Genomic DNA, 57,671 nt, shown 5'->3' with positions numbered 1-57,671 from the left:
ATTCTCGTTTGTGATTCTACCTGTTTTCTTTAATCAACTATTTTTGAGAGTATTACTAGCTAAACCATTAGTGACACTTAGAGTTTCGTTTACATTTCTAACCCAAGTCTTTCAACAAAAAAAACGATTACGTGCGATTGAACTATATTGCAAAATTAATGGTGTTAAAAACGTTATAATTTGGGGCGCTAATGATTATGCAAAATCATTAATATTGTCTTTCAATAAGCGAATGAAGATCACTAAAATAATTGACTCAAACACAACGTTTACCAATAGCCAACTTTTAGGCATAAACATTGTGCCAATTCGGGCGATAACTAGAAATGAGTTAGATAATGTTGATGCGATAATACTGGCAACTGACAAACATCAACAGTCGATGAAAGATGAATTGTCTACGATATCTCCAACGCTTTTAGATAAGGTTATCGAGTTTTGAGCACGTAATTCTATCCTTATATGTCTTGCAGAGTTTGCTTGCTACGTTTTTTGAATCAAAAGGCCCAATAATATGTGGTATCCAGAGTTTTTATTAGGTATCCGACGTTACTATCATAGAGATGGAAGGAAGGGAGTCGTTTATTATCTAAAGCATCGCTTTTATAACAAACTTATTAAACCTTTTAGACATTCGGACTTGTTCGTATATCTCAATCCGGAAAGAGTTATAGCCCGGCGCTTTGAAAAGACACTAACAGTGATTGAAGATGGTAAGTTCTATAAAATGGGAAACTATTTTTTGTCTAATCAATATGAATTATCAGAGGACTCTATTATTTATTCTCTGGGTGTTTTAAATGATACGGCGTTCGACCAAGCCGTTAGTGATACTTTTGGTTGTAATATATTTATGTTTGACCCATCAATTATTGCATCAAGACACCTTGCAGCTATTAGTAACCCTAAGTTTATTTTTCGTGAAGTGGCTGTTTGGATCGAGAAAACAAAGATGCAATTTTCGTCTCCTTTATATGGCGGATCGCCATCTATGATTTTGGAGCACGAAGGTAAAACATTTGAAGCTCAATGTGAGCCTTTACTTACATTAATGGCCGATAATCATCATGATATTATTGACGTGCTTAAGATGGACATAGAGGGGGCCGCCCCCTTTATTTTGAATAACATTTTAGACAATGGTATTTACCCGAATCAAATTATCGCTGAATTTGAGAGGCCAAATAATAAAAGAGTGGAGAGTTTTTTCGAATTTTACCAAGTGCTAAGAAGCCTTATCAATCGTTTGGAGGGGCTTGGGTATAAAATACGGGTCATGCCAAGAGATAAATTCAGTTATTTTTCACTTGAATTGATTTTTATTAAATGCTGAATTTTTTTTCTAACTTTCAATCGGTTAAGCGTCTTTTTCGCTATGAAGTAAAACGAATTAAAATGCGCATTCCGGCCTATACCGATGCTCTTTTACGTGAAGTTTTAGTTAATGGTTATGCAGTAGTTCCTAATTATTGGTCTAGAGAAAGGTGTGAAATTTCCTGTGGTAATATTGACAGATTGATTGCAGACCCAAGTGTTAAAGTTTGGACTGATAAATATCACGCTGACCAAAGAGTAATGGGCGTTGAAAATTTGCAACCAGATCTTGATTTGATGAGTAATTCACTGTTGTCATTGAGGTTAAAAAATCTTTTTGGTACGAGCAGTTTGTCTGGGTTTAATATGGCATCAAAAATTAGCTTTGTGCCCAACAATCTAGGTTCGGGACAAGGCTGGCATCGTGATGTGGCGGTCTCTTACCAATTCAAAGCTATATTGTATTTGTCTGATGTAGATACACATTCTGGTCCATTTCAATATTATAATAAAAGTGGTAATTGTCTTGCTATGTTGAACCTAGAGCGTAAAGAAAAGCTGCCAATCGATCAAAACCGTTTTACTGAAAAAGAAGCTAAATTATTTGATCAAAGATGTATCACAGAGATCTGTGCCCCAGCGGGTACGCTAATTCTAGCTAATACCAGAGGGATCCATCGAGGAAAGCCCATTTCATCAGGCAACAGGTATGCGTTAACTAGTTATCAATGGCCTCACGCCATCCCTAATCATATACAACCATATGTCAATTAATCCTTTTCTTGCAGTTACAACGAACAAACCTAGTCTGGCATTGGTTTCATCGCCATATCAATTGTTAGGTGCGATAGAATTTCAGCTTGATATAAATCAGCTTTTTGATCTGCATGTGGTATTTACAGCAATGCCAGGTAGCACCAATGAAAAGCAAATATACGAGTTACTAGAAACCTTTAAGATTAGTCACGTTAAAAAATTATACTTGAACAACTCAGGTTCGTTACGACAACGTATCGAAAGTTATGCCAAGGTAGTTTCAACACTGAGAATGGACTACGAGTCCATTCTTTTAGGCGATATTCGACACCATTGGATGCAAGATATTGCTTGCAGCTTAGACGCTAAAAATTACGTTATGGTAGACGATGGAGCTGCAGTATTGTCTATCTATCAACATATTCTTAGCCAGCAAGGATTTTACCTTCCAGTAGAGCTATTCCCAGAAAGTTCAGTCTCACGACAGGAACAAGCACAGATAATAAAAATTGACTGTGGCTTGACAATAAGGCGAAGAAAACTAGGCATTTATTCACTTTTTAAAATACCCAGTCCATTTTATTTTAAGCGGCATAGTTTTAATAATGTCCTAAAAGTTTTGGGACATGTTAGGCAACATCAGTGCGAAAATGAGATACATTTTATCGGCACACATTTTGTAGAATTAAAACTTTTATCTGAGTCTGATTATTTTTCATACCTAAAAAAAGTTCGCTCTATGTTCTCTGCTGATGTCAACATTGTATATTTTGCTCATCGAGGCGAAAATATCTCGCAAAAGAGGCCGCAACTCGCCAAAATAGGGTTTGAGTTGCGAGAAATTTCATATCCATATGAAATGTTCTTAATGCAAACCGAAAAGCTTCCTCATCGGTTAATAGGTTTTTACACAACCTGTTTGTTTAATGTGAAAGCTATTTTTGCCGATACCATAACTATTAACTGCATCAAACTAAAAAACGAACAGTTGCAAAGTTTTAAAGAAGCAATATGGATGCAGGAGTGTTTTACACTTTATGATCAGGTCATTTCTATTTATGAGCAATTAGATAGAGAAGAGATTACAACTTTATTTTAATTCGACAAAATTGCGAAAGAGGTTTTATGAGTATTTTTATAATCGCGGAAATTGGCATTAATCACAATGGAGATATTGCCATAGCGAAACAATTGATTGATGCAGCAAAACAAGCTGGCTGTGATGCGGTAAAATTTCAAAAAAGAACATTAGATCTTGTTTATACAGCGGAAGAATTAGATACACCAAGAGAGAGCCCCTGGGGACGAACAAATAGAGAGCAGAAACAGGGGCTTGAATTCAATGATAAAGAATTTTGGGAAATCGACTCATATTGTAAAGCAGCAGGGGTAGCGTGGTTTTTTTCTGCTTGGGACTTAGCTGCACAAAAACAAATGGAAAAGTTTGACTGCCAGTACAATAAGGTAGCCTCTGCACGCATCAGCCATATAGCGTTATTAGAGCAAATTGCATCCGAAGGTAAACATACCTTTATTTCTACAGGCATGGCCAGTGGCGAAGAAATCACGGCTGCGGTTAACATATTTAAAAAGACAAATTGTTCATTTGAATTAATGCATTGCGTCAGCACCTATCCAGCGAAACCTGAAGACTTGAATTTGAACTGTATTGCAACTTTACGCGAGCAGTATCAGTGTGATGTTGGTTACAGTGGTCACGAAATTGGTCTATCAACCTCAGTAGCCGCTGCAGCACTCGGCGCTACGTCAATTGAGCGGCACATCACCCTAGACAGAGCAATGTATGGTTCGGATCAATCCGCATCAGTAGAACCCCAAGGGTTTCAAAAATTAGTGAGAGATATTCGTGTGGTTGAATCGGCAATGGGGGATGGGATAAAACGTATTTTAGATGCTGAAGTTCCTATCGCAGCGAAGTTAAAGCGAACCGCTGATTTGGTTGCTTAATGGATAAACGTTTTAAAAAAAGCTTAACTGAATTTATTGATGATTACCCGCTGCTTTCTGAAAATTCTGGGGTGCTCTTTGATGCGTTCCAAGTTCTTTTAGCTACAACGTTAAAAGGTGGCACCATTTTTACATGTGGAAACGGTGGGAGTGCAGCAGACGCAGAACATATAGTTGGTGAGTTAATGAAGAGCTTTGCTTTTCAACGACCTCTACCGCCAAGTGATCATCAAAAAATTATCAATACGTTAGGTGAAATGGGTGATGAGTTAGTTAATCATCTTGAAGGGGCGATAAAGGCAATAGCTCTAACGGAGGGCATAGCTTTTGCGACAGCTTTTGCCAATGATGTGAGTTATCAATATGCTTTTGCGCAAAAACTTTATGGTTTATGCCGCCAAGGTGATGTTTTAATTGCGCTTTCAACTTCTGGTAATTCAAAAAATATTGTAGCTGCTGCACAAGTGGCGAAAAGCATGGGTGTAAAAGTCATTCTGCTAACTGGGCAATCTGGTGGAGAGTTGCATCAGTGGGCCGACATTAGCATTAGAGTACCCGCTGTTAAAACCCATAAGATTCAAGAGCTACATTTACCAATATACCATTTTTTATGTTTTGTGTTAGAACAGCATATCTATGGGATTGAAAACATAAAACCCGTTTCTGATCAAATAACTACACCGATTAATCCTTCAGCGAATAAACTCCAAAATAAACTCCAATATGTGTCACATATAATATTTGATTTTGATGGAGTATTAACTGATAACAAAGTCTGGGTTAACCAAGAGGGTATCGAAAGTGTCAGGTGTAGTCGTGCTGATGGGATTGGTAACCAACAATTAAAGCTGGCAAAATTTAAGACGATGCTCCTCTCTACCGAAGCGAATCCGGTGGTCTGTGAGCGAGCTAAAAAATTAGATATACCTTGTGTGCATAACTGCTCAAATAAGGCAGAGTTCATCAGAAAATTTTTAAAAGATAATCATTTGCAAGCCCAAAATATCATGTTTGTGGGTAACGATATTAACGATTTAGAAGCAATGAAGCTGTCTGGTATACGAGTTTGCCCAAATGATTCACATATTCGCATCAAAGCGATAAGTGATTTTGTGCTTCCGGTAGCAGGTGGAGAAGGTGTTATGCGTGAAGTCGCTCAGATATTTGGTGTTGGTGAATGAATATTGTTTGTATTATTCCTGCTCGCGGTGGTTCTAAGGGCCTACCAAGTAAAAATATAAAAAACTTTGCGGACAAACCATTATTAGCATGGAGTGTACTCCAAGCTAAAGCGTCGTCTAAAGTGAATGCAGGTGTGTATGTATCCTCTGACAGTGCAGACATTTTACGCGTCGCTGAACATTATGGTGCAAATACAATTTTGCGACCAGATAATCTATCGACAGATACAGCCTCTTCTGAAGCGGCTTTGATTCATGCTATGAACACCATAATTAAAGAAAAAAAAGTAGATTATGTGGTGTTTTTACAATGTACATCACCCATCAGGCTCGCCAACGATGTCGATGATGCTATCGATACTATTATTCAAGATTCAAGTGATAGCTTGCTTTCTGTTCAGGCGCTAACAGATTATTTTGTATGGGAAAAAAAAGGTGCTGTCGCAAACTCCCACAATTTTGATTATACCAATAGGCAGAGGCGACAAGATTTGCCAACACGGTATTTAGAGAACGGCTCTATTTACATTTTTAAACCTGAAGTGCTGATAAAAAATAGAAATAGGCTAGGCGGAAAAATCAGCTTATATCCAATGGAAAAAATCGCATCACAACAAATTGACGATATAGCTGATTTTGAATTTTGCGAAGCCATTATGCGAGGAATGAATTGAAACCAATAGTAATGGTAACTGGAGCAACAGGATATTTTGGACGGTACTTTGTAGAGCACTTAAAGGCTAAATACCAAATAATTGCAATAGGCAGAGATCAGGCTAAGTTAGATAGTTTGTTTTCTAGTGAGGTGATTAAAAAGGTAATAGATTTGCACGATGTTATCCAAGTTAAATCAGTAATGCACGAACTGCTTCAGCAGTACGATATTTTTGGTTTGGTCAATAATGCCTACCCGTTAAATTCGCAGAGTGGTTTTAACACCCCTCAAGGACAATTGGCAAAACATGATATTAGCATGTTTGACAATGCCTTTGGCTGTGGGCTATTTAGTCCTTTTGTACTGATTCAAGAGTTAGGTAACTATCTTATAGACAAACGCAAAGCTGGAGCGATAGTCAACATATCATCGATGTATGCCAGCGTCGCGCCTGATCCCAGTTTGTATGAGGGTAAGTCAATATCGAATCCTATCTCATACGGCATGGTAAAAGCAGGTATGGAATATATGACTAAGTACGTGGCTAGTTTTTGGGGGCCGTATGGAATTCGCTGCAATGCTATCGCGCCTGGCTCTTTTCCAAATGTTGAATTTTCTAGTGAAAATGCGACAACAGACAATGAGTTTATGCAAAGACTGGTAGCCAAAACCTGTAACAATAGAGTGGGACGACCGCAAGATTTACTCGGAATTTTATCACTCTTATTAGCTGAGGATAGCCAATATATAAATGGTCAGGTCATCCCTGTAGATGGGGGCTGGACAGTTAGATGAATATTGAATTTGGTATGATGCAAGGACGTTTAACACCACGTTACCAGGGACGTTATCAGTGTCATCCCAACGGTCACTGGCAGAGTGAGTTTTTTGTCGCTAAGTCTCTTGGTTTAAGCTTGATTGAGTTTATAGTTGACAGTTGGTATCTAGAGGACAATCCATTGTTAAGTCATGATGGGTTAGCAGAACTTCAAAAGATTAGTGATGAAAGTGGTGTACGAGTCAAGACGCTTTGCGCTGATGTATTTATGGATATGCAGTTTATTGGTAACAGCGCAGCACATGCATTAAAGCTACTTAATCAATTAATCACTATCTCTTTAAAACTGGGTATCAGAGATATTGTTATTCCCTGTGTTGATAGGTCTAGCTTGCAGAATTTCACTAGTAAAACGGATGAGTTTGTCAGGCTATTAAAACCAGTATGTCAGTATGCGTCGAGTTTAGGGATAAGGCTTAATCTTGAAACTGACCTTCCACCCAAACCGTTTAATTCATTACTCAATATGTTGGGCAGAGATAACATATGGGTTAATTATGATATCGGAAACTCAGCAAGTTTAGGATTCTGTCCTGACGAGGAGTTCACCCTGTATGGGGATAGAATAAGTAATGTGCACATTAAAGATAGAACATTGAACGGCGGCTCAGTAATTTTAGGCACCGGAGACGCTAATTTTCAGTCTGTTATTGCTCAGCTTAAATCTATCAATTTTTCTGGACCACTTATTTTTCAAGCTGCAAGAGCGGAGTCTTTTATTGATGATTTGACAGGTGTTAGAAAACAAATTAATTGGTTTACGCAGCAATGGTATTAGTGGAAGTCCAAAAAGTAGCAGTGATATCCGGTTCAACGAGCGGTATAGGATATTGCATTGCTGAACAATTATTAGGCGCTGGTTATTATGTTTATATCAATGGCAGGAGCCAGAAAAAGTGTGACCAAGCATACGCAAAGCTTACTGCTATATCGCCGAACGTAAGTTGTCTTGTAGGTGATATAAATTGCACTGAAAACTATATCAGTTGGTTAAGGCAGCTCCAAACTCGACACCAAACTATTCAACTTTTGGTGTCAAACGTTGGTTCGGGGAAATATCCTAACAGCCAAAACATTAATATTGATGTTTATAATCAGGCCATGGGTGTTAACTTTTTTTCAGCTGTTACTTTTTGTCAGGAATTTATCTCCCACTTAAGTCAGCCATCTGCAGTTGTATTCATAAGTTCAATTGCGGGGGCAGCTCCCTTAGGTGCGCCTACCCCTTACGCCTGTGCAAAAGCAGCGCTGAATATGTATATGAAGGAACAAGCATTGCGATTTGCCAAACAAAGTATTCGGTTTAATTGTATTTCACCAGGCAACGTGATGTTTGACGGCAGTACATGGGATGAAAAACTGCAAAAAGACCAAGGGCAAACATTGGATTATATCGCCAAAAATGTACCAATGAATTGTTTTATTGAGCCTAAATCAATAGCGAACATAGTGTTAACTATTGCAAATACACCTGAGTTAACGGGACAAAACCTGGTTATTGATGGTGGTCAAATAGTGGGGCGCAGTTGATGAATGAATTTAATTTGAAAAACAAACGCGTGATTATTACAGGTGCAGCCGGATTACTGGGTCAACAGCACGCTATTGCATTAGCTGCTCATGGAGCTACCTTGGATCTGGTTGATATTGATTTGCAAAACTTGAATTGTGTCCAAAAAAGTCTGCCAGCCAATACTCGAAGCGCAATATACCAAGTAGATATAACCGATGAACATCAAGTTGCTGATTTTTGTGAAGGCTTAAGACGGGAATCATTAGAAGAACAGCAGTTGGTGCTGATTAATAATGCAGCTATAGATGCAAAAGTTGATTCAACAGGAAGTAAAAACCTATCTCGCTTAGAAAACTTTGATTTCAACCAATGGCAAAAAGAAATTTCGGTTGGGTTAACTGGTGCTATGTTGTGTTGTAAACATATTGGAAGTTTAATGGCACAAAGAGGAACTGGGAATATTATTAATATCGCTTCAGATCTTGGAGTAATCGCTCCAAATCAGGGACTTTATGAAGATCATAGTTTGCCATCCGATCAACAACCCGTAAAACCTGTTACTTATTCTGTTATTAAACACGGTTTGATTGGGTTAACAAAATATGTAGCGACCTACTGGCCAACCATAGTCCGTTGTAATGCATTAGCCCCTGGTGGTGTGAAGGTACAACAGCCAGCCCAATTTATACAAAAAATTAATCAATTAATTCCAATGGGGAGAATGGCAAATATTGATGAGTATCATGGTGCTATTCAATTTTTAGCTAGTGATGCTTCTCGGTATATGAATGGTCAGGTTATGGTTTTAGATGGTGGCAGATGTGTCTGGTAAAAATAATAAGGAGGAACCGTGCAGATTTTTCGTTTACCTTTAGATGCTCACATTGTTGGTAGAACGCTTTCTAACGATGAAGTAGCCTCTAAACTAGCAAGGGTTAATAAAAGGATTTTATTTGTCGTTGAGGCTGATTTCACATTTGTTGGCAGCATCACCCAAGGAGATTTACTTGCCGGTAAAATAGATCAAGAAAGCGTCACAGCCGGTGATGTTTGCAATAAACAATCTATCGTTTTAAAAGCCTCTCTTTCAGACCAAATAATTAGTCGTTTCATGACGCCTATTATCAAGTGTATCCCTTTGTTGAATGAAAAAAAGCAATTAGTTGAGATTGCTTGTTTATTAGAAACCACTGAAAAAGTGAATTTAAATGTAGGAGCTGGGGGGGCACCAATTGATGCATTTATAAACTTAGATGTTACTTCAGATTGGTATAATCAACATCACCAAGACTTAGACTTTGTTGAGTATGATATTCGAAAGGATAACTTACCTTATAATGATTCGACGGTTGATAATATTTATTGTTCGCATGTTATAGAACACATTGAAAATGATGCGGTAGAACGCTTTTTAGAAAACTCCTATCGTAAGCTAAAGCCTGACGGTGTATTACGAATCGCTTGCCCAGATGCTGAGTTTCTGTATAAAACCTGTCTTTTTGATAACGATTTTTGGTTTTGGAGGAGAGATTGGTTTAGGCAAAATTTTCCACAAAAATATTTAAATAATTTGACGCAGAGAGACTTTTTAATCAGGGAAATTTCGACCCCAAGAGTCAGAGAGGATTTTGTTGACCAAGCTAAGTGGACGCCTGATAGAATGGATGAAGTTCTTCATGAATTAACTCAAGGCTTAGTGTTCGATTTAGATAATATAGGAAATCATATTAATTTTTGGACATTTAATAAACTTGAAAAAATGGGAGCAAAAATTGGCTTTAAACATATTGTTGATAGTAAGTATCAAGGTAGTATTTCCCAAGATATGGTCGGCTCTCAATTTGATAGAACTCGTCCAGGTATGTCTATGTATGTCGATTTCGTTAGATAAACTAATGTCGACTTTTTTAATAAATATAAGGATCTGTAATGCCGACATTATTTGAGATTGCTCAGGGTTGTAATACCGATAAAACCATGCCTTCTGCGACGCATGGTCACAGTTATTTGCACATATACGAAAAATTTTTATCGTTTCTAGATCAATATTCTTCATTACGTATCCTTGAAATTGGTGTGCGTTACGGTGGTTCGATTAATATGCTACAAAAACGGTTTCCAAACGCTTTTGTTGTAGGTCTCGACATTGAACCTTGTGAATTTGCTGTGCACGACCAATCTCGATATGAGTTCTTTCAAGGAAGGCAGGATGATACTGAAATATTGGCAACTATAACTAAAAAGTTTGAGAGTTTTGATCTGATAATTGATGATGGCAGTCACCTAATAAGTGATTATGTTAATACTTTTTTATTCTTACAAAAGTACTTACGTAAAACTGGGTTTTATATTATCGAAGACTTACAGAATAATTATTATGAACACAATTTAACTCGCTCAACTAAAGCAAATAATAACGGCGAGCAATTTAACCAATTTCAAGCGCAAATGATGAAATCACTACATCTGAGTAAAAGTTATAACCTTTCAAATTTAAGCCCTAACATGTTCTCCATTCACCATTATCCAGGTTTTATGGTACTGACTAAATCTTTTGTATTTTAGTCAGTATGGAGTTTATTTGGGGGGCTATTGAGACCCTTATTTATGGTTGTAGTTGTTAATTTCGATTCAACATTTGTTTTTTTGTGATTGTATCGAATATGGGCGAGGTGTTAACCGAGTTTTTTTTAGTATGTTTTTGCGGCATTACTAAATTTAAATAAAGATAGGATAAAGGTTTTCTTAAATAGAAATTACTCATGCACGTCCTTTTTAATAAACTGCATTTCATAACCAATGTATTGTGTTTTATCAGATAACTCAATTTCACCAAGATATTTATGTTTCCAGCCAACTAATCTGCTACTGTCAAAAATTTCGAATCCTTGGCGATTAGAAAATTCTTCTATTTGGTAATATAAAGGTTGTCCCAATTGCATTTCGTTATGCCATTATTCAATCAATAGTCCGATGTGTTTTTTCAATCTACTTTACCGTGAGGTTAGAAACTGACGTCTGTAATCACATTCTTGCGACTTTAAAGGAAGTGACAAGTCGGCAGGTGTTCCTGCCGTTCACTAGAATGTATTTGTCATGAAATGTGAGGATAAAACGATTTCTCTGTTCTTGTGTGTTGCATATTTTGCAGTGGGAAACTTTGAAATTTATCTTTGAGGTATTAAAGGCTTTGTTCAATGAACGACTTCTCTTCACGTAATAAATTTTAGTTGGTATTGTTAATTAATCAGCTCATTGCCTATTTTCTCAATATGTTTAATTATTCCTATCGTAGTGACAATCGTTTGTAAATTAAAATTTCAGCTCTGCTGCAATTGAGATTAGAGAAAGTTGTTGCCATAAGTTAACCTGTTCAAGTCAGCTGCTTTTCACGCGTGAAACTTCTGATGAGCCTTTGTAATCTTGTTAACTCTTCATTGTCTACTCGCCTGAGCACAAGGTCTTCATTTTTTAAACTTTGTACTACTACTTTCCCCCTAGATCCACCGGTACCCATTATATTTATCGCTTTTTGACGAGAATCGCATAGCAAAATATAATTCGAAAAATCAATTATACTAACGTTTTTTCCAATCTGAATTGGTGATTGCGAATTTATGTCTTTACTGTTTAAAATTATGTGCTTTGGCAATATTAGGTGGCAACTGTGCTCATTCATCAACGCTCTTAAGGCTGTGTTAGCCATAAAATATTCGTTATTCAGCGTTTGATTCCTACCAAAGAAGAGCGGCATCATTGTGATATCGTTATTAATTGATTTTGAAAGTTCTTCTAATGATGATAATTCTTTTATTAGAATTGTTCCGCGACTAGCAATCTTAGGTGATTTTATACGTGCGCTATTTTTGTCTTTGAAATAGCGCACTTGATAATCAGGTTTTGTATCAGAGATATCAGACTGCAGTGTTAAGAACGGAAACCGTTTTGATATCAAATACTCTATGTTTTTTCGAAATGTAGAGGAGTCAGTTTCAATAGATAATGCACGATTTTTAAGTGATTTACCCCAAAGCATTTCATCGCGAGCAACAAAATTAAAGTGGGACGTATCGAAGTTTTCAATGCCACTACTTAAAATTACTAGCTTAATAACATCAATGGTTTGTGACCATTTTTCTTTTGCTTGATAACAGATATCCTGAATATCAAGAATGTCGACTCTATTCGTTAATAGTTTAGTCAAAACCGCATTTGCGTAATTAACCGTGCCATATAAGTAGTAAAACAATAGCGATTTACCTGTTTTATAGGACGTGAATAACATTTCTTTTTGTTTATTAATAATAAACTCTAAATCTTCAGCGCAGGTGATTTCTTTTTCTAGCAAAGTGTCAAAAGCACTGATTTCTTGTAGCAGTAATTCTTGTGAAAATTGCCTTTCGAATTTTTCTGAATAGTTTTCTAATCCATTTGAAGAAAATACTGTAGTCTTTAATACATCTAAAGTTCGTTGTTTTTGTTCAAATGTTGCAACAATCAAAAGGTCGTCAGGCCTTATTGGCAATGTACCTTGTATTTTAGCTCCATCGCTGCAGTTATAGAAAGATTGTGCTTTAGGTTTTGCGGCTGTTACTTGCTCAATAACTTGCCTTGATACTTTGAATTCGTGTTTGGTGTTGACCGTTGGACGGAAGTTTCCGGGGACAATCAAAGAGGTGTTATTTTTCTCTGAGTAGTCATAGGTTTCTTGCCCATCTTCTTGGTAATAACCAGAGGATTTTGAGTGATGATGTTTTACACTAACAAAGCCTAAGTCGACCCCAATTAAATAAATGCTGGTAAACCCCATGCAGCTAAATAAATCACATACAAAGTTACTTACCGTGGGGAAGGCGTTTTGCAGTACCTCATAGTTTTCACGGCCTAAAACAGTTAAAGCCGATACAGTAGAAGACTCGCCTTCTTTAAATGCCACCATCACGTCTTTATATAGTTCGCATGTATCTGGATGTATACCGTTGCATGAGAGTAAAGTAATGTCTTTTAAGTACTCCAAATCACCTACTAATACGGCCCAGTCAAAGGTACTGCGGTTTTGCTCTATTTCTGCATGAAAATCTGGTGTGATGTTCTGCCTATGTAAAGCTTGTAATGCAGTACCACAACTAACAACAATGCTCTGACCTTGCCATTCTTTTATTGCTTCAATTGAACTATCTAAAGATGGACCATTACCTACAATAAATATTGGTACTTCTTTATCATCATAACTAAGTTTGTCTGCTGGATTTGCCGTTAAAATAGGAGTTTTACGTTTCATGCCTTCTTTTGTATGGGCTATACCGTAATAAGCATGGTCGAAGTACTCGCCCATTGAGATAACCACTTGCAACTGTTCTCTGAGCTGGCTAATAGCCGAGTTTAATGAGGCGTTGTGGTAACTTTGATAGAAATAGGTACTGCTTAAAATATAGGGGCCAATGGAGTAGAACTGGTTTAATAAATCTCTAAATAGGTTCGTGCCATCATCGCCAATATTAAGATAAATACGAGATTCAGATTTTTCTACAGTTTCAAATATTTCCTGCCAGTCAATAGCAAAGAGTGAGCCATAAAAAAAGTCAGGGTTAGGCTCACAAATAAAGAGCTTTTCTACTATGTGCTCATCTAGTAATTTTTCTAGTTGATACCCAGCTCCTAACCCAAACATAATAATAGAGGCGATTTTATCTGGTAATGCGCCCACTTCTTCTTCAGCTTTTTGCAGTAGTTCTTCCGTTTCTTTTACAAATTGATAGTGGATGTAGTGGGCTAACTTTGTTCCTTTATAGCCTAGTACTAAACCGTCTTTATTAGGTTGTTCATTGAAGTTTTCAAAGTTAAGTACACACTCATACTTAGGTGACTCACCATACCAAGAGTGTAAATCTTTAATATGTAATAAATTTACTTCGCCGTTGCTGTTTTCAATTGGAAGCCATTTTTGCGGCCTGTAATTTTTAAACTCATCATAAATATCTGGAAAATATTTCTTCAGAGCATTGAGGTTTTTTAAGAGCCTTTCGTTGCCAGGTTGCAGTAAAGTATGGGTTTTTAGTTCTATGTTAGGTGTCCAACTTGTCACATAGTCTAGGTAATTTTCTTTAGTTTGGATTGAAAAGCCAGTGTCTTCGATATCACCCCAATTACGAGTACTAATATCCAATTCTAGAGAGTCAAATACTTGATGATTATAATGCTTATATAAATGAAAACTCGATATCCCACAGTGCTGCACCAATTCATTTACATCTTTAACTAAGTCTCTACCGTCTTTACCAAGCTGCAGAAATATTGAAGTGCCTTTTTTTTGTATCAAGGAGAATATATTACTCCAGCAAGTATCCATCATTGAGCATTTAAAAAACTGAAACTCTGGTTCGTATATTACGATATTTTTAATATTGTGCTGTTCAAGTAAAGGTTCTAAATGTAGGCCTAGTCCGCAGCCTAAAATTACTAAACATTCTATATCTTTTGGTAATGGCTCCAGAGATTCATGCAACTTTACGCTCGGCAGCGATTCAATGCTGCTTATATCTTCTTCATCAGCATTACTTGTTGCAATTTGTTCGTTGTTATTTAGCCATATTTGCGGTGAATGCTGTTGTTTTTTAACTAACTGCTCTAAAACTTCTTGTTTTGGATGAAATCCGTATAAAGTCCGGCCTTGTCCGTAATCGACTATATTGTGTTCACCATATTTATTAATAAACAGGGAGTAGTTAGCTAAATCGGTAGATTTTATATAATTAATTAGTGAAGGGACATTTCTTTGGAACGCGTTAAGATTCGCATGTTGGGTTTCAAGAATGTGATTGGCTAGCTGATCTTCTAACCGTGCCTGTTTTTGTTCATCTTTTTCAATATGTAAACGAATATTTTTAAGCATTTATGTTGTGAACTCTTATTAAAAAACCAAGCAATAATTTCATTATTCCATTGATACTCTAGTTACCGCAACGAATTATTATACAAAGGTATTGATTTATATCGCTATTTTAGATTACTTTTTAAGCACTAATCTGCTAAAGTTTGGGGACTACAAGTGAGGGTGTCACCATGATTAATTTTAATTCCGAATCCAATTCGTCGTTATTACAGCAAGTACAGAGTAAGCAAGAGTCTATTCTTGAAAAACTATCCTCAGGAAAACGAATAAATAGTGCTGCAGATGGTGCTGCAGCTCAACAAATTATTGACCGCTTAACTTCTGAAGTCGAGGGGGGCAGACAAGCTATTTCTAATGCCTATGATGGTGTGTCGTTAACTCAAGTTGCTGAAGGTGGTCTAGCAGGAATTAACGACGACGTTAACCGTATTAGAGAGTTGTCTGTGCAATCTGGTAATGGTTTATTGACCGATGCTGATAGGCAAGCTATTCAAGCTGAAGTGTCACAGCTTCAAGAAAACATTTCTCAAACTATTGAACAAACAGAGTTTGCGGGTAAACCTTTACTGTCTAACGATGCGTCAATTGAATTTCAAGTGGGTGCTAATGCAGATCAAAAGATTGGCGTTGGTACCCGTGATGTTGTTTCTGGCTTAAATGATATCCTTAATGTGGATTTAAGTTCAGCAGATGGTGTAGAAGATGCGTTAGCTGCAGCTGATGCCGCCACAGAATTTGTAGGAAGTGTTCGCGCCGATTTAGGGGCAACGCAAAGTCAATTTGAAAGTGCCGCTCGTAACCTTACTCAAACTAACGTGAATGTTGCAGCCGCTAGAAGTCGTATTCAAGATACTGATTTTGCTCAAGCAACATCTGAAAATGCGGCTGCCGGTATATTGAGTCAAACCAGTATTGCAGTACAAGACATCGCAAATCAACAGCAAGGGCAAGTACTGTCGTTATTGAATGGTTAGTATGTTTACCTAGCACCCTATAAAGAAGAGTAGCTAAGCTACTCTTTTTTTTGAGGTTTGTTTCATTGAGCTTAGGATTGCTCAATAAAAAAGCATTTTATTAAAATTGCTTGAAATTCAGTTGCTATCCCCTCTCGAATGTTTAGAATCATTTGATAAAGTTAAATAAATACAAGCAGAATTGAGGGTGCATGAGCAATATTTTGATTATTTGTTCTGATGAAGAACAAGCCAATAATCTTACAACTATTCTTACCTTTCTGGGGGAATGCTGCTCTAGTGTTTTATTTTCTTCAGCTATTGAAACTTTAAAAATAAATCCAGATATCGAGTCTGTGTTGGTCGATGGGGCAAGCACTGAATTAGTAAGTGATATAGGTGAAAAGTTTCCTAGTATTCCATTCATCCTGTTAGGTCATTACGATAATTTTAAACCCAAATCAAATATTGTTGGGGTTATCAGTGAGCCAATTACCTATCCGGCTTTGACTCAGATGTTACATCGATGCCAAGAGTATCGACGTCGTCAACCCGCTAGAAAACCAAATTCTCACCAAAAACCCAGGCTCTTTCGAAGTTTGGTTGGGAAAAGCGATCATATACGGAACGTTAGACATCTCATTGAACAAGTTGCGCCAAAAGAAGCCAATGTACTTATCTTAGGGGAATCAGGTACCGGAAAAGAGGTGATCGCCCGTAACGTACACTTCATGTCTAATCGTAAAGAAGGGATTTTTATTCCGGTAAATTGTGGTGCTATTCCTGGTGAGTTGCTTGAAAGTGAGTTATTCGGACATGAAAAAGGGGCGTTTACTGGTGCTATTGGTACACGTAAAGGTCGTTTTGAAATGGCGGAAGGTGGGACGCTCTTTTTAGATGAAATTGGTGATATGCCTTTACAAATGCAAGTGAAATTATTAAGGGTGTTACAAGAGAGGACTTATGAACGGGTAGGTGGAAATAAACCCATTAAGTGCGATGTACGGGTAATTGCAGCCACCCATCGAAATTTAGAAGTCATGATCGAAGATGGCTCTTTTAGAGAAGACTTGTACTATCGATTGAACGTGTTTCCCATTGATAGCCCTGCTTTAAGAGAGCGTAAAGAAGATATCCCGCTATTACTACAAGAGCTAGTGTGTCGCTTACAAGAAGACAATGCTCAGATTAAATTTACAGAAAACGCCTTGAAGTCATTGATGGAACATAAATGGCCTGGAAATGTTCGAGAGCTGTCAAATTTAGTTGAGCGCTTGATGATTTTATATCCTGAGCAACTCATTGATTTAGCTGATCTACCATTTAAATACAAACATTTAGATATTGATCCCTACGAGCCTGAGTACCCAGAAGAGTTGCTTGAGAGAGAAGCAATTAATGCGCTATTTAGAAGTAGTGATGAAGAAGATGAAAGTGAGACTCTCAACGATGCATCATCTAAAGAGTTGCCAGTTGATGGTTTAAATTTGAAAGAGTATATTTCTGATTTAGAAGTTAGTTTAATTTCTCAAGCACTAGATCAACAGGATTGGGTCGTTGCTCGAGCGGCTGAAGCCTTAGGGATGCGTCGTACCACCTTGGTAGAAAAAATGCGCAAATACAATATCAATAAAGCATAACCTCTCAATATGGCTTATTAAATCAATAGGCCGCCATTTCTTTGACAACTATTCTTGATGTGTTTTGATTTAACCTTTTGTTTTAAAAGGTAATTTCTTTTGGCATGACATGTGCTTTGTAATACTCGTAATCATTCTGTCTAAGTTTTGACGTGGGGAATTTATGGGGTCTAACAATAGCTTGCCAAACAATATACTTAATAACGATGTTCTAAGAGCGGATTTATCATTTAATGAGTCCCTTGTAGCTGCTGAAGACTCTGTCGAGCTCGATGCGTTACGTTTGCAGGCTAACCGTTTAGAACATTTGTTACAGGTTATGCCAGCTGGTGTAGTGGTAATTGATGGTAAAGGCGTAGTGAAACAATCTAATCAGCTTGCTAAGTCACTATTAGGTGAGCCACTTGAAGGTCAGTCTTGGCGTGCCATTATTTTACGCTCTTTTAAGCCCCAAGCAGATGATGGCCATGAAGTATCTTTGTTTGATGGGCGTAAAGTTAAGTTATCTATCACACCTTTAGGAAAAGAGCCGGGTCAGCTTATTGTATTAACTGACTTAACAGAAACCCGTCAGTTACAGCAGAGAATTGGGCATCTTCAAAAGTTATCTTCACTGGGGAAAATGGTGGCCTCGCTAGCCCATCAAATACGTACGCCTTTATCTGCAGCCATGTTATATGCTGCCAACTTGTCAAATAATACCTTGAATAAAAGTTCGAGAGACAAGTTCAGTGAAAAATTGCAGTCCAGACTTCGAGACTTAGAAAGCCAAGTAAATGATATGTTGTTGTTTGCCAAAAGTGGTGATGGTCAGGTTGTGAGTAATATATCTATTAATGATTTAATGTCGGAGCTACAACAAGGCTCAGATGCCATGTTACAACGACAAAATGCAAAATTAACCCTACAGCAGTCAGACTCTGATTTGACAATTTTGGGTAATAAAACGGCTTTGTTAGGTGCCCTGCAAAACTTAATTCATAACGCCCTCACAATTCAACCTGAAAACGCAGTGATAAACTTATCTGTAGTCCAGGATAGGGGCCAGCCTAACTGGGTCAGCGTTAGCGTTAAGGATAATGGCCCAGGGATTAAAGATGAAAATATCAATCGTATATTTGAACCCTTCTTTACCACCAAGAGTAACGGTACGGGGTTAGGTTTAGCAGTAGTTAAAAGTGTAGCCCAGTCTCATCAAGGCAAAATTAGTGTTTGCAACTTAGCTGACGGTGGAGCCTGTTTCACGCTTAGGCTACCCATACATAATTCCAATAGTTTAACAGAAACCACGGTTCAATCCGCGAAATACAATCAGTCGCAACCACACTATGCCGATGCGGCGGGGAGTTTATAAATGAGTCAAGCAAAAGTATTAATTGTTGAGGATGATGCTGGCTTACGTGAAGCGCTAGTCGACACCTTATTACTCGGTGGATATCAAGTCATTGAAGCAGAAAGTGGTGAACGAGCTTTAATCATACTATCTGAACAGTCTGTAGACTTAGTTGTCAGTGATATTCAAATGTCTGGTATGAGTGGTTTGTCTTTGTTGAAGAATATAAAAAACAAACACCCGAATCTTCCCATTTTATTAATGACGGCATTTGCCACTATAAATGATGCGGTACAAGCAATGCGAGATGGGGCAACAGATTATCTGTCAAAGCCTTTTGCACCTGAAGTCTTACTTAACTTAGTAGGCCGTTATGCTCCTGCCCATAAGGTTGAATCAAGAACACCAGTAGTTGATGATCCAAGTAGTCTGCAATTATTAGCATTGGCTAAAAAAGTTGCGGTATCAGAAGCCACAGTTATGGTGCTTGGTCCTAGTGGCTCTGGTAAAGAAGTCCTAGCGCGATACATTCACGACCAATCTAATCGCAGTGCAAAGACATTCGTAGCAATAAATTGTGCTGCTATACCTGAAAATATGCTTGAAGCTACTTTATTCGGTTACGAGAAAGGAGCGTTTACTGGGGCGTTACAAGCTTGCCCAGGTAAATTTGAGCAAGCCCAAGGTGGCACTATCTTATTGGATGAAATCAGTGAGATGGATCTTAGCTTACAGGCTAAGCTATTGCGGGTATTACAAGAAAAAGAGGTTGAGAGATTGGGGAGTCGTAAAACGATTTCTCTGGATGTTAGGGTGATTGCTACTAGTAATCGTAATCTAAAACAAACAGTTGATGCTGGTGAATTCAGAGAGGATCTTTATTACCGCCTTAATGTGTTCCCATTAACTTGGCTACCCCTTGATAAACGAGCGGGAGATATTGTGCCATTGGCAGAGCATTTAATTGAGCGTCATTGTCAAAAGTTGGGTAATGCTATACCTAAATTAACAGCCGCTGGTCGCAGCAAATTGTTGCAACACAATTGGCCTGGCAATGTTCGTGAGCTGGAAAACGTGATCCAACGTGCATTAATTTTATCCGATGGCACTCAGATTGATGCGATTGATTTAATGATTGAACAAGACTTGGCTGTTGGTGCTAGAGCACTTGATATTGAACCTGTTGAAGACGATAACAGTAAGCTTGGTTCAGAGTTGCGACAACAGGAGCACCAGATTATTTTGGATACCTTGCAAAGCTGCAAAGGTCGCCGTAAAGATGTAGCGGAACGTCTTGGGATAAGTCCAAGAACTTTACGTTATAAGCTTGCAAAAATGCGAGAAGTGGGCATTGACCTACCGGCATAAAAGCTCAGTTTTTGCTCTATGATTAGATTGTTTTTTAGCCACCTGAACCGGTGGCTTTTTTATGCCTATTAGATAGTTCTGAATGTCAAGAATATGACACTGTTTTTATTTATGATTTTTGACTGTAACTCATTGTATTTTATGGGAAATTTATTTTAATTTGTTTTGTTTCTATTTGGCATCCGGCTTGCTATTGATACATGTACAGTGTTTCAAAATTAAAAAACGTCAATAGGTAGTGGGAGCAAGGTCATGGACATTAAAGCACAGTCAATCTATCAAGAACTGCAAGGCATGGCCGAGCAGACGAAAATGGGGCTGGGTGAATCTGGCGGGATTGCTACTAACCCTTCGTCGCAAAATTTTGCTGAACTGCTGAGTCAAGCTGTCGGTACAGTAAACGATATGCAGTTAGAGTCCAAAGATAAGGCGATGGCGTTTGAAATGGGCGATAAAAATCTTAGTTTAGCCGATGTAATGGTCGCTAAAGAAAAGGCTGGGATTGCGTTTGAGGCTACTATTCAAGTAAGAAATAAAGTACTTGATGCCTACAAGCAAATTATGAATATGCCAGTTTAGGAGTTAGGTTTTGGCTGAAGCTGCGGGTACAGAATTAGCAATGAGTGATATGAGTACAGACTTGTACCCAAGTGACTCAGGTGCGGAGCAAAAATCAGGGTTTATGGATTCAGTTGGCAATGCCGATATGATGCGCCAAATAACTTTGATTGTGGCATTAGTGATATGTGTAGCTATTGCTGTGTTTATTTTTCTTTGGGCGCAAGAACCAGACTATCGTCCATTAGCCAAAATGGAGACCCAAGAGTTAATTGAAACGTTAGATTATTTAGATCAAGCTCAAATCGATTATCGCCTAGAGGGCAACGTTATATACGTTAGTAGTGAGCAGTATCAAAGTATAAAAATTGGCATGACTAGACAAGGAATTTCACAAGGAGAGTCAGCTGGCAGCGATATTATTATGCAAGACATGGGGTTTGGTGTGAGCCAACGTGTTGAAAAAGAGCGTTTAAAACATGCCAGAGAGAAACAAATTGGTAGCACCATTGAAGAAATAAATTCTATCGCACGAGCAAAAGTTTTACTCGCTTTACCTAAAGAAAATGTGTTTGCTCGCCGTGAGAAAAAAGCCAGTGCAACAGTCGTGGTGACTAGCAAACGTGGGGCTATGATCACCTCTGGTGAAGTCAACTCTATAATTGATATTGTTGCATCTTCTGTGCAGGGGTTAGAACCAGAACGGGTGACTGTAAGTAATAGTAATGGACGCCTGTTAAACTCAGGGTCACAAGACGCAGACTCGGCACGCTCTCGTAAAGAGTATGAGTTGGAGAAAAAGCGTGAGTCAGAGTATCTAGAAAAAATTGATTCAATTCTTATTCCTGTCTTAGGGATAGGTAACTATACAGCGCAAGCTGATGTCACCATGGATTTTACTTCAGTAGAACATACTCAACGTAGTTACAATCCTGATTTGCCTGCCATTAGAAGTGAAATGACAGTTGAAGATAATAGCATTGGAGGAGTTATTGCGGGCATACCTGGCGCGTTAACAAATCAACCTCCTTTGGACGCGAATATTCCTGAACGAGCTAGTGGCAGTTCAACGCAACAAACAACACCAGGCAGAAACCACAGAGAAGAAACCCGTAATTACGAGTTAGACACCACAGTTAGCCACACAAAGCAGCAAGTTGGGGTGATACGTCGTTTGAGTGTTTCGGTAGCCTTAGATTACATAACCAATACTGCAGCAGATGGCACCGAGAGCAGTGCCCCCAGACCACAAGCTGAGCTATTAGATATTCGTCGTTTGTTACAAGGTGGAATCGGCTTTGATGTGACTCGAGGAGACTCTCTAGAAGTTGTTAGTATTCCATTTAGTCGTGATGCAGACTATGAAGCCATTGACTTACCGTTTTGGGAAGACCCTGTTTTTATCCCTATGCTTAAGTTAGGTGGGGGCATCTTTATTATTGCCTTACTGATTTTGTTTGTAGTTAGGCCTATGGTCAGTAAACTCATTCACCCAGAAGAGTTGAAGAGTAATGACTTAGACGCTGATGAAGGATTAGATTTAGGTGACGAAAGTATTAACCTCTTGGCGGAAGAGTTTGATGAATCTCAGGTAGGCTTTGCTGCAGATGGCACCTTTATGCTACCTGATTTACATAAAGATGAAGATGTATTAAAAGCAGTAAGAGCCTTGGTTGCAAATGAGCCAGAGTTATCTTCACAAGTTGTTAAAAACTGGATGATGCTTGATGATTAATCTAGGATTTAACAAAAAGAGTATTGAGGACTAGGTTGTGGATGAAGATAATGTAGAAGACACCGGATATGACGTCGGGAAATTAGAAGGTGTCGATAAAGCTGCCATATTATTACTGAGCCTGTCAGAAGAAGATGCGGCACAAATTCTTAAGCATCTTGAGCCAAAAGAAGTCCAAAAACTAGGGCAGGCTATGGCTTCGATTGAGGATATGACCCAACCTAAAATCACGGCCGTGCATAAAAGTTTTATCGAAGAAATCCAAAACTACAGTACCATTGGATTCCAAAGTACTGATTTTGTTAAGCGAGCACTAACTTCGGCATTAGGTGAAGATAAGGCCGCTAACTTAATCGACCAAATATTAATGGGATCAGGTGCTAAAGGTCTAGATTCGTTGAAATGGATGGACTCGAAGCAAGTTGCCAGTATTATTCGCAACGAGCATCCGCAAATACAAACTATAGTTATGTCTTATTTAGATGCTGAGCAATCAGCGGAAATTTTGAGTCAGTTCCCTGAGAAAGTGCGGCTAGACCTAATGATGAGGGTGGCTAACCTAGAAGAAGTTCAACCTGCTGCATTACAAGAATTGAATGAAATTATGGAGAAACAGTTTGCCGGTCAAGCTGGAACTCAAGCTGCGAAAATGGGTGGGCTTAAATCTGCAGCCGATATTATGAACTATCTAGATACCAATATCGAAGGTCAGTTAATGGATGCTATTCGTGAGCAAGATGAAGAAATGAGTCAGCAAATTCAAGATCTTATGTTCGTATTTGATAATCTTGCCGAAGTCGACGATAGAGCTATTCAAGCCATACTCCGTGAAGTACAACAAGAAGCATTACTTAAAGCCATTAAAGGTGCTGAAGACGAACTTAAAAATAAAATCACTAAGAACATGTCCAAACGTGCAGCTGAAATGTTAATCGATGATTTAGAAGCCATGGGCCCAGTACGTATTAGTGAGGTCGAAACGGCACAAAAAGAAATTCTATCTGTCGCTAGACGCTTAGCTGATTCTGGTGAAATCATGTTAGGTGGTGGTGGTGGTGATGAATTCTTATAAGTATCTGACGAGTTTGAAAAGGTAGTTTTATGACTGATGAAGAGTTGGAAGAAGAGTTTAAAACATGGGATCTACCCTATGTAGAACAGAAAACTTCAAAGGTTGATTTAGATAAAACTAACGCCTTAAACCGAAAGTCTAATTGGAAATACGAACCTCCAGAGCCAGAAATTGAAATTCTACCTCCCACAGCTGAAGAGATTGAAGCGATTAGAGCTGCAGCTCACGCTGAAGGGTTTGCTGAAGGGCAGAAAAAAGGTGAAGACGAGGGCTTTCAACAAGGTTTAGAAAACGGTCAAAAAGAAGGTTATGCAAAAGGGTTAGAGCAAGGAAATCAAGAAGGCTTAGCTAGCGGTGAAGAGCAAACTCAGCAGAATCTTGCATTATGGGAGAGCTTAATTGAAAGTCTTCAAAACCCTGTTACTAAAGTAGAAAAACAGCTCGAACAAGAGCTAGTCCTGTTAGCGGTGAGTTTAGCTAGAGGGGTAATACGTAGTGAAGTGAAGACTAATCATGACCTTATATTTCAAGCCTTAAGTGAAGGCCTAAAAGTATTACCTATTCAAGAGAAACATTATCAGATTCGTTTGCACCCAGATGATATTGAGCGAGTAAATAACCACTTTTCAGAGGAAGAAATCACTAAACATCGATGGGATTTGGTTGCCGCTCCTGAATTATCTGCTGGTGGGTGTGAAATTGTAACGGATGCTAATGCGGTCGATATATCGGTTGAACGACGAGTGCGAGATGTTATAGATAAGTTTTTACTTGAGCAGGGCTTAAGTCACTTGGCTAATGCTAGTGACGAGTAAAACCTCTATGTTAGAGCGTATCAAAAAGTTAAAACACCAAATTCCCCATGCGCCTATAGTTGCCAGTGGCAAGTTGGTAAGAGGTATTGGGCTAACTCTTGAAGCCGTGGGGTGCCAAATGCCTGTCGGCAGTCAATGTTTAATTCAAACCATAGAAGGCGAAATAGAAGCTGAAGTGGTTGGCTTTGCTGAAAACATAACTTATCTAATGCCCACAGAAGCTGTAAAAGGCATAGTTCCGGGCTCAAGAGTATTACCTCTCAATAGAGAGCAAGGTTTAGCTGTGGGAATGGAGTTATTAGGCCGTGTGGTGGATGGTAATGGCCAACCACTTGATGGGCTTGGGCCAATTAATGCTGAAACACGGGTACCCTTGACTAAACCCCCTATGAATCCACTATTACGCAAACCAATTACACAGCCTTTAGATGTTGGAGTGAGAGCCATTAATTCTGTTATAACAGTTGGATCTGGACAACGTATGGGGTTGTTTGCTGGCAGTGGTGTAGGTAAAAGTGTGTTGATGGGCATGATGACGCGAGGAACCACCGCTGACGTAGTGGTAGTGGGATTAGTGGGTGAAAGGGGCCGTGAGGTTAAAGAGTTTATTCAAGATATATTAGGTGAAGAGGAGCGAAAAAAATCTGTTGTGGTAGCCGCGCCTGCGGACACATCACCATTAATGAGGCTCAAAGGATGTGAAACAGCTATTACTATTGCCGAATATTTTCGAGACAAAGGCCTAAATGTTTTATTGTTAGTTGATTCATTGACCCGTTACGCTATGGCTCAAAGAGAAATCGCCTTAGCTGTGGGTGAGCCGCCAGCTACCAAAGGGTATCCACCTTCTGTGTTTGCCAAGTTACCTGCATTAGTGGAAAGAGCGGGCAATGGCTCAGAGACACAAGGCTCTATTACTGCGTTTTATACCGTACTAACTGAAGGAGATGATTTACAAGATCCCATAGCGGACGCAGCGCGGGCTATTTTAGATGGGCATATAGTGTTGTCGCGAGACTTAGCTGACTCGGGACACTATCCCGCCATTGATATAGAAGCTTCAATCAGTCGGGTTATGCCAATGGTTGTGTCCGAGGAGCACGTATTAAGAGCTAGACGAATCCGTCAAGTTTACGCCACTTATCAAAGAAACCGAGATTTAATCAGTATAGGCGCTTATTCAAAGGGAACAGATCCTCGAATTGACTTATCCATAAATGCAGAGCCTGCAATTAATGCCTTTTTACAGCAAGGTATGTCGCAAGTTTTAGATTTTGAGCACAGTACAGCCGATATGACCACATTGAGTAGTGGCTTGGGAACAGGATGAGTAGTACTAGATTGATAAATGAGACTTTATTTTAATGGCTAACTCTCAACTAGATATCGTAGCTGAATGGGAGCGACAAAAAGAGCAAAAGATGGTTGAAGATTTTCGCCAGGCGCAGCAGTTTGCCCAGAATAGTAAACAAAAGTTATCAGGCTTAGAAAATTATCGCTTAGATTATTTAAGACAAGTTCAACAAAAGGCTAAACAAGGCATAGGTAGTTTAACTTTTGGGCAGCATCACCAGTTTATAGGTAAGTTAGATAAGGCATGTGAAATGCAAGTTCAAGCTTTAAATAAAGCCCTTGTTGTCGCTGACCAAAGACGTGCTCAATGGTTACAACAACAACGTAAGCGTAAAGCGGTCGAAATGCTTTTAAACAAGCAACAAATTGCAAAACAAAAACGAGAAGACAGACAAGAGCAAATGATGCTTGATGAAATGTCTCTACAAAAATACCTCCGCAAGTAATCAAGCTCGTAATTAGTGCATTGTAATAAATTGGAATACTCCTTGCTCTGTCTAGGTTGAGCACTAATTTATTTTTACTCATAAGACATTTAAGAGTTACAGTTTTAAATCCGATAATTACTGTAACCTACTGAAAAATATCAGTTAAATGACTGTGGGGTGACCCAGTACTATGAGGTTAAGGACTTTACAATGATGCAACAAGTTGCCACAGCTAAATCAGAACTTGCCGCTTTTGCCATAAGCGCTGAAACGAGCGGCCAACAAAAGTCAGCGATGAAAGAACAGTTTGGCTTATTGCTAAAAGATCAACAAAATAGCCTAAACAAGCATGAGAAGGCTGTTAGTTCTGTTAAAGACACTACAACAAAAGGTTCAACTTCAGGTACAGAAAAGTCCACTGACATTAGTATGTCAAAACACAATGAAGAGACATCAAGTCGTGATACTCAGGTAAAAGATGCGGCGGTGAGCCTAGCCAAAGATAAGTACGATAAAGACAAAGTTGCATTAGACGATAAGTCTTCAAAGTCGCAACCGAAAATTGAGGGCCATGATGATGTTAAGGTTAAATCTTCAGAAAAAGGCGAACATGATGTTATCCCTAGAGATGCACATATTGATGCTTCTAAATCGACTAGTACCTCTGACATTATCTTGGAAAGTGACCTAGATATTGAGTTAGAAAATATAGACCTGCAACAGTGGGTTAATTTAGTCGATAACCTGCAAGGCATGAATAATGGCAAAGCTGATACAAAAGAGTTAACAACTAAGTTGTCAGGAGAAGAGCTAGTATTATCTGACTTATTAATGAACAAGCCTGCTAATGGCTCAGATATCAGTTTTGATGAGGTAGAAAAGAGCCTAGAGACACTAAATCTTTCTAATGTAGAGTCTGACGATACGAGCCAGGTGCAAGTTAGTCAGCTTTTAGCAGAAACAATAATGGGGCAATTAGATAACGCGCCCAATAAAGATGAGTTTAGTAAAATAGTATCTGGCATTCTCGATTCCTTAAGTGATGAAGAGCTAATTGATGTCACTGCGGATAATCTAAAAGCAAGCTTGGACATACTAACCGTTTCAAATCCAGATGCTCTAGCTGATCTGGACCTCCCTGATTTAATTAAGGATGTCAATAAATCTCTATTACTTGAGTTGTTGCAAGATAGCGGGGAACCTAACCTCGATGAGCCATCAATCATGGCTGAAGTAGATAACGCAGAACTGCTAGTTTCGGCATCTGAACAAGCCATTGCTTCCGACTTAACCGGCAATATAATCGCCGATGAAGAAATTGAGTCTTCTGAAATAGGCCAAATAGTGACGGCTACTGGTCTTGATAACGAGTTGGCAGAAGAAGTTAGTGATGCTGCACCTGAAGTGGTGAGCATAGTAAATAGCATAATTTCACCAAACGAAAATAAACACTCTGAAGTGAAAGCGTTACTTGATTTACCTGATACTAAATTAAATAAAGTCCTAGAGAATATTAGCAGTCGTGTAATAGAGCCGGAAAAGGTAAGTGATGCCACGTTATCGGAACAAAACCAGTTAGCAGCACAACGCTCAGTGACGACTTTGATTGGGGATCTTGGCCCTGCAAGTGAATTAGCATCTAAGGAGTTTGTTGCTGCATTAAAAACAGGGTTACAAGAATTTAAAAGCCAACTCGCACAGGGGCGTGAGCCCGGCATAGATTTAAAAGCATTGATTGCTGAAGCTGCTACTAAAGTCTCTGACCAGAGTGTGGTGAACAAAACTGCATTGAGCTCTGATATGACAGTTAACAGCGTGTCCCAAGTCATAGATTTTGCTAGCACCCTTAGTCAAGCTTTAGAGCATAATCAAAACCAATCTTATAATAATCACGCTAGAGACGTTGCACAAATTCAAGGTGAGCAAAGCAAACAAGTGCAACTAAATCAGCTAGAAACTAAGTATGATAAAGCGATTAATATTACCAAGCCTGAAGGCCATCAACAGTTAGCCGAAAAGGTTCGCTGGATGGTCAATACTAAGAATTTAGTAGCAGATATTCGTCTCGATCCCGCAGAACTAGGCTCAGTACATGTTAAAGTCGCAATGTCAGGAGATTCTGCAACCGTCAATTTCGTGGTGCAGTCTCACCATGCACGGGACGCCATGGATTCAGCAACGCCACGATTACGAGAAATGTTGGCTGATAAAGGTATAGAATTAGGGCAATCATCAGTACGCCAAGAGAATAATGGTCAACAACAAGAGCAAGGTGAGTTCGCCGGAAATGGTGGCGGTTCTGAGCAAGGTATAGAAGAACTTGAAGTGCCCGAGACTATGTTATCTCAACAAAATGTTGTGAATGGTGCTTTGGGTGGAATAGATTATTTTGTGTAATCGGATACTAAAACTGTAAAGCACGTTGCCAAATTTTATTTGAACATGATAATAGGCAGAACGGTGTTTAATTTGAGAGAGCAGAATGGCTGAAGAAGAGTTACAGATGGAAGAGGGGGGCAAAAAAAGCAAGCTGATGATCATTATCATAGCTGTGGTTGTCCTGATAATTGGTGGTGGCGCCGCTTATTATTTTTTAATGGGTTCTGAAGAGCCTGCGCCTGTAGTTGAAGAAGGAACAGCGGTAGCAGGTTCGGAAGGTACTGATAACGCAGCGGCTGCCAGTACATCATTGGTTAAAACGGGTACGGCTTTATATGTGGCAATGCCAAGGCCTTTTACCTTTAATGCCCCTGGTGCAACTCGGGATAGATATGTAGAAATTAAGGTGCAGTTGATGATGCGTGGCTCTGATAACGAAGAGCAAGTAAAAATGCATATCCCCTTAATTGAAGGCACACTATTAACATCTTTCAGTACTGCTAATGCAGATGATTTAGCTACAGAGGCCGGTAAAACTGCTATTCGAGCTAATGCCTTAAAAGAAGTACAAAGAATTATGGCTGATTTAACTGGTAACCAAGTTGTGGAAGAAGTTTTGTTTACTGGGTTCGTAATGCAGTAAATGGCATTGATTAAATGAGAGAGTAAGATTGAGCGATTTATTATCCCAAGACGAGATTGACGCGCTACTTCACGGAGTAGATGACGTTGAAGAAGAGGACGTTTCCGAAAGTGTATCCGAAGGGTCTGCAATGGAGTATGACTTTTCCTCGCAAGATCGTATCGTCCGAGGCCGTATGCCAACACTAGAGATCGTCAATGAACGGTTTGCTAGACACATGCGGGTGAGTCTTTTTAATATGATGCGCCGTTCAGCTGAAGTATCGATTAATGGTATTCAGATGACTAAGTTTGGAGAATATATCCATACTTTATTTGTGCCGACAAGTTTAAACATGGTTAGATTTCGCCCATTAAAAGGGACTGGCTTAATCACTATGGAAGCTAGGCTAGTGTTTATTTTAGTTGATAACTTTTTTGGCGGTGATGGACGTTATCATGCCAAGATAGAAGGTCGAGAGTTTACGCCTACCGAACGGCGAATCATTCAAATGTTGCTTAAGTTAATATTTGAAGATTATAAAGAAGCATGGGCACCAGTAATGGATGTGTCCTTTGAATATCTCGATTCCGAAGTTAACCCAGCTATGGCCAACATTGTTAGCCCAACAGAGGTAGTGGTAATAAGTTCTTTCCATATTGAACTCGATGGTGGTGGAGGCGATTTTCATGTGTCATTGCCATATTCAATGTTAGAGCCTATTCGAGAGTTATTAGACGCTGGTGTTCAAAGTGACAAAGAAGATACAGATTTAAGGTGGAGCAAAGCGTTACGTGATGAAATCATGGATGTAAAAGTTGAACTGTCAACGCACATGATGGATATCGATATGACGTTAGAAGAGGTAATGGATTTTGAAGCGGGTCTTATTATTCCCATCGAAATGCCAGAGCATATTACCGTTATGATCGAAAAATTACCGACATTTAGGGCAAAAATGGGACAATCTAGAGAAAGTCTTGCCCTTAAAATAATAGAAAAAATCCCGCGACCGACTTCAGTTAAGTCTGAGTTGCAATTGTTAACAAAAGGTGGACGTCGCATCGATAACGACGCCGAACTGCAAACCCTCGAAGATGATTGGTAAGTCAGTGTCATTGAATCGAGTATGGAGTAGAAAATGAGTGAAGAAGATGGTTTAGATGACTGGGCTGCGGCTATGGCTGAGCAAGCAGATGAAGAGGCAAAAGATGAAGAAGCTAAAGACGATTTTGGTTTAGCCGCTGAAGTCGCTGAGCTTGATGAGTTTGATGAAGACAGAGAAATTACGACTCAGGAAAAACGTAAACTCGATACCATATTGGATATACCTGTCACTATCTCCATGGAAGTGGGCAGAAGTAATATTAGTATTCGAAATTTGTTACAGCTGAACCAAGGTTCTGTTGTTGAATTAGACCGAGTTGCTGGTGAACCATTAGATGTTTTGGTTAATGGCACGTTGATTGCTCATGGAGAAGTAGTAGTGGTCAACGACAAATTTGGTATTCGCTTAACAGATGTTATTAGTCAATTGGAAAGAATCAAAAAACTTAGGTAATAAAAATCCATATAAAACATGGGCTTGGCGCATGCTTGGTCCATTTTTATTGTTCTCTAATCGAGCGTTTTCAGCAGCTCAAGACCTTACAAATCCCACATCTATACTGTCAATTTTCCTCTCTTTATTGCTTGTTGTAGGCGTGGTTTTTGTGGTTGCCTTTCTAATGCGACGGTTTAACGTCACTCAGTCTGGCTCATCAAACTTAAAAGTAGTTGCATCAATGATGGCCGGCACAAGAGAAAGAGTGATGGTGATTGAAGTGGGCAATGAGCAACATTTAGTAGGGGTAACCGCCCACAACATTAATCATCTAGCTAAATTAAGTCAGCCTTTACTTGATGATTCAGCAACGAGTAACGATAAGTTTAAGGGCAAGTTAGCCATGTTCATGGCTGGAAAGCTCAATCCTGCGATAGCTGATAGCCAACAAGCCATAACAACTGAGCCAAGCACACCTAAGCAAGGAGACATGCCATGAATAAAAATTGGTTAAGGATTTTGCTGGTTTTGGTGCTGGGCGCTTTTAGTTTTTCTGTCTACAGTGCTCCAGGTATTCCGGCGTTAACGCTTACTGATAACCCTGATGGGACTCAAGATTACACCATGACCTTGCAAGTTGTGGCTATCATGACCGCTCTGAGTTTATTACCAGCCTTTGTGATGATGATGACGTCTTTCACGCGAATTATTATCGTCTTGTCTATTTTACGGCAAGCTATAGGTTTGCAGCAGTCTCCTTCAAATCAGATATTAATCGGCGTTAGCTTATTCTTATCTATGTTCATCATGGCTCCGGTTTTTGAGAAAATAAATGAAACCGCTCTTCAGCCCTACCTAAATGAAGAGATTACGTCTATCCAAGCTTATGAAATCGGTAAACAGCCATTAAGGGCCTTTATGTTGGCACAGACTCGGGTTAAAGATTTAGAAACTTTTGTGCAAATAGGCGGTATGGATGGTCAGTTTCAAGACCCCGCAGATGTCCCTATGAATGTACTTATCCCCGCTTTTGTGACCAGTGAGCTAAAAACCGCTTTTCAAATTGGCTTTATGTTGTTTATACCCTTCTTGATTTTGGATTTGGTGGTGGCGTCTATTTTAATGGCCATGGGTATGATGATGTTGTCTCCTATGATTGTATCTCTGCCATTTAAGCTAATGTTATTTGTGCTAGTAGATGGTTGGAATCTTATATTTGGAACGTTAGCTAATAGCTTTGGAATGGGGTAACCAATGTCAATCCTTGTAAGCATAGTGGAGTATTTTGATGAGTCCTGAGGTATTCGTAGAGATTTTAAAAGAAGCACTCCAAATGGTGATTTTGTTAGTGTCGGTTATTATTTTACCTAGCTTATTTGTAGGTTTAATTGTGGCTGTATTTCAAGCTGCCACATCAATCAATGAGCAAACAATGAGTTTTTTGCCTAGGTTAATTGTGACCTTGTTAGCCTTAAGTTGGGGGGGGCATTGGCTTGTGCAGAAGTTGATGGACTTCACTTTTACTATGGTTGAACGTATACCTGAAGTGGTTGGTTAATCGTAATGAGTATACAAGGTAGTATTTAAATCGTGGAATTTGCTACTTCTACTATCACCCAATATTTGGCAGATTTACTGCTACCGTTTATGCGGATATCCGGTATGTTTGCGTCTATGATTGGTTTGAGTGCCAATAGCGTACCTCCCACCACAAGAGCTTTATTGACGCTATTTCTTACCTTAATCATCATGCCTGTTATTCCTCCTGTACCTGTTGTGGAAGTATTTTCGGTGGGGACTTTTGTATTAGTGATTCAGCAACTGATAATTGGTATTGCCTTAGGGTTCTTATCGAACATGGTATTGAATACCTTTGTTTTAGCCGGGCAAATTGTGGCTCTGCAAACCGGCTTAGGTTTTGCTTCCATTGTCGACCCTGTTAATGGCATTAATGTACCAGCTGTTGGGCAATTCTACTTAATACTAGCGACATTACTATTTTGGTCTATGGATGGGCACTTAGCTATGATTAAAATGGTCGTGATGAGTTTCGAGGCTTTTCCGATTGGGGAGTCGTGGTTCGCACCTGAGCAGTTTAAAGAGATCGCCCATTGGGCCGGTTGGATGTTTGTTTCCGCACTGACCTTGTCTTTAGCGCCTATTGTTTCGCTACTCATTGTTAATTTAGCTTTTGGGGTAATGACGAAAGCTGCCCCGCAGTTAAACATTTTTAGTATTGGTTTCTCGATTGCACAGATTATGGGCCTATTCATTATGTGGTTAACGCTAGGGAACTTGACACACCACTTTGAGTTATTGTGGAACCGTGCACAAACTACTATGTGTCAATTGGTTTTGGTCTGTTCTTAAAGGAGGGAAGCTATGGCTGATGCAAATGAAAAAACAGAAGAACCCACCTCCAAAAAAATTGAGGACTCCCGAAAAAAAGGACAAGTTGCAAGATCTAAAGAATTATCAACCACTCTAGTATTAGTGGCCAGTGCCATCGCTTTTTTGATGATAGGAGCGCAAATTGCCAGTGCTGTTTTTGAAGTCACCCGCCGAACTTTTACATTATCTAGAGATGAGACTTATGATTTTAAACACATGTTTCAGGTCTGGGGATTTGCGATAGAGACCATAAGTTTTCCGGTTTTGTTTTATATGCTGATTGTCATCGTAGCAGGTATCTATGGGAATATAGCCTTAGGCGGGTATAACTTTACATGGCAGGGAGCCTCTCCCAAAGCGAGTAAAATTAGTCCTATTGCTGGGATAAAGCGTATGTTTGGCATGAACAGTATTGTTGAATTATTTAAAGCGATTGCAAAATTTTTGGTAGTGGCCACAACGGCTTATATATCGCTTATTATTTTTCAAGATGAAGCGTTACATTTAGATTTAGAGCTTTATCCCCAAAATATATTTCATGCGCTTGATCTTATTGCTTGGGCTTTTTTACTTATGTGTTGTGCACTGATACCCATTGCAGTTTTCGATGTACCTTATCAAAGTTTTAAACATAACAAAGAAATGAAAATGTCGTTACAGGAAGTTAAAGACGAACGGAAAAACTCTGACGGTGATCCACAAGTAAAAAATCGTATTCGTAAATTACAATACCAGGCTGCGGCGAATCGTATGATGCAAGAAGTACCCAATGCTGATGTGGTAGTGACAAACCCAACTCATTTCTCTGTTGCTCTGAAATATGATCAATTGGGTACAAGAGCCCCAACACTTGTAGCGAAAGGTGTTGATGAAATGGCCATGCATATACGTAAAATTGCTAAAGCTCATGATGTACCTATTGTGGCGTCCCCTATGTTAGCTAGGGCTATTTACTATTCAACAGAGGCTGACCACGAAATTCCTGAAAAATTATTTATGGCGGTTGCTCAAGTACTGGCTTATGTATATCAGTTGAAAGCCTATAAACAAGGTAAAGGCAAACGTCCTAATCCGCTCAAGTCTAATCTACCTATTCCACCAGAATTACGAAGATAAACTAAAATTTAGGGTATATTCGAATTTTGGCGCACTAGTTGCTTTTGTGTAAATAACTCATAGTTAACAAGTAGAAGCGTCAATATTTCGTTTATGGAACTCACTCCTTACCTAAATAGATTTAACAAAAATAATCTTAAAACCGCGGCTTCAGGTTTGGGCGCGCCAATTGTATTATTGGCTATTATGGGGATGGTTATTTTACCCATGCCTGCGTTCTTATTAGATATTCTGTTCAGCTTCAATATTGCACTTTCTTTGGTTGTTATTTTGGTTTCAGTGTTTACTAAGAAGCCCGTTGATTTTGGGATTTTTCCCTTAGTGTTGTTAATCGCCACCGTTTTACGCTTAGCATTAAATGTTGCCTCTACGCGAATAGTATTGCTTGAAGGGCACGAAGGTGGAGACGCAGCAGGTAAAGTTATTCAGGCGTTTGGTGAAGTCGTCATAGGCGGAAATTATGCGGTTGGTATAGTGGTATTTGCTATCTTGCTAATCATTAATTTTAAAGTAGTCACTGCAGGTGCTGGCCGTATATCAGAAGTGAGTGCTCGATTTACCTTAGATGCTATGCCTGGTAAGCAAATGGCTATAGATGCTGATTTGAATGCTGGTTTTATTGATTCAGATGAAGCTAGAAAGCGCCGCATTGAAATCACTAGTGAAGCTGACTTTTATGGCTCTATGGATGGTGCGTCGAAGTTTGTAAAAGGTGATGCTGTAGCTGGCTTATTTATTATGTTGATCAATATAGTCGGTGGACTCTTTATTGGGATGATCCAACATGACTTAAGTTTTGGGCAGGCAATTGAAATATATACTTTATTAACAATTGGGGATGGCCTAGTTGCTCAAATTCCTTCACTACTTCTCTCTGTTGCAACCGCTATTATAGTCACTCGAGAAAATGACTCACAGGAAATGGGGTCAGAATTAAGTAAACAACTTGGAAACCAACAGGCTCTGTATATTACATCTGGTGTTTTATTTGTGATGGGAATAGTTCCAGGCATGCCGCATGTAGCTTTTTTAGGGTTTAGCGCTGTTGTTGGTGGATACGCCTATTATAACTATTGGCGAGCACAAAAAATTGCAAATGAGCCTAAGACTGTTAGTAACTTACCAGAGCAAAATCAGCAACCCGCTGAAGTAAAAGAATTGGGATGGGATGATGTTCAACATGTTGATACCATTGGTCTAGAGGTCGGTTACCGTTTAATCCCGTTAGTTGATAAAGCCCAAGGTGGGGAGTTATTAAACCGTATTAAAGGGGTACGGAAGAAATTATCTCAAGAGTTGGGTTTTTTAATCCCACCAGTACATATCCGTGACAACTTAGATTTAAGTCCAAATAATTACACCATAGCAATGTTGGGTGTGACGGTAGGTGAAGCCGAAATAAGTCATGATGACGAACTTGCTATTAATCCGGGACAGGTTTTTGGAAAGCTTGAAGGTAAAGTAACAAAAGATCCCGCTTTTGGGTTAGACGCTGTATGGATTAGAGCAAACCAAAGGGAGCATGCGCAAACCCTTGGTTATACAGTAGTGGATGCCGCAACTGTAGTGGCAACGCACCTGAGTCAGTTATTAACTAATAATGCATATCAATTGTTAGGGCATGAAGAAGTACAGCAATTGTTAGATATGTTAGCTAAAAATAGCCCTAAATTAGTGGAGGGCTTAGTACCCGATATCTTACCCCTTAGTACAGTGGTTAAAGTTCTACAAACTATGTTGTATGAGGGTGTACCTATTAGAGATATGCGCAGTATAGTGCAAACCTTGTGTGAATTTGGACCCAAAAGCCAAGATCCTGATGTACTAGTGTCAGCAGTCCGAATTGCTCTTAAGAGATTGATTGTTCAAGAAATAAATGGCGGCACAATGGAAATCCCAGTGATCACTCTAGCGCCTGAGTTGGAACAGATGTTGCACCAGTCGTTGCAAGCTGGAGGTGCTGATGGGGCTGGTATTGAACCAGGCCTAGCAGAAAAACTTCAAAGCTCATTGAATGAAGCTTCACAGCAACAAGAATTAGCTGGTGAACCTGCGGTTTTACTGACTTCAGGTATGCTCAGACCTGTGCTGTCTAAGTTTTTGAAACATTCGGTGAGTGGATTACACGTTTTGTCCTATCAGGAAATTCCTGATGACAAACAAATTAAAATTGTAAGTGCAGTAGGTCAATAATCTGACGGTTAAATATCGGATTAACGAGCTAAAGGGGGAAATGTGAAGATTAGACGATTTTATGGCAAAGACATGCGAGAAGCACTTAAACAAGTTAAAGATGAGTTAGGTGGCGATGCGGTAATCATGTCAAACAAAAAACATGCTGATGGTATAGAGATTGTTGCTGCATATGACAAGGAGCCTGATGCTCAGTTAGTTAGTAAAAATAGCAATGATGAAGCCAATCAAAAACCAACCAGTAAAATACCCTCTTTAAGTGAGATTATTGGTGATACTGCTCCCGATAGTTTAAAGGCTCTTTTAGAAAAGCAATCCCAAGCTGTCAGTAAAAAAACTGAGCCCATAGAAGCTTACCAACCACAAGAGTCAACCCCCAAAAGTCCTAGCCGAACAGAAAAGCAACGACCAAATTATCAAAATGATGCACTTTCAGAAATGAGACAAGAGTTATCTTCCTTAAGAAATATCCTGCAATTCCAGGTGTCAGGGTTAATTGCTCAAGAAAAACAAAGGCAACATCCTCTACACGGTTATCTATTAGAAAAGTTACACAATATGGGAATTTCAAATAATTTAGCTGAAGAGGTGGTCTCGTATACACCTGAGTCGTCAGATGAACGTCAGGCTTGGTTATTTCTTCTAAAATTACTCGCAAATAAGTTACAAACAAAACACGATGATATTTTATCGCAACCTGGCGTTGTTGCCCTAATGGGGCCGACTGGCACAGGGAAAACCACAACTATCGCAAAATTAGCGGCGCAAGCTGTAAAAAAATATGGGGTCGAAAATGTTGCGGTGATTACCTTAGATAATTACCGAATTGGTGCGTTTGACCAAATTGCTACTTACGGTAAAATTATTGGGTGCCCTGTAAAGCAAGCTCAGGATGCAAGTCAATTAACTGATTTACTTTATCAATTTAAAAATAAACGCTTAGTATTAATTGACACTGCGGGTTATAGTCAGAAAGATGCAAGACTAATCAAGCAGTTAGATACAATAAAACAAAACTCATGTGTTAACATACGTAAATATTTAGTTATACAAGCGAATTGTCAGTATCGAGCAATGCAGCAGACAGTTAATGAATATAGGAAGATTTCTTTGCATGGGTGTATATTGACAAAACTAGATGAATGTTACAGTTTAGGGGAAGCCATAAGTGTGGCAATAGAAAACAAATTACAGATTTGTTATTTAGCGGACGGACAAAGAGTGCCAGAAGACTTGCAGTCAGCCAGTACAAAACATTTAATAACAAGCGCAGCGAAGCTTTATAAAAAATATGCTTTACTTCATACTAGAGCTAGTAAAGTTAATAGTGAAGTAGCGGCAATATGATTGAGGACCAAGCGAGTAGTCTAAGAAGAATGAATCAATCTAGATTAATTAAAGTTATTGCTGTAACAGGCGGTAAAGGTGGAGTAGGGAAAACTAATGTTACCCTAAACACGGCTATTTCAATGGCGCAGCAAGGCAAGCGAGTTATGGTACTTGATGCCGATTTAGGTCTGGCTAACGTTGATGTGTTATTGGGGTTAAGGGTTGAAAAAAACTTATCGCATGTTTTATCGGGTGAGTGTACTTTAGATGATGTGCTAGTAGAAGGGCCTTACGGTATTCAGATTGCGCCTGCGACTAGTGGTAGCCAGTCAATGACAGAGTTGACACCAACAGAGCATGCAGGGCTTATTCGGGCCTTTAGTGAACTCCAATCTCAGATAGATGTGTTGATTGTTGATACTGCCGCTGGTATATCGGATATGGTTTTAAGCTTTTCTAAAGCAGCTCAAGATATTATGGTCGTAGTGTGTGATGAGCCCACCTCGTTAACTGATGCATATGCATTGATAAAAATATTAAATAAAGAACACGGGATCTTTCGCTTTAAAATTGTAGCTAATATGGTGCGCAGCTTACGTGAGGGAGATGAGTTGTTCTCCAAACTGACTAAAGTTACAAATAGATTTTTAGATGTGGCGTTAGAGTTGGTTGCTGTTGTGCCTTTTGATGAAAATGTACGTAAGTCTGTACGAAAGCAAAAAGCAGTCGTTGAGGCCTTTCCCGCAGCTCCTGCCGCTAAAGCTATTAGAGGGCTGGCCCAAAAAGCAATTAGTTGGCCAATACCCAATCAACCAGGCGGACATTTAGAGTTTTTCCTTGAGCAATTAGTAACCAAAAAAGCAATGGATGACAACAGGTGAGTAGTAAGGCTTCAGCTTATCAACAATTGGCCGATAAAAATGAATTGGTAGAACGCCACGCATCATTGGTTAAACGTATCGCCCATCATTTAATGGTGAGATTACCGGCGAGTGTGTTGGTTGACGATTTGATTCAAGCTGGGATGATCGGACTGTTAGAAGCCTCTAGGAATTTTGATGGCAGTAAAGGTGCAAGTTTTGAAACCTTTGCTGGTATTAGGATTAGGGGCTCAATGTTAGATGAAATAAGAAAAGGTGATTGGACTCCTCGTTCCGTTCACAAAAATGGCAGGGCTATCACTCAAGCCATAAATGAAGTAGAAAGAGCTACAGGCAGAGATGCTAGAGATATTGATGTTGCCGAAAAACTGCAAGTTAGTATTGATAGTTATCATCAAATGCTGAACGAGGTGAATGCTGGTAAGATAATTGGTATGGAAGACCTTGGGGTAACCGAGGATGTAATTGGGACTGAGCAAACAAAAGGGTCTGATGCTCCTTTTGAGGATTTAGTACAAGGTTCTTTTCAAAAGGCTCTCGCGCATACCATTACTACTTTGCCAGAGAGAGAAGCAATCGTTCTCTCTCTGTACTATGATGAAGAATTAAATTTAAGAGAAATAGGTGAAGTGCTTGATGTTAGCGAGTCTAGAGTTAGTCAGATACATAGCCAAGCTATGTTGAAGCTTAAGTCTCGCATGCAGTATTGGCGTTCACAGGAAAATTAAAATGATAATAAATGGGTCAAATCTGTAGGTTTTGATTCTCACCGGAGGTGTTTTTTGGATAAGAACATGAAGATTCTTGTTGTTGATGACTTTTCGACAATGCGTCGCATTATCAAGAATTTACTTAAAGATCTTGGTTTTACAAACATACAAGAAGCGGATGATGGCAGTACTGCATTACCCATGCTTCAACAAGCTGCTTTTGATTTTGTTGTGACAGACTGGAATATGCCTGGGATGCAAGGTATTGATTTACTTAGAGCTATCAGAGCAGATGACAAGTTAAAACATATTCCCGTTTTGATGGTAACTGCAGAAGCTAAAAAAGAGCAAATTGTTGCTGCAGCGCAAGCAGGGGTTAATGGCTACGTCATTAAGCCTTTTACTGCCGCCACTTTGAAAGAGAAATTGGCGAAAATTTTTGAACGTCTAGGTTAAATTCAGGCTTCCCTGAGTCCGAGGAGAGACTGTATGACTACCCTAAGTTCACCACCAATTTCCTTAGAAGATGCTAAGAAGTTGGTAAGCTTGATTGAAAGCGGCGATAACGAAGGAGCCCATGAGCTTCTTGATAACGCTGGAAAACATAACTCAGTTGAATTATTTGCAGAAGTAGGAAAACTAACAAGGCAATTACATGATTCGTTAAATCATTTTCAACTAGATCCTCGTATTGCTGATTTGGCAAATGAAAGCATTCCAGATGCACAGAGCCGGTTAACATATGTTATGGAGGCGACTGAAGAAGCAGCCAATAAAACTATGGACCTAGTCGATTCTTGCATGACAGTTGCAACAGACTTAAACACTGGTTTTGTCAACTTACAACCTGATTGGAAAAAGCTAATGGCACGAGAGCTTAAATTAGGTGAGTTTAATGAGTTAGTTAAACGTATGGATGACTTTTTGTTAAGTGGTGCAGATGGTACGAGTAACCTGACGGGGTTGTTAACAGAAGTGTTGATGGCTCAAGGTTACCAAGATTTAACGGGTCAAGTGATCCGCAGAGTGATTGAGTTAGTTAAAGAAGTTGAAGATAGTTTAGTTGATATGTTGACTATATTTGGTGGCCTTGAATTAAAGGCTAATGAGCAGCTAAGCGAAAAGTCTAACAAATCTGATAACGAGGCCGATAAAGTTAAGGCTGAAGGTCCAATCTTGGACGCAGACAGTAGAGAAGATGTGGCGTCTAATCAAGATGACGTCGATGATTTGCTTTCGAGTCTAGGGTTTTAGGGGTACTGAAAATATGGCGTTTGATGTAGATGAGGAAATATTACAAGATTTTTTAGTGGAAGCTGGTGAAATCTTAGAACAACTGCAAGAGCAGTTAGTTGACTTGGAGAACAATCCAGAAGATGCTGATTTACTCAACGCGATATTCAGGGGATATCATACGGTTAAAGGTGGGGCTGGTTTCTTATCCTTAACTGAGTTAGTCGAGATATGCCATGGCGCTGAAAATGTTTTTGACATTATGCGAAATGGTCAGCGAACGCTTACCCCTGAATTGATGGATGTTATTTTGCAAGCCACAGATTGTGTGGTTGTGATGTTTGATAACGTGAAAGCTGGTGAGCCTTTAGTGGCAGCTGAGCAGTCTCTTATAGAAACACTTACTAGGTTAAGTAAGCCCGAATCTGAAGATGAGGTGGCCACGGTTGAAGAAGTGGTTGAGGAAGTAGTAGAGCAAGTTCCTGAAGAGGCCCCAGAGCCATCGAGCACGGCATCAGCAGATTCTGATGATTTCAGTGAAGATGAATTTGAAGCACTTTTAGATGAATTACATGGAAATGGTGCGCCAGTGTCGAAAGAAGACGCGGCACCTGCAGGTAATGCAACGGATACCGGTAGTGATGAAGATATCAGTGATGATGAATTTGAAGCTTTATTGGATCAGTTACACGGTAAAGGCCAATTCAAAGCCGAAGAAAAAGCCGAAGCAGCATCTTCTGATAGCAATTCTGCACCTACTAACGCTTCAGGTGATGATATTACTGATGATGAATTTGAAGCATTACTAGATGAATTACACGGCAAAGGCAAAGGTCCAGTGGATGACAATGATGTCGCCAAGCCTGAAAATAAAGCTGTAAAAGAAGTTAAGAAAGCTGCAGCACCAGCTAAAGATTCTGAAGTTAAAGTTAGTCAGGCAAAAGCGCCAGCTAAAGCTGCTAGTAAACCAATAGCTAAAAAAGAAGAGAAAAAGCCCGCCGCACCTGTACAAGGTGAAACAACAGTTCGTGTTGATACTAAGCGTTTAGATCAAATTATGAATATGGTGGGAGAACTAGTTTTAGTGAGAAACAGGTTGCTAAGTCTAGGAGTTAACGTCAATGATGAAAGTATGTCAAAGGCTATAGCTAACCTAGATGTTGTTACTGGTGACTTGCAAGGCGCTGTAATGAAAACCAGAATGCAGCCAATTAAGAAGGTATTTGGGCGGTTCCCCAGAGTTGTACGTGACCTTGCTAGAACTTTGAAAAAAGAAATCACCTTAGAATTAGAAGGTGAAGAAACAGATTTAGATAAAAATTTAGTTGAAGCATTAGCAGATCCTTTAGTGCATTTGGTCCGAAACTCAGTTGACCATGGTATTGAAATGCCCGATGAGCGTAAGGCTGCAGGAAAGCCAGCTTTGGGTACTGTTAAATTATCAGCATCACAAGAAGGAGATCATATTCTTCTAAGTATCGTTGATGATGGTAAGGGCATGGATCCAGATAAACTAAAAGAAATTGCAATTTCTAGAGGTGTTTTGGATGCCGATGCCGCTGCTAGAATGACAGATGTTGAAGCGTTTAATCTAATTTTTGCTCCAGGCTTTTCGACTAAGACTGAAATATCAGAAGTGTCAGGACGTGGCGTTGGCATGGACGTGGTAAAAACCAAGATTAATCAATTGAATGGTACGGTCAGTATTGATTCTCAAATGGGGGTTGGAACAACTTTAGAAATAAAAGTCCCATTAACTCTAGCTATTCTACCTACTTTAATGATTGTCATTGGAGAGCAAACATTTGCTCTGCCACTAGGCTCAGTAAATGAAATTATTAATATGGATGTTGAAAAGACAAATACAGTGGATGGTCAATTAACTATGATCGTTCGCTCTAAAGCTATTCCGCTATTTTATTTGGGGGAGTGGCTTAATAGAAGTAAAGCTGGGTTTGATAAATCAAAAGGCCATGTAGTGGTAGTGCAGATTGGTACCCAGCAACTTGGCTTTGTAGTTGATGCTTTGATTGGTCAAGAGGAAGTTGTAATAAAACCTTTGGATGAATTGTTACAGGGCACACCTGGTATGGCGGGAGCTACTATTACAAGCGATGGTGGCATTGCCCTTATTTTAGATATCCCAGGGTTACTTAAAAGATATGCGGCCAAGAAAACATAAGCAGTGAAGTTCAGATATGCCATCTAAAACCTCATGTAAAACAAAGTTATAAACAAGGTAAGTAGGCGAAAATGGCTTATAGGATTCTAATTGTTGATGATTCAACTTTTTTTCGTCGTAGAATCACCCAAATACTCGAGCAAGATAATGAACTTGAAGTAGTTGGTGAAGCGAAAGATGGTCTAGAGGCTTTAGCTGAAGTAAAACGGTTAAAGCCAGATGTAGTTACTATGGATGTTGAAATGCCAGTTTTAGATGGTATTTCAGCAGTAAAAAATATAATGGCGATGGCTCCTGTTCCCATTATTATGTTTTCATCACTAACGAGTGAAGGTGCTAAGGCTACATTAGATGCTTTAGACGCTGGAGCTTTAGACTTCCTACCTAAGAAATTTGAAGACATCGCTTTAAATCGCCAAGAAGCCGTGCGCTTATTGCAAAGCCGTGTGAAAGCGCTATGCCTTAAGAAAAGTGCTTTAGGAAAGTCTAGCTCTAGTATTTCTAGGCCGGCTAATAATGAATTTCTTCTAAGTCGACCTCCACCCAAGGTGACTACACAAGCTAGCCAAAATAGTCGCCAAGAGTCTAGCCAAATGACTCACAATTATGGTTGCTTGGCTATTGGGGCTTCAACAGGTGGGCCTGTTGCTCTTCAAAAATTATTGACGGCATTGCCGGCTAATTTTAAGACCCCTATTATAGTGGTACAACATATGCCAGGGACGTTTACCAAGGCATTTGCTAAACGTTTGAATGATTTATGCAAAATACAAGTTAGAGAGGCTGAGCAAGGAGATACACTGCTTGCAGGTGTTTGTTATATTGCTCCTGGTGGCAAGCAAATGAGTGTTCAAGGACGTGCGAACTCTGCTAGGTTAATTATTTCTGAGGCAGAAAAATTCCCCGAATGCGTTTATAAACCAAGTGTAGATGTAACTTTTGAGTCTATATGTGATGTTTACGCTGGTAATGTTTTAGCTGTAATTTTGACTGGTATGGGGGCTGATGGCAAGGAAGGATGTCGTAAACTAAAACATAAAGGCGCTACTATATGGGCCCAAGACGAGAAAAGTAGTGTTGTTTATGGTATGCCTCAGGCTGTTACGGTAGCTAAAATAGCACAGCATAATTATGACATAGAGCAAATGGCCGGACGCATTAAAGCCGAAATGCTAAAGTAAAATTGAAGGTGCATATTTGTGTTGTTAAAAATGAATAGAATTACCCAATTTAATGTTAAGTTTATATGTTTGATTAGTGATTGGGTTAAGGCTTAAACTTGATTACTTGGACTGTTGCTAACCAAAAAGGTGGAGTAGGCAAAACCACTACAACCGTGACTCTCGGTGGTTTACTTGCGCAAGCTGGGAAAAAGGTTCTTTTAGTAGATACTGATCCTCAAGCGTCTTTAAGTTATTATTTTGGTGTTGAGTCGGAGCAGCTTTCGTCCAGCTTGTATAATGTATTCACTGCAGGGCAAACTCTAACCAAAGATAATGTTCTAGACTGTTTGTGCTCAACTAAACTGGACTCACTTTTTATTCTGCCAGCTTCTATGGCTTTGGCTACACTTGATAGAAAGCTTGGTTCTCAAAGTGGTATGGGATTAATTTTACGTCAAGCTTTAGATTTGGTTTCCGATGAGTTTGATTATGCGTTAGTGGATTGCCCTCCTGTATTAGGGGTTTTGATGATTAATGCCTTAGCTGCGTGTGATAGAGTTATTGTACCTGTGCAAACTGAGTTCTTAGCTTTAAAAGGGTTGGAGAGAATGATGCACTCTATGGAAGTTATGCAAAAATCTTTATTAAAGCGCTTTGTTTATACGATTGTGCCTACAATGTATGATAAGCGAGTCAAAGCTGCGACTGGCTCGTATAGTACTTTAACTCGTACCTATAAAGATAAAGTATGGATTGGGCTAATTCCTATTGATACCAAGTTTAGAGATGCTAGTGAAGCGCAGAGCCCGCCCTCAGTATATTGTCCTAAGTCTAGAGGGGTGTTTGCTTATACTAAGCTTCTAACTTATCTAGAGAAATTGGAAAATGAAAAATGAGTAGTAGGTTTTTTGCCGAAGAAGAGGTGATGGAAGATTACATGTCTGCACTTTTGACCGAAGGGCCATCATTAGAAGTGTCGGAAACTCAAGCTGTAGAGCAGTTATTAAAGTCAATACCAGCGCCAAGAAGTGAGCCTTTTGAAGTTTCAACGGAAAAATCTATAGAAACAGAGCCTGTTGTAGCTAAAGTTGTCAAGCCACAGGTCGAAAAGAAGATAGCGGCGGTTATAAAACCTGTTAATGAGTTAGTGCAGGTTTTACCAACTGAGAATTTTCAGGTATTGATATTTGAAGTTGCAGGGATGACCTTAGCAGTTCCCTTGACTGAATTAGGTGGGATACATGAGTTTGAAAGTGTAAATCAACTTTTTGGAAAACCTGCTTGGTTTGAAGGTGTGATGTTACTTAGAGATGAAAAGTATAATGTAGTGAATACCATTAAATGGTTAATGCCAGAAAATGTTGTAGAAAAAGTGGCAGAATCTACAAAATATCAATATCTTATAGTATTAGGGGAAAGTAATTGGGGGCTAAGTTGTGAAAGCGTAGTCAACAATGTAACTTTGTCACCAGATGATGTGAAATGGCGTAACCTACAAGGTAGCCGTCCATGGGTATCTGGTATGATTAAAAAGAAAATGTGTGCTTTGGTAAATGTTAAACAATTAGTTAGTATGTTAGACCAAGGCTTAAGCAGTAACGATTTGCCTGATTCAGGCCGGAGCAATTTGAATGAGTGACGAAAGAAGTGCAAGCAATACGGTAGCCGCTAATGGTGATGAAGTTTTGCAGTGGGTGACTTATAAACTAGGTGAAGAAACTTACGGAATTAATGTAATGCAGGTACAAGAAGTACTGCGTTACACTGAAATAGCGCCAGTCCCAGGGGCCCCTGAATACGTTTTAGGTATTATTAACCTGAGAGGAAACGTAGTGACGGTTATCGATACCCGATCACGTTTTGGTTTGCCGCCTTCAGAAATGACAGATAATACGCGTATCGTGATTATAGAGTCAGATGACCAGGTTGTAGGTATCTTAGTTGATAGTGTTGCGGAAGTTGTTTATTTAAGGTCTTCTGAAATAGATAGCGCACCTAACGTTGGTACTGAAGAAAGCGCTAAATTTATACAAGGTGTGAGTAATCGAGATGGTCAGCTACTTATCCTTGTTGATTTAGATAAACTACTAAACGATGAAGAGTGGAACGAAATTACTAATATCTAATTACTACCACAAGGCTTGGATTAGCTAAGACAAGGTTAGACGGTTTAGATTGTAATTGAGAGTACATTACTAAATAGAGATGTTTATGAGTCTTTCATTATTATTGGGCGTAATAGCTTTGTCTATGGCGATGTTTTGCTTAGGTTTGTTTTTTAAGGTTTATAAACAAAGCAAGGGCGTTGAGGCTAGCACTCATATTCAATCAGATTTAATATCTGAGTTAACAAGGGAGGTTGATCAATTGCGGGAAGAAATCCACGAAGTCCGCAGTGGGAACTTTGGAATAAACAAGCGTGTTAAAGACCTAATGCAAGAATTAGCAGCACTGCAATCCGCCCAGCAACTCTTAGCAGAACAAGATCCACAAAGTCGCTTTTACAATAAAGCGGCTAAACTGATTAATGAAGGTGCAAGCTTATCTGATGTCATTCAAGAATGTGACATGCCAACAGCTGAAGCAGAGCTTCTTTTTAATTTACATCGAGATAAGAGCTAACCTCAGCTGTTATTTTATTTACATTCCCCTAGGCGTTTTACAAGTCCCTTTAGTCCATTCACTGTGTACTTTTAATTAAATACAAGCATCGCTATTTTATTGAATATTCAATGCGATTTTTAATACATTACCTTTAGTTTTATTCTCTATCGAGTATTTTTTGCTATTGGGTATACTTTTTCATTTAGACGTCTAGACGTAAAGATGTTGACTTTTGCACGGTATTTGGCAAGATTGAATTTCAATATTGTTAGCAGTGGAGCCATTATGCCTATTAGAATTCCAGGTAATTTACCCGCACAAAATGTCTTAAATAAAGAGAATATCTTTGTAATGGATACTCAGCGCGCTGCTCAGCAAGATATAAGGCCAATGGAAGTAGGTATCTTAAACTTGATGCCTAATAAATTGGAAACAGAAGAACAGTTTTTACGGTTACTTTCAAATACGCCATTGCAAGTTAATATAGATTTGATCCGTATAGATAATCAAGCTCCGAAGAATACTCCTGCAGCCCATATGGACAATTTTTATGTTGAGTTTGATGCCATTTCACATAAGCAATACGATGGGTTAATTGTTACTGGAGCGCCATTAGCCCATTTAGCATATAGTGATGTGAAATACTGGGATAAAATGACAATAATTATGGATTGGGCTCGTCGTAACGTTCAGTCAACGTTGTTTTCATGTTGGGCTGCTCATGCAGCTATTTTTCACTATTTTGGCATTAACCGTCGCATACGCGAGCAAAAGTTAAGTGGGGTTTATCGCCATTTCGTACAAAGTGATCATGAAGAATTACTAAGAGGGTTTGATCATACCTTTGATGCCCCGCAGTCACGTTATGGAGAAATTAGTATCGAAGATTACAACTCAGTACCTGAGTTGAATGTATTAGCTAGCTCAAAAGAAGGTGGTGCTTACATAGTCGCTTCTGAAGATAAAAGGTTGGTTTTTGTGACAGGGCACCCTGAATACGATCAAGATTCTATAAAGCAAGAATACCAAAGAGATTTATTAACTAATAGTGATGTGCGAATCCCTGTAAACTACTTTACAGATGATGATCCTACTAAAGAGCCTATTTTAAGTTGGCGAGCACACGGCAGTTTACTGTTTACCAATTGGTTAAACTACTATGTTTATCAAAATACACCGTATGATTTAGCAAAACTATCTGAAAAATAGAAAATTGTTAATAGAAGAGTAATAGAGAGGGTTAACTTTGAGTCACCGTATACCACAGCAGCAATTGATAGACGCTGCACAGCAAAGAATATTAATACTCGATGGGGCTATGGGTACTATGATCCAAGAGCATAAGTTGGAAGAGGCTGACTATCGAGGTGAGCGCTTTGCTGATTGGAAGTCTGATGTAAAAGGTAATAATGACTTACTGGTACTGACTCAGCCTAAATTAATCTATGACATTCATTGTGCTTATTTTGAAGCCGGTGCAGATATTATTGAAACTAATACCTTCAATGCAACTGCCATTTCAATGGCTGATTATCATATGCAAGAGTTAGCTAAAGAAATTAATATTGAAGCTACTAAGTTAGCAAGAAAAGCAGCAGACAAATTCACCGCTAAAACGCCAGATAAGCCCAGGTTTGTGGCGGGTGTTTTAGGGCCAACTAGTCGAACCGCTTCTATTTCTCCAGATGTAAATGATCCTGGGAAACGTAATGTCACTTTTGATGAGCTAGTTGAAATCTATGTAGAGGCTACTCATGGATTAATAGAAGGTGGCGCTGATCTTATTATGGTCGAAACTATTTTTGATACCTTAAATGCCAAAGCCGCTGTGTTTGCTGTGCAAACTGTGTTTGATGAGTTAGCTGTGACTTTGCCTGTAATGATCTCTGGAACCATTACCGATGCTTCTGGAAGAACTTTATCAGGGCAAACTGCGGAAGCTTTTTATTATTCAATGAATCATGTGGCCCCTTTTTCGTTTGGGCTTAATTGTGCATTGGGGCCTGACTTGTTGCGCCAGTATGTAGATGAAGTGTCTCAAATTGCTGAGTGCTTTGTTACCGCTCACCCTAATGCCGGACTCCCTAATGAATTTGGTGAATACGATATGGAAGCTGAGGAAATGGCTGAGCATATTGAAGAGTGGGCAGCTTCTGGGTTACTAAATATTGTAGGTGGATGCTGTGGTAGCACCCCTAATCACATAAAAGCTATCGCAGATGTTGTTAAAAAATATGCACCTAGAAAAATTGTCCAGCGAGAGATTAAAATGCGTTTGTCTGGTTTAGAACCTTTTGTATTGTAGGCGGTTGTGATGAGTAAAAATGAAGTAGAAGTTGAACAACCTTCTCAGGCATCGGCTAATTTTGTCAATGTTGGTGAGCGAACAAATGTCACCGGCTCGGCGATGTTCAAACGTTTAATCCTTGAAGATGATTATGAGAAAGCATTAGATGTTGCAAGACAACAAGTAGAGAATGGCGCGCAGATTATTGATATAAACATGGATGAAGCCATGTTGGACTCAGAAGCTGCAATGACTAGATTTTTAAACTTAATCGCCTCTGAACCCGATATCTCAAGGGTACCCATCATGATTGACTCTTCTAAATGGTCAGTCATTGAAGCCGGTTTGAAATGTGTGCAAGGTAAGGCAATTGTTAACTCTATTAGTTTAAAAGAGGGTGAAGAGAATTTTCTCCATCAAGCTACATTGCTTAAGCGGTACGGTGCTGCAACTGTCGTTATGGCTTTTGATGAAGTAGGCCAAGCCGATACAGAAGACCGTAAGTTTGAAATCTGTGAACGTAGTTATAAATTACTTACTGAAAAAATTGGTTTCCCTCCACAAGATATTATATTTGATCCAAATATTTTTGCCGTAGCAACGGGCATTGAAGAGCATAACAACTATGCTGTAGATTTTATAAATGCCACCCGTAGAATTAGACAACATTTACCTCACGCTCATATTTCTGGTGGGTTATCAAATGTGTCATTTTCATTTCGTGGTAATAACCCTGTTCGAGAAGCGATGCATTCAGTATTTCTATTCCATGCAATTAAAGCTGGTATGGATATGGGTATTGTCAATGCTGGGCAGTTAGAGGTTTATGACCAAATTCCTGCAGAGTTAAAAGAAGCAGTAGAAGACGTTATTTTAAATCGTCATGATCAGGCAACCGATAATCTTCTAGAGCTTGCTCCAAAATATCAAGGTGGCGGAAAGGTTCAAGTAAAAGATAATTTAGAGTGGCGTCAATTGCCTGTAAATAAACGCCTAGAGCATGCTTTAATCCGTGGGATCATGGATTTTATAGAAGAGGATACAGAAGCAGCCCGTTTAGAGGCAGATAAACCATTACATGTTATTGAAGGTCCACTAATGGATGGCATGAACGTAGTGGGAGACTTGTTTGGTGAGGGTAAAATGTTTTTACCTCAGGTGGTTAAATCAGCTCGAGTAATGAAAAAAGCGGTCGCTTATTTGAATCCGTTTATCGAACTTGAAAAAGACCAAGGAAGTAGTAACGGTAAAATCCTACTTGCAACCGTAAAAGGGGATGTTCATGATATCGGCAAAAATATCGTGGGCGTAGTTTTACAGTGTAATAACTTTGAAATTATAGACTTAGGCGTCATGGTTCCTTGTGCAAAATTGCTACAAGTTGCTAAAGAAGAAAATGTAGACATGATTGGTCTATCTGGGCTTATTACGCCTTCTTTAGATGAGATGGTACATGTTGCAAAAGAAATGCAGCGTTTAGATTTTGATTTGCCCTTATTAATTGGAGGGGCCACAACATCAAAAGCACATACGGCAGTAAAAATTGAGCAAAACTATCAGCATCCCGTTGTTTATGTGCCCAACGCAAGTCGCGCAGTAGGTGTCTGTCAAAAACTCATTACTCCTGAAAACCGAGCGGCTTATGCGCAAGAGTTATCTGCAGACTACGAGAAGGTTCGGGTGCAACATGCTAAGAAACAGCCACGGACAAAACCAATAACGTTAGAACAAGCTCGTGCTAATGGTTTCCAATTCGATTGGCAAAACTATGAACCGCCTGTACCGAATAAGTTAGGAGTGACCTCTGTCTCATTAGGGCTAGCTGAACTAGTTGATTACATAGATTGGACGCCATTTTTCTTAACTTGGTCATTGGCTGGGAAATATCCGCGCATCCTACAAGATGAAATGGTTGGTAAAGAGGCTCAAAACCTTTTTGATGACGCTCAAGCAATGTTAAAGATACTATGTGATAACCCTAAGCTTAAAGCGTCGGGTGTAATGGGGATCTTTCCTGCGAATCGAGTACAAGATGATATCGAGATTTATCACAATGAAAGTCGAGAACAAGTTTCCTACATTGCTCACCATTTACGTCAACAGACAGAAAAGCCTAAAGGTCCCAATAATTGTTTAAGTGACTTTGTTGCACCTAAAACATCTGGAAAAGCAGATTATCTCGGCGCGTTTGCGGTAACGTCAGGTACATGGGAGGACGAATTTGCAAAAGCATATGAAGATGACGGTGATGACTACAATTCTATAATGGTCAAAGCATTGGCAGATCGCTTTGCTGAGGCATTTGCAGAATATTTACATGAAAAAGTGCGTAAAGAAATTTGGGGGTATGTACCAGATGAAGTACTTTCTAATGAAGAACTTATTCGAGAAAGATACCAAGGTATCAGACCTGCTCCAGGCTATGCTGCTTGTCCAGAACATACTGAAAAGCAACTAATATGGGATTTGCTCGATGTCGAGAAGAATACGGGGATGAAACTCACTGAGAGTTATGCAATGTGGCCTGGAGCCGCCGTTTCTGGATTTTATTTTTCTCATCCAGAATGTAGATACTTTGCAGTGGCTAAAATTCAGGAAGACCAATTGCTTGATTACGCTGCTCGTAAGGGCTGGGATAAACTAGAAGCCGAAAAATGGTTAGGACCAAACTTATAATGACATCAATAGATAAGCCATTCAGTCAGTCTTGTGAAAATAACAAGCAAGTTATTCTTAATGTATTAGAGCAGGTTTTAAAAGACAGCTCTAATTTGCTAGAAATAGGCTCTGGAACAGGGCAGCATGCGGTATATTTGGGTGAACAGCTTAGCCATTTAACGTGGCAAACGAGTGATATGAAACAGAATCACAAGGGAATACTCGCTTGGTTAGCTGAAAGTTCAGCCAATAATATATCGGCTCCTGTTGAGTTTACTCTTGGCAAAAGTGATTGGCCACAAGGTGAGTTTGATGCAGTCTTTACTGCGAATACTACTCATATTATGCAACCTTCAGAAGCTAAGTTAATGATGCAGATGGTGGCTCAAAACTTATCTGACGGCGGTGTCTTTTGTCAGTATGGACCATTTAATATTGACGGCCAATATACAAGCGAATCAAATAAAAAATTTGACCAACATTTACAAGCCGAAGACTGTGGAGGTATCAGAGATATTGCAGAGTTAGTGGGGTGGGCTAAAGGGGTGACTCTTGTAGAGAAAGTCCTAATGCCAGCCAATAACTTTCTGCTGATTTGGCGTAAGTAGTTAGTTAGTTATTCATTACTTGATATTTTTCTGTAGGGCAAGAGTAATTCTGCCTGTGCCTTATATTGCTGTAGGCCTTCAGTCTCTTTATCAATAAATTTTGCTACAGCATCATGAAAAGCTAACTCACCTAAGAAATGGTTGGAATAACAATAAATAGGTTCGAACCCCCTTAATATTTTATGTTCACCTTGGGTGCCAGGATTAAATGTATTGATATTGTTTTCTATACAAAACTCGATGCCTTGATAATAGCAACATTCAAAATGTAAATTTGAAATATCTTCTAAAGCTCCCCAGTAACGCCCACAAAGTTGATGGTTATCATAGATAAATAATGCACTTGCTATTGGTTTCTCTGATTTATAAGCGACTACTAACATGAGATTTTCTAGCATGTTTATATATAATTGTTCAAAGAATTGCTCTGTCAAATACCCCTCATGTCCACTTCTTTTTAAATAAGTTTGCTTGTAACAATGATAGAAAAATTTCATATCTTGTTTAGTTAACATATCACCTTGAAGGCGTTTTACTTCAACCTCTTGCTCAATAACTTTTAGGCGCTCTTTTTTAACGCTTTTACGTTTTCTTGAATTGAAAGTGGTTAGGTAATCCTCAAAGGATTTATATTCTTTGTTAAACCATTGAAATTGTACTGAATGACGCATTAACTGTTTGTGTTTGCTTAAGTTTTCACTTACTGACTTTTCGACAAATAACCAATGCATTGACGACATTGCTAAATTTGATAGTTGTTGTTCGATGGTCTCGCATAATGCTGTTAACAACGCATTTTTGTCGTAACACCCAGCAGTCATCAATTTCGCTGTTGTTACAGGAGTATAGGGAATGGCTGATACCAGTTTGGGATAATAGTTAATGCCATATTCTCTGTAGGTATTGGCCCAAGCAAAGTCGAATACGTACTCCCCGTAACTATGGGTTTTCTTATACAATGGCAATACGCCTATAGGCTCTGCGCCCTGATAGATAACCACATGCTGAGGATGCCAGCCTGTTTGTCCACCAACACAACCAGTAGCCTCAAGATTATGCAAAAAATTATAGTGACAAAATGGGCTATGTTCTTTTGCGAAAGCATTCCAAGTGGTTTGGCCAATTTTTTCAATAGATGTGAAAAATTTGAATGTAAATAATAATGTGTTGTTAGATGACAATTACCAAATCTTCCAGAGTGATATTTTATCCTAAATATGACAGAGAAAGCCTCAGAAATCATTAAATTTACATTAATTCATTTATTAGCGCAGCGTACGTATAGTGAACATGAGCACATTAAAAAATGTGCTTAGAAATTTTGATGGTAATATTGATAGTGAAGGGGTAGATAAAAGTTAGTGAAGAAGAGCCTCAATATGATAGTCGTATTGTAAACTAGTTAGTGTAAATATGTGTCAATACAAAGATTGCAGAATAACGGCTCAGCAATGATTTCAATAAATATAAAATTTCGCAAGAATTGATAGATCATTCCCTTCAGGAGTGCCCATTTGATTCGGTCGAGTTAGCACAAAAAATCATTCGTAAAAATTTTATAGTGACTTTTTCATTAAGGTTTTACTTTATAAAAGGCAGGGGACACGTGAGAATAGGCTAAAAAACAGTCATTTGTTGTGACTGATTGCTACTAGAGCTTTAGTGTTGTTAACAAGGGCTACTTAATCATGTTATCGTTGCAGGCCATGCGCTTTCCGATAAAGGCTTGCGCCAAATTGATTAGCCAGTAATTTTAGTTATTCAGGATTGTAAATGAGTAAGTCAACAGCCGATATTCGGCGCGCATTTTTAGATTTTTTTGCAGCACGTGGTCACCAAAAGGTTTCTAGTTCTTCTTTGGTGCCTGGCAACGATCCCACGCTTTTATTCACCAATGCAGGCATGAATCAATTTAAGGACGTTTTCCTTGGTTCAGAATCCCGTAGTTACAATAAGGCTGTTTCTTCTCAACGCTGTGTACGCGCTGGTGGAAAACATAATGATCTTGAAAATGTTGGTTACACCGCAAGACATCATACGTTTTTTGAAATGTTGGGAAATTTTAGCTTTGGAGATTATTTTAAAGCCGATGCTATTCAATATGCATGGAAGTTTTTAACTGAAGAATTGGGCTTACCAAAAGAAAAATTAATTGTAACGGTTTATCATGAAGATGACGAAGCCTTTGATTTATGGGCTAACACTATTGGTGTACCAGAAGAAAAAATAATCAGAATCAGTACATCTGATAATTTCTGGTCTATGGGTGATACTGGTCCATGCGGTCCTTGTTCTGAAATTTTTTATGATCACGGTGAACATATATGGGGGGGACCTCCAGGTTCTCCGGAAGAAGACGGCGATAGATTTATCGAGATATGGAACTTAGTTTTCATGCAATACAACCGTCAAAGCAATGGAGATATGTTGCCGCTTCCAAAACCTTCTATCGATACAGGTATGGGGTTAGAGCGAATTTCAGCTATTTTGCAAGACGTTCATAGTAATTATGAAATAGATATTTTTGTTAATTTGATCGAAGCTGCAGCAACTATTACGGGAGCGTCAGATAAAAATGATAAGTCTCTTCGAGTTATCGCTGACCACATTCGCTCTTGTTGCTTCTTAATTTGTGATGGTGTTTTACCTTCAAATGAAGGTCGAGGTTATGTTTTAAGGCGAATTATCCGCAGAGCTGTGCGTCACGGAAACAAGCTTGGTGCAAATGGTGTTTTCTTTTTCCGTTTGGTTGCAGCCCTAGAAGTTCAAATGGGTGAAGCTTACCCAGAGCTAGCAGCTAATCGAAAACTACTTGAAAAGGTATTGAAAACCGAAGAAGAGCAATTTTCCCGGACATTGGAAAGAGGCTTGAATATTTTAAATGAGGCCTTAGCTAACTTGTCATCCAAGGTCGTGCCAGGAGAGCTTGTTTTTAGGTTATACGATACTTATGGTTTTCCTGCAGATTTAACCAATGATATTGCTCGTGAAAAAGAACTAACAATTGATGAGGCTGGTTTTGAAGCGGCCATGGCTGAACAACGAAAAAGAGCTCAACAAGCTAGCCAATTTGATACAGATTATAATGAGCAACTCAAATCTGATTTAGTTTCAGAATTTACTGGGTATGATTCTACAATTGGAACGGCAACAGTAGTCGAACTGTTTAAATCTGGGGAGTTAGTTCAAAAACTAAATATAGGTGACGAAGGTATTGTTGTTTTAGACCAAACACCATTTTACGCAGAATCTGGTGGTCAAGCTGGAGATGTTGGTTTACTTGAAACACCCGCTGGAAATTTTGTTGTTAAAGACACGGTCAAATTAAATAGTGCAATAGCTCACAAAGGTATAGCTAAAACTACTTTAAAGTTGGGAGATGTGGTTGAAGCAAAGTTTGATGTGGAGAATCGTCAATCAACAAAGATCAACCATAGTGCGACCCACTTGATGCATGAAGCTTTAAAAAGAGTGCTAGGTGATCACGTTAACCAAAAAGGGTCGCTAGTAACAGCTGAAAGATTACGTTTTGACTTTTCACATTTCGAAGCGGTAACAGCTGATGAAATAAAGCTGGTAGAGAAATTGGTAAATGAACAAATAAGAGCTAACCATAGTCTTGAAACTAAATTAATGAATTTAGATGATGCAAAGGCTGCAGGTGCAATGGCGCTATTTGGTGAAAAATACGAAGAAGATGTGCGAGTTGTATCTATGGGCGATTTTTCCTTGGAGCTCTGTGGTGGTACTCATGTCAGTCAAACAGGTGACATTGGGTTATTCAAAATAGTTTCAGAAAGTGGTATTGCTTCAGGTGTCAGGAGAATTGAAGCCGTAACGGCTGAGCATGCACTTCAGTTAACTCAGGATTACAGTGAGCAGTTAATTGAGATTGCTAATTTGATTAAATCTGAACCAAATGCAATTTGTGGCCGTATACAACAATTGATTGAGCATAATAAAGCTACAGAAAAAGAATTAGATAAACTAAAACAGCAGCTTGCATCGAACGCTGGGGCAGATTTGTTGTCACAAGTGTACGAAGTAAATGGTGTTAAAGTGCTGTCAGCCAATTTGAAAGGGGTTGAGCCTAAAGTTCTTAGAACTATGGTCGATGATTTTAAGAATCAACTTGGTAGTGTTGTTGTGGTACTCGGGTTAGGTCAGGATAATAAAGTTAGTCTGATTGCCGGTGTAACTAAAGATTTGGTATCTAAGGTAAAGGCCGGCGAACTAGTCAACTACATTGCTCAGCAAGTTGGTGGTAAAGGCGGTGGAAGACCTGATATGGCACAAGCTGGTGGTAATCAACCTGATAATTTAGAAGCGGCGTTAGCTTCTGTGAAACCTTGGCTAGAAACCAAACTTTAAGTAAAGAATTTTTCGGTTGCTTTTTGTGGTGACAACAAAAATAGGGAAAAACCGATTGTGTCGATAGCTAGTGAATCTAGGTATTATCACTAACTTTAGTAAGGGACTGATTTTTATATTAACGGAAAAGGAGCAAGAGAATGCTTATTTTAACTCGTCGTGTAGGAGAAACTCTAATGGTTGGTGATGATGTAACTGTCACTGTGTTAGGGGTTAAAGGAAATCAAGTAAGAATTGGTGTAAATGCACCTAAAGAAGTATCTGTGCATCGAGAAGAAATTTATATGCGTATTCAAGCAGAAAAAAATGTTCAACTTGCAGCCCATGAACAGGCTTCAGGTGCTGAGCAGGATTAATTCTGTTTTTAAGTTAAAAAAAGCTGGTTATTCCAGCTTTTTTTATGCCGGTAAGTTATCGCGCTAACAAGCTATAAAATTATAGAAATTAGCGATAATGAGTCAAATAATAAGCACTTAGATTATTATCGTTTAAAATCTCAGCAAGCAGACATTTAGTTCATAAAAAGTGTTTGACTTACGTATATGGTTCGGTAAACTTCGGCTCCACATTTAGGAGAGGTGGTGCAGATGTCTTAAGGTTCAAACCTTGATATCTCTGGATAATCTAAAAGCTTTTAGATTATAAAATGTTTCTTAGATGTGTTGATAAATTGTGTTCCGGAGAGGTGGGTGAGTGGCTGAAACCAGTTCCCTGCTAAGGAACCGTACGTTAATTCGTACCGAGGGTTCGAATCCCTCCCTCTCCGCCATATTTATCATGTTTATTTCAACGCGTGTGTAGCTCAGCTGGATAGAGTACCTGGCTACGAACCAGGCGGTCGGAGGTTCGAATCCTTCCACACGCGCCATATTTTATCAATACAAGATATCGCTTCTTGCATTGAATACAAAAACTAATGAGCCTATCATTAGAATACAAGTGTTAATACGCGTGTGTAGCTCAGCTGGATAGAGTACCTGGCTACGAACCAGGCGGTCGGAGGTTCGAATCCTTCCACACGCGCCATAT

Annotated in this window: 53 protein-coding genes and 3 tRNA genes (1 of these 56 running past the window's edge); 53 read left to right on the top strand and 3 right to left on the bottom strand. The window is 39.1% G+C overall.

The window, feature by feature from the left end:
• The 13 genes from ABJE44_RS08520 to ABJE44_RS08460 all read left to right on the top strand — a co-directional run.
• A protein-coding gene (locus ABJE44_RS08520) for a glycosyltransferase family 2 protein (protein WP_348111618.1) crosses the window boundary here: on the top strand, positions 1-442 show its end. 788 nt of this gene lie to the left of the window's left edge; the window shows 442 of its 1,230 coding nt (coding positions 789-1,230); the start codon falls outside the window, past its left edge; its stop codon occupies positions 440-442.
• A gap of 72 nt (positions 443-514) precedes the next feature.
• The gene (locus ABJE44_RS08515) at positions 515-1,333 is read left to right on the top strand and encodes an FkbM family methyltransferase (RefSeq protein ID WP_348111617.1); all 819 of its coding nucleotides are present in this window, start codon (positions 515-517) and stop codon (positions 1,331-1,333) included.
• A gap of 62 nt (positions 1,334-1,395) precedes the next feature.
• Complete coding sequence (locus tag ABJE44_RS08510) at positions 1,396-2,088, top strand: phytanoyl-CoA dioxygenase family protein (RefSeq protein WP_348111616.1); 693 nt, start codon at positions 1,396-1,398, stop codon at positions 2,086-2,088.
• Positions 2,078-3,169: a hypothetical protein gene (locus ABJE44_RS08505; RefSeq protein ID WP_348111615.1), complete on the top strand. Its 1,092-nt coding sequence runs from the start codon at positions 2,078-2,080 to the stop codon at positions 3,167-3,169. The genes ABJE44_RS08510 and ABJE44_RS08505 overlap by 11 nt, the downstream gene beginning before the upstream one ends.
• A gap of 26 nt (positions 3,170-3,195) precedes the next feature.
• Complete coding sequence (locus ABJE44_RS08500; protein WP_348111614.1) at positions 3,196-4,038, top strand: N-acetylneuraminate synthase family protein; 843 nt, start codon at positions 3,196-3,198, stop codon at positions 4,036-4,038.
• Positions 4,038-5,219 (top strand): SIS domain-containing protein, encoded by a 1,182-nt coding sequence (locus tag ABJE44_RS08495; protein ID WP_348111613.1) that lies wholly within the window; start codon positions 4,038-4,040, stop codon positions 5,217-5,219. Before ABJE44_RS08500 ends, ABJE44_RS08495 begins: the two co-directional genes overlap by 1 nt.
• Positions 5,216-5,893: an acylneuraminate cytidylyltransferase family protein gene (locus ABJE44_RS08490; RefSeq protein WP_348111612.1), complete on the top strand. Its 678-nt coding sequence runs from the start codon at positions 5,216-5,218 to the stop codon at positions 5,891-5,893. The genes ABJE44_RS08495 and ABJE44_RS08490 overlap by 4 nt, the downstream gene beginning before the upstream one ends.
• On the top strand, positions 5,890-6,669 hold the full coding sequence (locus ABJE44_RS08485) for an SDR family oxidoreductase (RefSeq protein WP_348111611.1): 780 nt from the start codon (positions 5,890-5,892) through the stop codon (positions 6,667-6,669). Before ABJE44_RS08490 ends, ABJE44_RS08485 begins: the two co-directional genes overlap by 4 nt.
• On the top strand, positions 6,666-7,490 hold the full coding sequence (locus ABJE44_RS08480; RefSeq protein ID WP_348111610.1) for a sugar phosphate isomerase/epimerase family protein: 825 nt from the start codon (positions 6,666-6,668) through the stop codon (positions 7,488-7,490). The genes ABJE44_RS08485 and ABJE44_RS08480 overlap by 4 nt, the downstream gene beginning before the upstream one ends.
• On the top strand, positions 7,490-8,242 hold the full coding sequence (locus ABJE44_RS08475; protein ID WP_348111609.1) for an SDR family oxidoreductase: 753 nt from the start codon (positions 7,490-7,492) through the stop codon (positions 8,240-8,242). Before ABJE44_RS08480 ends, ABJE44_RS08475 begins: the two co-directional genes overlap by 1 nt.
• Positions 8,242-9,057 (top strand): SDR family oxidoreductase, encoded by an 816-nt coding sequence (locus ABJE44_RS08470; protein WP_348111608.1) that lies wholly within the window; start codon positions 8,242-8,244, stop codon positions 9,055-9,057. The genes ABJE44_RS08475 and ABJE44_RS08470 overlap by 1 nt, the downstream gene beginning before the upstream one ends.
• Before the next feature lie 18 nt (positions 9,058-9,075).
• Positions 9,076-10,116 (top strand): methyltransferase domain-containing protein, encoded by a 1,041-nt coding sequence (locus ABJE44_RS08465; protein ID WP_348111607.1) that lies wholly within the window; start codon positions 9,076-9,078, stop codon positions 10,114-10,116.
• A 38-nt stretch (positions 10,117-10,154) separates the two neighbouring features.
• Entirely contained in the window at positions 10,155-10,790 is a 636-nt protein-coding gene (locus ABJE44_RS08460; protein ID WP_348111606.1) for a class I SAM-dependent methyltransferase, read from the top strand.
• A 191-nt stretch (positions 10,791-10,981) separates the two neighbouring features.
• Here the strand turns inward: ABJE44_RS08460 and ABJE44_RS08455 are convergent, their stop codons facing one another.
• A complete protein-coding gene (locus ABJE44_RS08455) occupies positions 10,982-11,167 on the bottom strand; it encodes a hypothetical protein (RefSeq protein WP_348111605.1) in 186 nt (61 codons plus the stop codon).
• Positions 11,168-11,598: 431 nt separating this feature from the next.
• Positions 11,599-15,117, bottom strand: coding sequence for a 6-hydroxymethylpterin diphosphokinase MptE-like protein (locus tag ABJE44_RS08450; protein ID WP_348111604.1), 3,519 nt, complete (start codon positions 15,115-15,117; stop codon positions 11,599-11,601).
• Positions 15,118-15,287: 170 nt separating this feature from the next.
• Here ABJE44_RS08450 and ABJE44_RS08445 point away from each other — a divergent pair, with 170 nt between their 5' ends.
• From ABJE44_RS08445 to ABJE44_RS08275, 35 genes are all read left to right on the top strand, one after another.
• Positions 15,288-16,091: a flagellin gene (locus ABJE44_RS08445; RefSeq protein WP_348111603.1), complete on the top strand. Its 804-nt coding sequence runs from the start codon at positions 15,288-15,290 to the stop codon at positions 16,089-16,091.
• 191 nt (positions 16,092-16,282) lie between these two features.
• Positions 16,283-17,710: a sigma-54 dependent transcriptional regulator gene (locus ABJE44_RS08440; RefSeq protein WP_348111602.1), complete on the top strand. Its 1,428-nt coding sequence runs from the start codon at positions 16,283-16,285 to the stop codon at positions 17,708-17,710.
• A 163-nt stretch (positions 17,711-17,873) separates the two neighbouring features.
• On the top strand, positions 17,874-19,064 hold the full coding sequence (locus tag ABJE44_RS08435) for an ATP-binding protein (protein WP_348111600.1): 1,191 nt from the start codon (positions 17,874-17,876) through the stop codon (positions 19,062-19,064).
• Positions 19,065-20,411: a sigma-54 dependent transcriptional regulator gene (locus ABJE44_RS08430; protein ID WP_348111599.1), complete on the top strand. Its 1,347-nt coding sequence runs from the start codon at positions 19,065-19,067 to the stop codon at positions 20,409-20,411. It begins immediately after the preceding gene.
• Positions 20,412-20,663: 252 nt separating this feature from the next.
• Positions 20,664-20,990, top strand: coding sequence for a flagellar hook-basal body complex protein FliE (gene fliE / locus ABJE44_RS08425; RefSeq protein ID WP_133469240.1), 327 nt, complete (start codon positions 20,664-20,666; stop codon positions 20,988-20,990).
• A 10-nt stretch (positions 20,991-21,000) separates the two neighbouring features.
• A complete protein-coding gene (gene fliF / locus ABJE44_RS08420; protein WP_348111598.1) occupies positions 21,001-22,704 on the top strand; it encodes a flagellar basal-body MS-ring/collar protein FliF in 1,704 nt (567 codons plus the stop codon).
• A 37-nt stretch (positions 22,705-22,741) separates the two neighbouring features.
• Positions 22,742-23,776: a flagellar motor switch protein FliG gene (gene fliG / locus ABJE44_RS08415; RefSeq protein ID WP_133469242.1), complete on the top strand. Its 1,035-nt coding sequence runs from the start codon at positions 22,742-22,744 to the stop codon at positions 23,774-23,776.
• A gap of 29 nt (positions 23,777-23,805) precedes the next feature.
• Complete coding sequence (gene fliH, locus ABJE44_RS08410) at positions 23,806-24,591, top strand: flagellar assembly protein FliH (RefSeq protein ID WP_348111597.1); 786 nt, start codon at positions 23,806-23,808, stop codon at positions 24,589-24,591.
• A 7-nt stretch (positions 24,592-24,598) separates the two neighbouring features.
• Positions 24,599-25,921, top strand: a complete 1,323-nt coding sequence (fliI, locus tag ABJE44_RS08405) for a flagellar protein export ATPase FliI (protein WP_348111959.1) — start codon at positions 24,599-24,601, stop codon at positions 25,919-25,921.
• A 34-nt stretch (positions 25,922-25,955) separates the two neighbouring features.
• The gene (gene fliJ, locus ABJE44_RS08400; protein ID WP_348111596.1) at positions 25,956-26,390 is read left to right on the top strand and encodes a flagellar export protein FliJ; all 435 of its coding nucleotides are present in this window, start codon (positions 25,956-25,958) and stop codon (positions 26,388-26,390) included.
• Between the two features lie 192 nt (positions 26,391-26,582).
• Positions 26,583-28,769 carry a flagellar hook-length control protein FliK gene (locus tag ABJE44_RS08395; protein WP_348111595.1) on the top strand — a complete coding sequence of 729 codons (2,187 nt, stop codon included), beginning with the start codon at positions 26,583-26,585 and terminating at the stop codon, positions 28,767-28,769.
• A gap of 85 nt (positions 28,770-28,854) precedes the next feature.
• Entirely contained in the window at positions 28,855-29,394 is a 540-nt protein-coding gene (gene fliL / locus ABJE44_RS08390; RefSeq protein WP_348111594.1) for a flagellar basal body-associated protein FliL, read from the top strand.
• Positions 29,395-29,422: 28 nt separating this feature from the next.
• A complete protein-coding gene (fliM, locus tag ABJE44_RS08385) occupies positions 29,423-30,481 on the top strand; it encodes a flagellar motor switch protein FliM (protein WP_133469247.1) in 1,059 nt (352 codons plus the stop codon).
• Between the two features lie 33 nt (positions 30,482-30,514).
• The gene (gene fliN / locus ABJE44_RS08380; RefSeq protein ID WP_348111593.1) at positions 30,515-30,934 is read left to right on the top strand and encodes a flagellar motor switch protein FliN; all 420 of its coding nucleotides are present in this window, start codon (positions 30,515-30,517) and stop codon (positions 30,932-30,934) included.
• Entirely contained in the window at positions 30,894-31,415 is a 522-nt protein-coding gene (gene fliO / locus ABJE44_RS08375; protein ID WP_348111592.1) for a flagellar biosynthetic protein FliO, read from the top strand. Before fliN ends, fliO begins: the two co-directional genes overlap by 41 nt.
• On the top strand, positions 31,412-32,167 hold the full coding sequence (gene fliP, locus ABJE44_RS08370; RefSeq protein WP_348111591.1) for a flagellar type III secretion system pore protein FliP: 756 nt from the start codon (positions 31,412-31,414) through the stop codon (positions 32,165-32,167). Before fliO ends, fliP begins: the two co-directional genes overlap by 4 nt.
• Before the next feature lie 37 nt (positions 32,168-32,204).
• Positions 32,205-32,474: a flagellar biosynthesis protein FliQ gene (fliQ, locus tag ABJE44_RS08365; protein ID WP_133469250.1), complete on the top strand. Its 270-nt coding sequence runs from the start codon at positions 32,205-32,207 to the stop codon at positions 32,472-32,474.
• 32 nt (positions 32,475-32,506) lie between these two features.
• Positions 32,507-33,286 carry a flagellar biosynthetic protein FliR gene (gene fliR / locus ABJE44_RS08360; RefSeq protein WP_348111590.1) on the top strand — a complete coding sequence of 260 codons (780 nt, stop codon included), beginning with the start codon at positions 32,507-32,509 and terminating at the stop codon, positions 33,284-33,286.
• 12 nt (positions 33,287-33,298) lie between these two features.
• The gene (gene flhB, locus ABJE44_RS08355) at positions 33,299-34,423 is read left to right on the top strand and encodes a flagellar biosynthesis protein FlhB (RefSeq protein WP_348111589.1); all 1,125 of its coding nucleotides are present in this window, start codon (positions 33,299-33,301) and stop codon (positions 34,421-34,423) included.
• Between the two features lie 93 nt (positions 34,424-34,516).
• On the top strand, positions 34,517-36,616 hold the full coding sequence (gene flhA / locus ABJE44_RS08350; RefSeq protein ID WP_133469253.1) for a flagellar biosynthesis protein FlhA: 2,100 nt from the start codon (positions 34,517-34,519) through the stop codon (positions 36,614-36,616).
• A 42-nt stretch (positions 36,617-36,658) separates the two neighbouring features.
• Positions 36,659-37,963 carry a flagellar biosynthesis protein FlhF gene (flhF, locus tag ABJE44_RS08345; protein WP_348111588.1) on the top strand — a complete coding sequence of 435 codons (1,305 nt, stop codon included), beginning with the start codon at positions 36,659-36,661 and terminating at the stop codon, positions 37,961-37,963.
• A complete protein-coding gene (locus tag ABJE44_RS08340) occupies positions 37,960-38,826 on the top strand; it encodes a MinD/ParA family protein (RefSeq protein WP_348111587.1) in 867 nt (288 codons plus the stop codon). Before flhF ends, ABJE44_RS08340 begins: the two co-directional genes overlap by 4 nt.
• The gene (locus tag ABJE44_RS08335; RefSeq protein ID WP_348111586.1) at positions 38,823-39,554 is read left to right on the top strand and encodes an RNA polymerase sigma factor FliA; all 732 of its coding nucleotides are present in this window, start codon (positions 38,823-38,825) and stop codon (positions 39,552-39,554) included. Before ABJE44_RS08340 ends, ABJE44_RS08335 begins: the two co-directional genes overlap by 4 nt.
• 54 nt (positions 39,555-39,608) lie before the next feature.
• Positions 39,609-39,992 (top strand): chemotaxis response regulator CheY, encoded by a 384-nt coding sequence (gene cheY / locus ABJE44_RS08330; protein ID WP_133469257.1) that lies wholly within the window; start codon positions 39,609-39,611, stop codon positions 39,990-39,992.
• 33 nt (positions 39,993-40,025) lie between these two features.
• Complete coding sequence (locus ABJE44_RS08325) at positions 40,026-40,790, top strand: protein phosphatase CheZ (RefSeq protein WP_348111585.1); 765 nt, start codon at positions 40,026-40,028, stop codon at positions 40,788-40,790.
• Between the two features lie 13 nt (positions 40,791-40,803).
• Positions 40,804-42,951, top strand: a complete 2,148-nt coding sequence (locus ABJE44_RS08320; protein ID WP_348111583.1) for a chemotaxis protein CheA — start codon at positions 40,804-40,806, stop codon at positions 42,949-42,951.
• A gap of 71 nt (positions 42,952-43,022) precedes the next feature.
• A complete protein-coding gene (locus ABJE44_RS08315; RefSeq protein ID WP_348111582.1) occupies positions 43,023-44,132 on the top strand; it encodes a chemotaxis response regulator protein-glutamate methylesterase in 1,110 nt (369 codons plus the stop codon).
• Between the two features lie 98 nt (positions 44,133-44,230).
• A complete protein-coding gene (locus tag ABJE44_RS08310; protein ID WP_348111581.1) occupies positions 44,231-45,010 on the top strand; it encodes a ParA family protein in 780 nt (259 codons plus the stop codon).
• Positions 45,007-45,753, top strand: coding sequence for a chemotaxis protein CheW (locus tag ABJE44_RS08305; RefSeq protein WP_348111580.1), 747 nt, complete (start codon positions 45,007-45,009; stop codon positions 45,751-45,753). The genes ABJE44_RS08310 and ABJE44_RS08305 overlap by 4 nt, the downstream gene beginning before the upstream one ends.
• Complete coding sequence (locus ABJE44_RS08300) at positions 45,746-46,240, top strand: chemotaxis protein CheW (RefSeq protein WP_133469263.1); 495 nt, start codon at positions 45,746-45,748, stop codon at positions 46,238-46,240. The genes ABJE44_RS08305 and ABJE44_RS08300 overlap by 8 nt, the downstream gene beginning before the upstream one ends.
• A gap of 85 nt (positions 46,241-46,325) precedes the next feature.
• Positions 46,326-46,736, top strand: a complete 411-nt coding sequence (locus ABJE44_RS08295; RefSeq protein ID WP_348111579.1) for a DUF2802 domain-containing protein — start codon at positions 46,326-46,328, stop codon at positions 46,734-46,736.
• 267 nt (positions 46,737-47,003) lie between these two features.
• Entirely contained in the window at positions 47,004-47,927 is a 924-nt protein-coding gene (gene metA / locus ABJE44_RS08290; protein ID WP_348111578.1) for a homoserine O-succinyltransferase, read from the top strand.
• A 37-nt stretch (positions 47,928-47,964) separates the two neighbouring features.
• Positions 47,965-49,023: a homocysteine S-methyltransferase family protein gene (locus tag ABJE44_RS08285; RefSeq protein WP_348111577.1), complete on the top strand. Its 1,059-nt coding sequence runs from the start codon at positions 47,965-47,967 to the stop codon at positions 49,021-49,023.
• A gap of 9 nt (positions 49,024-49,032) precedes the next feature.
• Positions 49,033-51,681 carry a methionine synthase gene (gene metH / locus ABJE44_RS08280; protein WP_348111576.1) on the top strand — a complete coding sequence of 883 codons (2,649 nt, stop codon included), beginning with the start codon at positions 49,033-49,035 and terminating at the stop codon, positions 51,679-51,681.
• On the top strand, positions 51,681-52,271 hold the full coding sequence (locus ABJE44_RS08275; protein WP_348111574.1) for a DUF938 domain-containing protein: 591 nt from the start codon (positions 51,681-51,683) through the stop codon (positions 52,269-52,271). Before metH ends, ABJE44_RS08275 begins: the two co-directional genes overlap by 1 nt.
• An 8-nt stretch (positions 52,272-52,279) precedes the next feature.
• On the opposite strand, the gene ABJE44_RS08270 is transcribed toward ABJE44_RS08275, so the two are convergent.
• Positions 52,280-53,452: a GNAT family N-acetyltransferase gene (locus tag ABJE44_RS08270; protein ID WP_348111573.1), complete on the bottom strand. Its 1,173-nt coding sequence runs from the start codon at positions 53,450-53,452 to the stop codon at positions 52,280-52,282.
• Positions 53,453-54,044: 592 nt separating this feature from the next.
• Here ABJE44_RS08270 and alaS point away from each other — a divergent pair.
• From alaS to ABJE44_RS08245, 5 genes are all read left to right on the top strand, one after another.
• Complete coding sequence (alaS, locus tag ABJE44_RS08265) at positions 54,045-56,642, top strand: alanine--tRNA ligase (protein WP_348111572.1); 2,598 nt, start codon at positions 54,045-54,047, stop codon at positions 56,640-56,642.
• 140 nt (positions 56,643-56,782) lie between these two features.
• On the top strand, positions 56,783-56,998 hold the full coding sequence (gene csrA / locus ABJE44_RS08260) for a carbon storage regulator CsrA (protein ID WP_348111571.1): 216 nt from the start codon (positions 56,783-56,785) through the stop codon (positions 56,996-56,998).
• A 323-nt stretch (positions 56,999-57,321) separates the two neighbouring features.
• A tRNA-Ser gene (locus ABJE44_RS08255) sits at positions 57,322-57,411 on the top strand.
• A 22-nt stretch (positions 57,412-57,433) separates the two neighbouring features.
• A tRNA-Arg gene (locus ABJE44_RS08250) sits at positions 57,434-57,510 on the top strand.
• 81 nt (positions 57,511-57,591) lie between these two features.
• Positions 57,592-57,668, top strand: a tRNA-Arg gene (locus tag ABJE44_RS08245).
• Positions 57,669-57,671: the final 3 nt, after the last annotated feature.

This window comes from Paraglaciecola sp. (assembly GCF_039942875.1).
Lineage (GTDB): Bacteria > Pseudomonadota > Gammaproteobacteria > Enterobacterales > Alteromonadaceae > Paraglaciecola.
The sequence above is the reverse complement of the archived record's forward strand: the minus strand, read 5'-3'. Positions and strand labels throughout refer to the sequence as shown.

Bases quoted from the DNA above. Each gene is read 5' to 3' on its own strand.
- ABJE44_RS08515 (WP_348111617.1), top strand. From the start codon at position 515: ATGTGGTATCCAGAGTTTTTATTAGGTATCCGACGTTACTATCATAGA.
- ABJE44_RS08510 (WP_348111616.1), top strand. From the start codon at position 1,396: ATGCGCATTCCGGCCTATACCGATGCTCTTTTACGTGAAGTTTTAGTT.
- ABJE44_RS08505 (WP_348111615.1), top strand. From the start codon at position 2,078: ATGTCAATTAATCCTTTTCTTGCAGTTACAACGAACAAACCTAGTCTG.
- ABJE44_RS08500 (WP_348111614.1), top strand. From the start codon at position 3,196: ATGAGTATTTTTATAATCGCGGAAATTGGCATTAATCACAATGGAGAT.
- ABJE44_RS08495 (WP_348111613.1), top strand. From the start codon at position 4,038: ATGGATAAACGTTTTAAAAAAAGCTTAACTGAATTTATTGATGATTAC.
- ABJE44_RS08490 (WP_348111612.1), top strand. From the start codon at position 5,216: ATGAATATTGTTTGTATTATTCCTGCTCGCGGTGGTTCTAAGGGCCTA.
- ABJE44_RS08480 (WP_348111610.1), top strand. From the start codon at position 6,666: ATGAATATTGAATTTGGTATGATGCAAGGACGTTTAACACCACGTTAC.
- ABJE44_RS08470 (WP_348111608.1), top strand. From the start codon at position 8,242: ATGAATGAATTTAATTTGAAAAACAAACGCGTGATTATTACAGGTGCA.
- ABJE44_RS08460 (WP_348111606.1), top strand. From the start codon at position 10,155: ATGCCGACATTATTTGAGATTGCTCAGGGTTGTAATACCGATAAAACC.
- ABJE44_RS08455 (WP_348111605.1), bottom strand. From the start codon at position 11,167: ATGCAATTGGGACAACCTTTATATTACCAAATAGAAGAATTTTCTAAT.
- ABJE44_RS08450 (WP_348111604.1), bottom strand. From the start codon at position 15,117: ATGCTTAAAAATATTCGTTTACATATTGAAAAAGATGAACAAAAACAG.
- ABJE44_RS08445 (WP_348111603.1), top strand. From the start codon at position 15,288: ATGATTAATTTTAATTCCGAATCCAATTCGTCGTTATTACAGCAAGTA.
- ABJE44_RS08440 (WP_348111602.1), top strand. From the start codon at position 16,283: ATGAGCAATATTTTGATTATTTGTTCTGATGAAGAACAAGCCAATAAT.
- ABJE44_RS08435 (WP_348111600.1), top strand. From the start codon at position 17,874: ATGGGGTCTAACAATAGCTTGCCAAACAATATACTTAATAACGATGTT.
- ABJE44_RS08430 (WP_348111599.1), top strand. From the start codon at position 19,065: ATGAGTCAAGCAAAAGTATTAATTGTTGAGGATGATGCTGGCTTACGT.
- fliE (WP_133469240.1), top strand. From the start codon at position 20,664: ATGGACATTAAAGCACAGTCAATCTATCAAGAACTGCAAGGCATGGCC.
- fliH (WP_348111597.1), top strand. From the start codon at position 23,806: ATGACTGATGAAGAGTTGGAAGAAGAGTTTAAAACATGGGATCTACCC.
- fliI (WP_348111959.1), top strand. From the start codon at position 24,599: ATGTTAGAGCGTATCAAAAAGTTAAAACACCAAATTCCCCATGCGCCT.
- fliJ (WP_348111596.1), top strand. From the start codon at position 25,956: ATGGCTAACTCTCAACTAGATATCGTAGCTGAATGGGAGCGACAAAAA.
- ABJE44_RS08395 (WP_348111595.1), top strand. From the start codon at position 26,583: ATGATGCAACAAGTTGCCACAGCTAAATCAGAACTTGCCGCTTTTGCC.
- fliL (WP_348111594.1), top strand. From the start codon at position 28,855: ATGGCTGAAGAAGAGTTACAGATGGAAGAGGGGGGCAAAAAAAGCAAG.
- fliN (WP_348111593.1), top strand. From the start codon at position 30,515: ATGAGTGAAGAAGATGGTTTAGATGACTGGGCTGCGGCTATGGCTGAG.
- fliO (WP_348111592.1), top strand. From the start codon at position 30,894: ATGTTATTAGTCAATTGGAAAGAATCAAAAAACTTAGGTAATAAAAAT.
- fliP (WP_348111591.1), top strand. From the start codon at position 31,412: ATGAATAAAAATTGGTTAAGGATTTTGCTGGTTTTGGTGCTGGGCGCT.
- fliQ (WP_133469250.1), top strand. From the start codon at position 32,205: ATGAGTCCTGAGGTATTCGTAGAGATTTTAAAAGAAGCACTCCAAATG.
- flhB (WP_348111589.1), top strand. From the start codon at position 33,299: ATGGCTGATGCAAATGAAAAAACAGAAGAACCCACCTCCAAAAAAATT.
- flhA (WP_133469253.1), top strand. From the start codon at position 34,517: ATGGAACTCACTCCTTACCTAAATAGATTTAACAAAAATAATCTTAAA.
- ABJE44_RS08340 (WP_348111587.1), top strand. From the start codon at position 37,960: ATGATTGAGGACCAAGCGAGTAGTCTAAGAAGAATGAATCAATCTAGA.
- ABJE44_RS08325 (WP_348111585.1), top strand. From the start codon at position 40,026: ATGACTACCCTAAGTTCACCACCAATTTCCTTAGAAGATGCTAAGAAG.
- ABJE44_RS08320 (WP_348111583.1), top strand. From the start codon at position 40,804: ATGGCGTTTGATGTAGATGAGGAAATATTACAAGATTTTTTAGTGGAA.
- ABJE44_RS08315 (WP_348111582.1), top strand. From the start codon at position 43,023: ATGGCTTATAGGATTCTAATTGTTGATGATTCAACTTTTTTTCGTCGT.
- ABJE44_RS08305 (WP_348111580.1), top strand. From the start codon at position 45,007: ATGAGTAGTAGGTTTTTTGCCGAAGAAGAGGTGATGGAAGATTACATG.
- ABJE44_RS08300 (WP_133469263.1), top strand. From the start codon at position 45,746: ATGAGTGACGAAAGAAGTGCAAGCAATACGGTAGCCGCTAATGGTGAT.
- ABJE44_RS08295 (WP_348111579.1), top strand. From the start codon at position 46,326: ATGAGTCTTTCATTATTATTGGGCGTAATAGCTTTGTCTATGGCGATG.
- metA (WP_348111578.1), top strand. From the start codon at position 47,004: ATGCCTATTAGAATTCCAGGTAATTTACCCGCACAAAATGTCTTAAAT.
- metH (WP_348111576.1), top strand. From the start codon at position 49,033: ATGAGTAAAAATGAAGTAGAAGTTGAACAACCTTCTCAGGCATCGGCT.
- ABJE44_RS08275 (WP_348111574.1), top strand. From the start codon at position 51,681: ATGACATCAATAGATAAGCCATTCAGTCAGTCTTGTGAAAATAACAAG.
- alaS (WP_348111572.1), top strand. From the start codon at position 54,045: ATGAGTAAGTCAACAGCCGATATTCGGCGCGCATTTTTAGATTTTTTT.
- csrA (WP_348111571.1), top strand. From the start codon at position 56,783: ATGCTTATTTTAACTCGTCGTGTAGGAGAAACTCTAATGGTTGGTGAT.